This is a genomic window from Corynebacterium sp. 239_CJEI (assembly GCF_001055995.1).
GTDB classification, from domain to species: Bacteria; Actinomycetota; Actinomycetes; order Mycobacteriales; family Mycobacteriaceae; genus Corynebacterium; species Corynebacterium jeikeium_D.
The window spans coordinates 1-57,671 of sequence record NZ_JVOW01000035.1 but is presented as its reverse complement, the minus strand read 5'-3'; the positions used below and the strand labels follow the sequence as shown (position 1 = coordinate 57,671).

50 protein-coding genes and 1 pseudogene (1 of these 51 running past the window's edge) are annotated in these 57,671 nt (G+C 58.8%); 48 read left to right on the top strand and 3 right to left on the bottom strand.

Annotated features, from left to right (window positions below):
* From aspS to secG, 45 genes and pseudogenes are all read left to right on the top strand, one after another.
* Positions 1-1,813, top strand: partial view of an aspartate--tRNA ligase gene (gene aspS, locus ADB08_RS10570; protein ID WP_016422693.1) — the 3' portion only. It extends 17 nt beyond the left edge of the window; 1,813 of the gene's 1,830 nt are visible here — the last part of the coding sequence; the start codon falls outside the window, past its left edge; it ends in the stop codon at positions 1,811-1,813.
* A gap of 147 nt (positions 1,814-1,960) precedes the next feature.
* Entirely contained in the window at positions 1,961-3,142 is a 1,182-nt protein-coding gene (locus ADB08_RS10565; RefSeq protein WP_016422694.1) for a phosphotransferase family protein, read from the top strand.
* A 148-nt stretch (positions 3,143-3,290) separates the two neighbouring features.
* Positions 3,291-4,616, top strand: a complete 1,326-nt coding sequence (locus ADB08_RS10560) for a replication-associated recombination protein A (RefSeq protein ID WP_224433708.1) — start codon at positions 3,291-3,293, stop codon at positions 4,614-4,616.
* Positions 4,617-4,744: 128 nt separating this feature from the next.
* Positions 4,745-7,405 carry an alanine--tRNA ligase gene (gene alaS, locus ADB08_RS10555; protein ID WP_016422696.1) on the top strand — a complete coding sequence of 887 codons (2,661 nt, stop codon included), beginning with the start codon at positions 4,745-4,747 and terminating at the stop codon, positions 7,403-7,405.
* Positions 7,406-7,442: 37 nt separating this feature from the next.
* Entirely contained in the window at positions 7,443-7,946 is a 504-nt protein-coding gene (gene ruvX / locus ADB08_RS10550; protein WP_016422697.1) for a Holliday junction resolvase RuvX, read from the top strand.
* Positions 7,947-8,207: 261 nt separating this feature from the next.
* Positions 8,208-9,434 carry an endolytic transglycosylase MltG gene (mltG, locus tag ADB08_RS10545; protein ID WP_049172968.1) on the top strand — a complete coding sequence of 409 codons (1,227 nt, stop codon included), beginning with the start codon at positions 8,208-8,210 and terminating at the stop codon, positions 9,432-9,434.
* 14 nt (positions 9,435-9,448) lie between these two features.
* Positions 9,449-10,264, top strand: coding sequence for a shikimate dehydrogenase (locus ADB08_RS10540; protein WP_016422699.1), 816 nt, complete (start codon positions 9,449-9,451; stop codon positions 10,262-10,264).
* 26 nt (positions 10,265-10,290) lie between these two features.
* A complete protein-coding gene (locus ADB08_RS10535; protein ID WP_016422700.1) occupies positions 10,291-10,902 on the top strand; it encodes a prepilin peptidase in 612 nt (203 codons plus the stop codon).
* 94 nt (positions 10,903-10,996) lie between these two features.
* Complete coding sequence (gene aroC / locus ADB08_RS10530; protein WP_187269731.1) at positions 10,997-12,184, top strand: chorismate synthase; 1,188 nt, start codon at positions 10,997-10,999, stop codon at positions 12,182-12,184.
* Positions 12,185-12,224: 40 nt separating this feature from the next.
* Positions 12,225-12,746 (top strand): shikimate kinase, encoded by a 522-nt coding sequence (locus tag ADB08_RS10525; protein ID WP_048731844.1) that lies wholly within the window; start codon positions 12,225-12,227, stop codon positions 12,744-12,746.
* Positions 12,747-12,833: 87 nt separating this feature from the next.
* On the top strand, positions 12,834-13,943 hold the full coding sequence (gene aroB, locus ADB08_RS10520; protein WP_016422703.1) for a 3-dehydroquinate synthase: 1,110 nt from the start codon (positions 12,834-12,836) through the stop codon (positions 13,941-13,943).
* Positions 13,940-14,416 carry a type II 3-dehydroquinate dehydratase gene (aroQ, locus tag ADB08_RS10515; RefSeq protein WP_016422704.1) on the top strand — a complete coding sequence of 159 codons (477 nt, stop codon included), beginning with the start codon at positions 13,940-13,942 and terminating at the stop codon, positions 14,414-14,416. The genes aroB and aroQ overlap by 4 nt, the downstream gene beginning before the upstream one ends.
* A complete protein-coding gene (locus tag ADB08_RS10510) occupies positions 14,413-15,585 on the top strand; it encodes a M24 family metallopeptidase (RefSeq protein ID WP_049172962.1) in 1,173 nt (390 codons plus the stop codon). The genes aroQ and ADB08_RS10510 overlap by 4 nt, the downstream gene beginning before the upstream one ends.
* A gap of 87 nt (positions 15,586-15,672) precedes the next feature.
* A complete protein-coding gene (gene efp / locus ADB08_RS10505) occupies positions 15,673-16,236 on the top strand; it encodes an elongation factor P (protein WP_016422706.1) in 564 nt (187 codons plus the stop codon).
* Between the two features lie 48 nt (positions 16,237-16,284).
* Positions 16,285-16,806, top strand: a pseudogene (gene nusB, locus ADB08_RS10500) (transcription antitermination factor NusB); the annotation flags it as partial.
* Between the two features lie 434 nt (positions 16,807-17,240).
* On the top strand, positions 17,241-17,810 hold the full coding sequence (pyrR, locus tag ADB08_RS10495; protein ID WP_016422708.1) for a bifunctional pyr operon transcriptional regulator/uracil phosphoribosyltransferase PyrR: 570 nt from the start codon (positions 17,241-17,243) through the stop codon (positions 17,808-17,810).
* Positions 17,807-18,760, top strand: coding sequence for an aspartate carbamoyltransferase catalytic subunit (locus ADB08_RS10490; RefSeq protein WP_016422709.1), 954 nt, complete (start codon positions 17,807-17,809; stop codon positions 18,758-18,760). The genes pyrR and ADB08_RS10490 overlap by 4 nt, the downstream gene beginning before the upstream one ends.
* Positions 18,761-20,122, top strand: coding sequence for a dihydroorotase (locus tag ADB08_RS10485; RefSeq protein ID WP_016422710.1), 1,362 nt, complete (start codon positions 18,761-18,763; stop codon positions 20,120-20,122).
* Positions 20,123-20,160: 38 nt separating this feature from the next.
* Positions 20,161-21,393, top strand: coding sequence for a glutamine-hydrolyzing carbamoyl-phosphate synthase small subunit (gene carA / locus ADB08_RS10480; RefSeq protein ID WP_255465687.1), 1,233 nt, complete (start codon positions 20,161-20,163; stop codon positions 21,391-21,393).
* 24 nt (positions 21,394-21,417) lie between these two features.
* On the top strand, positions 21,418-24,777 hold the full coding sequence (gene carB / locus ADB08_RS10475; RefSeq protein ID WP_048731855.1) for a carbamoyl-phosphate synthase large subunit: 3,360 nt from the start codon (positions 21,418-21,420) through the stop codon (positions 24,775-24,777).
* Between the two features lies 1 nt (position 24,778).
* A complete protein-coding gene (pyrF, locus tag ADB08_RS10470) occupies positions 24,779-25,648 on the top strand; it encodes an orotidine-5'-phosphate decarboxylase (RefSeq protein WP_049172959.1) in 870 nt (289 codons plus the stop codon).
* 421 nt (positions 25,649-26,069) lie between these two features.
* Complete coding sequence (mihF, locus tag ADB08_RS10465) at positions 26,070-26,396, top strand: integration host factor, actinobacterial type (protein WP_016422714.1); 327 nt, start codon at positions 26,070-26,072, stop codon at positions 26,394-26,396.
* Between the two features lie 5 nt (positions 26,397-26,401).
* Positions 26,402-26,974 carry a guanylate kinase gene (gene gmk, locus ADB08_RS10460; protein ID WP_049172956.1) on the top strand — a complete coding sequence of 191 codons (573 nt, stop codon included), beginning with the start codon at positions 26,402-26,404 and terminating at the stop codon, positions 26,972-26,974.
* A gap of 117 nt (positions 26,975-27,091) precedes the next feature.
* A complete protein-coding gene (gene rpoZ, locus ADB08_RS10455; protein WP_005510796.1) occupies positions 27,092-27,370 on the top strand; it encodes a DNA-directed RNA polymerase subunit omega in 279 nt (92 codons plus the stop codon).
* Positions 27,371-27,397: 27 nt separating this feature from the next.
* On the top strand, positions 27,398-28,678 hold the full coding sequence (coaBC, locus tag ADB08_RS10450; protein ID WP_016422716.1) for a bifunctional phosphopantothenoylcysteine decarboxylase/phosphopantothenate--cysteine ligase CoaBC: 1,281 nt from the start codon (positions 27,398-27,400) through the stop codon (positions 28,676-28,678).
* 118 nt (positions 28,679-28,796) lie between these two features.
* Positions 28,797-30,014: a methionine adenosyltransferase gene (gene metK, locus ADB08_RS10445; protein ID WP_048731861.1), complete on the top strand. Its 1,218-nt coding sequence runs from the start codon at positions 28,797-28,799 to the stop codon at positions 30,012-30,014.
* A gap of 49 nt (positions 30,015-30,063) precedes the next feature.
* On the top strand, positions 30,064-32,100 hold the full coding sequence (locus ADB08_RS10440; protein WP_016422718.1) for a primosomal protein N': 2,037 nt from the start codon (positions 30,064-30,066) through the stop codon (positions 32,098-32,100).
* Between the two features lie 60 nt (positions 32,101-32,160).
* Positions 32,161-32,664: a peptide deformylase gene (gene def / locus ADB08_RS10435; RefSeq protein ID WP_016422719.1), complete on the top strand. Its 504-nt coding sequence runs from the start codon at positions 32,161-32,163 to the stop codon at positions 32,662-32,664.
* 94 nt (positions 32,665-32,758) lie between these two features.
* Positions 32,759-33,733 (top strand): methionyl-tRNA formyltransferase, encoded by a 975-nt coding sequence (fmt, locus tag ADB08_RS10430; protein ID WP_016422720.1) that lies wholly within the window; start codon positions 32,759-32,761, stop codon positions 33,731-33,733.
* Complete coding sequence (locus ADB08_RS10425) at positions 33,734-35,191, top strand: RsmB/NOP family class I SAM-dependent RNA methyltransferase (protein ID WP_016422721.1); 1,458 nt, start codon at positions 33,734-33,736, stop codon at positions 35,189-35,191.
* An 11-nt stretch (positions 35,192-35,202) separates the two neighbouring features.
* Positions 35,203-35,871 (top strand): ribulose-phosphate 3-epimerase, encoded by a 669-nt coding sequence (rpe, locus tag ADB08_RS10420; RefSeq protein ID WP_016422722.1) that lies wholly within the window; start codon positions 35,203-35,205, stop codon positions 35,869-35,871.
* A gap of 16 nt (positions 35,872-35,887) precedes the next feature.
* The gene (gene ribD / locus ADB08_RS10415) at positions 35,888-36,940 is read left to right on the top strand and encodes a bifunctional diaminohydroxyphosphoribosylaminopyrimidine deaminase/5-amino-6-(5-phosphoribosylamino)uracil reductase RibD (protein WP_016422723.1); all 1,053 of its coding nucleotides are present in this window, start codon (positions 35,888-35,890) and stop codon (positions 36,938-36,940) included.
* Between the two features lie 69 nt (positions 36,941-37,009).
* Positions 37,010-37,597, top strand: coding sequence for a riboflavin synthase (locus ADB08_RS10410; RefSeq protein WP_048731872.1), 588 nt, complete (start codon positions 37,010-37,012; stop codon positions 37,595-37,597).
* Positions 37,598-37,608: 11 nt separating this feature from the next.
* Positions 37,609-38,871: a bifunctional 3,4-dihydroxy-2-butanone-4-phosphate synthase/GTP cyclohydrolase II gene (locus ADB08_RS10405; RefSeq protein WP_016422725.1), complete on the top strand. Its 1,263-nt coding sequence runs from the start codon at positions 37,609-37,611 to the stop codon at positions 38,869-38,871.
* Complete coding sequence (gene ribH, locus ADB08_RS10400) at positions 38,872-39,354, top strand: 6,7-dimethyl-8-ribityllumazine synthase (protein WP_016422726.1); 483 nt, start codon at positions 38,872-38,874, stop codon at positions 39,352-39,354.
* Between the two features lie 2 nt (positions 39,355-39,356).
* A complete protein-coding gene (locus ADB08_RS10395) occupies positions 39,357-39,851 on the top strand; it encodes a PH domain-containing protein (RefSeq protein ID WP_016422727.1) in 495 nt (164 codons plus the stop codon).
* Positions 39,852-39,880: 29 nt separating this feature from the next.
* Positions 39,881-41,929, top strand: coding sequence for an excinuclease ABC subunit UvrC (uvrC, locus tag ADB08_RS10390; protein ID WP_049172952.1), 2,049 nt, complete (start codon positions 39,881-39,883; stop codon positions 41,927-41,929).
* 112 nt (positions 41,930-42,041) lie between these two features.
* On the top strand, positions 42,042-42,932 hold the full coding sequence (gene rapZ, locus ADB08_RS10385; RefSeq protein ID WP_005510809.1) for an RNase adapter RapZ: 891 nt from the start codon (positions 42,042-42,044) through the stop codon (positions 42,930-42,932).
* Positions 42,933-42,955: 23 nt separating this feature from the next.
* Complete coding sequence (locus ADB08_RS10380; RefSeq protein ID WP_048731879.1) at positions 42,956-43,903, top strand: gluconeogenesis factor YvcK family protein; 948 nt, start codon at positions 42,956-42,958, stop codon at positions 43,901-43,903.
* A gap of 191 nt (positions 43,904-44,094) precedes the next feature.
* A complete protein-coding gene (whiA, locus tag ADB08_RS10375; RefSeq protein ID WP_048731892.1) occupies positions 44,095-45,093 on the top strand; it encodes a DNA-binding protein WhiA in 999 nt (332 codons plus the stop codon).
* A gap of 183 nt (positions 45,094-45,276) precedes the next feature.
* Positions 45,277-46,281 carry a type I glyceraldehyde-3-phosphate dehydrogenase gene (gene gap, locus ADB08_RS10370; protein WP_048731894.1) on the top strand — a complete coding sequence of 335 codons (1,005 nt, stop codon included), beginning with the start codon at positions 45,277-45,279 and terminating at the stop codon, positions 46,279-46,281.
* A 110-nt stretch (positions 46,282-46,391) separates the two neighbouring features.
* Positions 46,392-47,603: a phosphoglycerate kinase gene (locus ADB08_RS10365; protein WP_049172950.1), complete on the top strand. Its 1,212-nt coding sequence runs from the start codon at positions 46,392-46,394 to the stop codon at positions 47,601-47,603.
* A gap of 69 nt (positions 47,604-47,672) precedes the next feature.
* On the top strand, positions 47,673-48,461 hold the full coding sequence (gene tpiA, locus ADB08_RS10360; RefSeq protein WP_049172948.1) for a triose-phosphate isomerase: 789 nt from the start codon (positions 47,673-47,675) through the stop codon (positions 48,459-48,461).
* Between the two features lie 202 nt (positions 48,462-48,663).
* The gene (gene ppc, locus ADB08_RS10355) at positions 48,664-51,492 is read left to right on the top strand and encodes a phosphoenolpyruvate carboxylase (protein ID WP_049172947.1); all 2,829 of its coding nucleotides are present in this window, start codon (positions 48,664-48,666) and stop codon (positions 51,490-51,492) included.
* Positions 51,493-51,593: 101 nt separating this feature from the next.
* On the top strand, positions 51,594-51,830 hold the full coding sequence (secG, locus tag ADB08_RS10350; RefSeq protein WP_005510775.1) for a preprotein translocase subunit SecG: 237 nt from the start codon (positions 51,594-51,596) through the stop codon (positions 51,828-51,830).
* Positions 51,831-51,947: 117 nt separating this feature from the next.
* Here the strand turns inward: secG and pgl are convergent, their stop codons facing one another.
* From pgl to zwf, 3 genes are read right to left on the bottom strand one after another with little or no spacing between them, the layout of a single operon-like run.
* Positions 51,948-52,715, bottom strand: a complete 768-nt coding sequence (gene pgl, locus ADB08_RS10345) for a 6-phosphogluconolactonase (protein ID WP_049172945.1) — start codon at positions 52,713-52,715, stop codon at positions 51,948-51,950.
* Complete coding sequence (locus tag ADB08_RS10340; RefSeq protein ID WP_016422736.1) at positions 52,712-53,728, bottom strand: glucose-6-phosphate dehydrogenase assembly protein OpcA; 1,017 nt, start codon at positions 53,726-53,728, stop codon at positions 52,712-52,714. Before ADB08_RS10340 ends, pgl begins: the two co-directional genes overlap by 4 nt.
* Positions 53,729-53,778: 50 nt before the next feature.
* Positions 53,779-55,383 (bottom strand): glucose-6-phosphate dehydrogenase, encoded by a 1,605-nt coding sequence (gene zwf / locus ADB08_RS10335; RefSeq protein ID WP_016422737.1) that lies wholly within the window; start codon positions 55,381-55,383, stop codon positions 53,779-53,781.
* Positions 55,384-55,517: 134 nt separating this feature from the next.
* On the opposite strand from zwf, the gene ADB08_RS10330 reads away from it, so the two are divergent.
* From ADB08_RS10330 to ADB08_RS10320, 3 genes are read left to right on the top strand one after another with little or no spacing between them, the layout of a single operon-like run.
* A complete protein-coding gene (locus tag ADB08_RS10330) occupies positions 55,518-55,880 on the top strand; it encodes a GntR family transcriptional regulator (RefSeq protein ID WP_016422738.1) in 363 nt (120 codons plus the stop codon).
* Positions 55,877-56,596, top strand: coding sequence for an ATP-binding cassette domain-containing protein (locus ADB08_RS10325; protein ID WP_049172943.1), 720 nt, complete (start codon positions 55,877-55,879; stop codon positions 56,594-56,596). The genes ADB08_RS10330 and ADB08_RS10325 overlap by 4 nt, the downstream gene beginning before the upstream one ends.
* Complete coding sequence (locus ADB08_RS10320; protein WP_049172941.1) at positions 56,593-57,312, top strand: hypothetical protein; 720 nt, start codon at positions 56,593-56,595, stop codon at positions 57,310-57,312. The genes ADB08_RS10325 and ADB08_RS10320 overlap by 4 nt, the downstream gene beginning before the upstream one ends.
* Positions 57,313-57,671: the final 359 nt, after the last annotated feature.

Genomic DNA, 57,671 nt, shown 5'->3' with positions numbered 1-57,671 from the left:
TGCCGGAGACCTCCGCGCTGACCTCGCCGGCAGCACAGTAACCCTGACCGGTTGGGTAGGACGCCGCCGTGACCATGGTGGCGTGATCTTCATCGACATGCGTGACCGCTCCGGTTACGCCCAGGTTGTGTTCCGCAACAGCGAAGTTGCTGAGCGTGCACACCACCTGCGCAGCGAATACTGCATTCAGGTCACCGGTGTCGTTGAGAAGCGCCCGGAGGGCTCCGAAAACCCGAACCTGGCATCGGGTGAAATTGAGGTCAATGTTACGGAGCTGACCATCCTCAACGAGTCGGCGGCATTGCCGTTCCAGCTCGAGGATGTTGGAACTTCTGGCACTGTCGGCGAGGAAGCCCGCCTGAAGTACCGCTACCTAGACCTACGCCGTGAAGGCCCGGCCAAGATTATGCGTCTCCGTGCGGCTGTCAACCGCGCAGCCCGTAAGGTGCTGGACAGCCACGACTTCACCGAAATCGAGACCCCGACGTTGACTCGCTCTACGCCGGAAGGTGCTCGTGACTTCGTGGTGCCGGCTCGTTTGAAGCCGGGCACTTTCTACGCACTGCCGCAGTCCCCTCAGTTGTTCAAGCAGCTGCTTATGGTCGCTGGCATGGAGCGCTACTACCAGATCGCCCGCTGCTACCGAGATGAGGACTTCCGCGCTGACCGCCAGCCGGAGTTCACTCAGCTCGACGTTGAGATGAGCTTCGCCGAGCAGGACGATGTCATTGCGCTGGCAGAAGAGATTCTGGTTGCTATCTTCGCCGAGGCCGGTGTCACTGTTCAGACCCCGATTCCACGCATGACCTTCAAGGAGGCCATGGAGAAGTACGGTTCTGACAAGCCGGACCTGCGCTTCGACATTCCGCTGGTGGAGTGCACCGAGTTCTTCAAGGACACCACTTTCCGTGTCTTCCAGAACGATTACGTCGGTGCAGTTGTTATGGACGGTGGCGCATCGCAGCCTCGTCGTCAGCTCGACGCTTGGCAGGATTGGGCCCGCCAGCGCGGCGCAAAGGGCTTGGCCTACATCCTTGTTGGGGAGGACGGCACTCTGGGCGGCCCGGTTGCCAAGAACATTACTGACGCAGAGCGTGAAGGCATCGCGGCGCACGTAGGCGCGAAGCCGGGTGACTGCATCTTCTTCGCTGCAGGTGACGCTAAGAGCTCCCGTGCACTGCTGGGTGCTGCTCGTGGAGAGATTGCCAAGAAGCTCGGCCTTATCAAGGAAGGCGACTGGGCATTCACCTGGGTCGTCGACGCACCGTTGTTCGAGCCGGCTGCCGACGCTACCGCTTCCGGTGACGTTGCCCTGGGCCACTCGCAGTGGACTGCTGTGCACCACGCCTTCACCTCGCCGAAGCCAGAGCACATGGATACCTTCGACAAGGATCCTGGCAACGCACTGGCTTACGCCTACGACATCGTCTGCAACGGTAACGAAATTGGTGGCGGCTCCATTCGTATTCACCGCCCAGATGTCCAGAAGCGCGTCTTCGATGTTATGGGCATCGGCGAGGAAGAGGCACAGGAGCAGTTCGGCTTCCTGCTGGATGCCTTCCAGTACGGCGCTCCGCCGCACGGTGGTATCGCATTCGGTTGGGACCGTATCGTTTCCCTGCTGGCCGGCGTTGACTCGATTCGCGAAGTTATCGCCTTCCCGAAGTCCGGTGGCGGCGTTGATCCGTTGACTGACGCCCCGACTCCGATTACCGCTCAGCAGCGCAAGGAGACCGGTATCGACTTCAAGCCGAAGCCAAAGCAGAAGGCAGACGGCGTTAAGGCAGCAGCCGACGCAGGCGACAGCAAGTAAACAAAGAAATCACATTGCGAGGAATGTGATCTGTCACTCCAGCGTGAACAGCGCGAGTGGCGCCAATTCCTCCTAACCAAGGCGTTACTGGCCACAACGCAACATCCGTATCGCCTGACTGAAACTGGCTCATTGAAAGGGCATTCAATGGAGTACTCGGACGACGCTGCAGCAGAAGTTGACAGCGTAGTTAAAGATGCAGAGACACTGCTTTCCGCACGATTCGGCGGCACTCCAGTGTTGTCGGATCCAGAAGTACTTACAGGTCAGTCAAACGCTCTTGTTGTCCGCGTACGGGTCGCCACAAATCCCTTTATGCAGGAACGCACGGTCGTCGTAAAGCAAATTCCTACGACGACTGAAGGCGTCGATCCCGCCGTTTTACGGGAAGTCGTGGCGTACCAGTTCATCAATACACTGCCTGACGACGTCCGCCCGGGGCCTCAGCTTCTTGCTTACGATGTTTCAAAGCAGCTATTGGTTCTCAGCGACGTCGGTGTCGTGGACACTCTTGCGGACGTACTCTTTCGTGGCGATGAAGAGCGACGATTGCGCGCATTCCGCAGCCTCGGCGCTTCGCTGGGTCGGATGCATATTCACACGCATACTCGTGAAGAGGGATTTGAGACCCTGCGTCGTCGTATGTGGGTGAAGAACAAGGTCGATCGCGAGGCTCTCGAGGCGCGTGACCACGGCATTGTGTCGGGGATTCGCTTTGGTATGCGAGCTGTCGAGGGGTCCGGCATTCCTGTTCCCGACGCTGTGCGCTCTTTCGGTGAGGATGCTGCTCGTCGAATTGAGAAGGGCACGCATAGGGCGTTTACTCCGTTTGACCTCGCCCCGGACAACATTCTGCTGGCGGATAAGGTCCAGTTCCTCGACTATGAGTGGGCTGGTTACCGCGATGTCATCTTCGACGTGGCCAGCGTCGTCGCAGGCTTCCCGCTGCACGTTTTCGTGGAGCGTCCATCGGAGGCAGAGGTCGACGTGTTTGTCCGTGCCTGGATGGAAGAGATTCGTGACCATTGGTATCGCGGCACGAGCGACCGCCGTTTGATGGCGTTCATCGCTGCGGCGTTGCTCGGTTGGTTTTTCATCTCCGCAACGGTTTCCTTCTTCGGTTCTCCAAAACAAGCGCTGTGGGTGGGGCATGAAGGACGCACGGACCTGAAGCCGGAAGTTGGCGGCTCAGCACTGGAGCGGCGCGACATGGCTAACACGGCTCGCGCGATTGCACAGTTCGCCCATAAGTGTGAGGACGATCGTGCCGACGAGCTGGAACAGTTCGCGCATGCAGTCATCGATTTCTTAGAGCAAGAGGAAGGCTAGGGCACACGTGGCGGATCCGAATAAGCTGCCGTCAGGCGGTGCAAACGGCTCCGCCGATGACGCTCCAGGGCTTTTCGACGAGCCTTCGGTCGCCGGACCTACAGCGGCCAAGAGCCAAGGTCGGAGTGCGGGGCCAGCAAGCACTGGCCTGAACTCCGATGCGAGCGCCTATTTTCACCCAGGTGCACACGCGCCGTTGGCGGTTCGGATGCGACCGCGAAACCTCGATGAAGTCGTTGGTCAAGACCACCTGTTAGCCCCCGGAGCACCGTTGCGCCGTCTGGTCGAAGGTGGCGGCGACACCTCCGTTATTTTGTTTGGCCCTCCCGGAACTGGCAAGACCACTCTCGCCAGTTTGATTTCCGCGGCGACTGGACGACACTTTGAAGCGCTTTCCGCGCTTAATGCCGGGGTAAAGGAAGTGCGTGCGGTTATCGACACTGCTCGTCGCACGCTCGTTAACCAGGGCATTCAAACGGTGCTCTTCATCGACGAGGTGCACCGTTTTTCCAAGACCCAGCAGGATGCCCTGTTGGGTGCCGTGGAAAACCGGATTGTCCTTCTCGTCGCGGCAACGACGGAAAACCCATCCTTCTCAGTGGTGTCCCCGCTGCTCAGTCGGTCACTGCTGTTGCAGTTGCAGTCACTGGACGACGAAGCCGTCGGCACGCTCATTGATCGAGCACTTACCGATGAGCGCGGCCTGAATGGTCGCGTCAGTATGACAGACGATGCACGTAAACAGCTCATTGCGCTGGCAGCTGGTGATGCTCGTCGTTCCCTCACGTACCTCGAGGCAGCCGCAGAAGCCGTCGCCGATGGTGAGCAGATTACCGCTGAGTCGCTTGCCAATTCGATCAACAGAGCCGTGGTTCGCTATGACCGCGACGGCGACCAGCATTACGACGTCACCAGCGCGTTTATTAAGTCCGTTCGCGGATCTGATGTCGATGCTGCCCTGCATTACCTGGCGCGGATGATTGAGGGTGGGGAAGACCCTCGGTTTATTGCCCGCCGAATCGTTATTCTGGCCAGCGAAGACATCGGTATGGCCGACCCGACAGCTCTGCAAACCGCCGTCGCCGCGGCGCAGGCAGTTGCCTTGATAGGGATGCCGGAAGCCCGGCTGACGCTGGCGCAGGCCACGATTCACTTGGCAACAGCACCGAAGTCGAATTCGGTCATAAGCGCAATCGACGGGGCATTGAAGGATGTTCGTTCCGGGAAGACCGGACCGGTGCCACCACATTTGCGGGACGGACATTACAGCGGGGCTAAGGACCTTGGTCACGCGGTGGACTATATCTACCCGCACAATGACCCCATGGGTGTCGTCGCCCAACAGTATCCACCAGATCAGTTGGTGGGCACTGATTATTTCGTCCCATCCAATCACGGTCGTGAAAACGGCATGGCTGAATACCTCGGACGCATTCGCCGAATTATCCGGGGGAGCCGCCGGAAATCGAAGTAGGCGAGATCGGTCGGAATCTACGGGGTGCCGGTGGGGTGGTTTTAAAGTTGCTCGAACCGAGCGGGTAGACTGCTAGTTTTGTATTAAACATCTCGGACGCTCGACGTGAAACGAGGAAGTAGAACACCGTGCAGACTCATGAAATTCGAAATCGCTTCATCCAGCATTTCGTAAAGGCGGGACACACCGAGGTCCCCAGTGCCTCCCTGGTTTTGGATGACCCGAACCTGCTGTTCGTTAATGCCGGCATGGTGCCGTTCAAGCCCTACTTCCTCGGCAATGAGACTCCGGACTTCTCCACCGCGACCTCAATTCAGAAGTGCGTGCGCACACTGGACATTGAAGAGGTGGGTATCACCACCCGCCACAACACCTTCTTCCAGATGGCGGGTAACTTCTCCTTCGGAAATTACTTCAAGGAAGGTGCCATCACTCATGCATGGAGCCTTCTGACTGGTGCTGTTGAGGACGGCGGCTTTGGCATCCCGGCTGAGAAGCTGTGGGTGACGGTTTTCCTCGATGACGATGAGGCCCATGACATCTGGCACGAGAAGGTTGGTGTGCCGGAAGAGCGCATTCAGCGCCGAGGCATGGCGGACAACTACTGGTCCATGGGTGTGCCTGGCCCGTGTGGCCCGTGTTCAGAGATTTTCTACGACCGCGGCCCGGAGTACGGTGCTGACGGTGGCCCAGAGGCGGACGAGGATCGCTACATCGAGATTTGGAACCTCGTCTTCATGGAAAACGAGCGTGGCGAAGGAACAGGCAAGGACTCTTTCGAGATTCTTGGCCCACTGCCGAAGAAGAACATCGATACCGGTATGGGCATCGAGCGCGTTGCTTTCCTGCTACAGGGTGTCGACAACGTCTACGAAACCGATCTGCTGCGTCCGGTTATCGACGAAGCTGAGCGGCTCACCGGTTCGAAGTACAGCTCCAACCACCAGGACAACATCCGTTTCCGCGTCATCGCCGACCACAGCCGCACCGGCTTGATGCTGATGCTCGACGGTGTCACCCCCTCGAACTCCGATCGTGGCTATATCCTGCGTCGCCTGCTGCGCCGCATCATCCGCTCTGCGCGTCTGCTCGGCGCTAACGGTCCAGTGCTGGAGAAGCTGATTGGTATTGCGGCCGAGACCATGACCCCGTCGTACCCAGAGATCGCGGAGAACTGGAACCGTATTCGCCGCGTCGCCGTCGCCGAGGAAAAGACCTTCACCAAGACTCTGTCCGCCGGTGAGGAGCTGTTCGAACGTGCTGCCACCAAGGCCAAGGCAGAGGGTAAAACCGTTCTATCCGGTCACGACGCCTTCACCCTGCATGACACCCACGGCTTCCCAATCGACCTGACCATCGAGATGGCCGAAGAGGCCGGCCTGACCATCGACCGCGAGGAATTCGATCGCGAGATGGCTGAGCAGCGTGCGCGCGCAAAGGCCGACAGCCAGGCAAAGAAGCAGTCTCACACCGACCTGCATGTCTACCGCGAGTTCATCGATGAACACCCGACGTCCTTCACTGGTTACGATCGGCTTGCCGACGAATCCACGATTCTTGGCATCATTGCCGATGGCCAGAAGCAGTCGTTTGCCGCAGAGGGCGATGAGATTGAGGTTATCCTCGATCGCACTCCGCTCTACGCCGAGGCCGGCGGTCAGCTGGCTGACCGTGGTCGTATCGTGACTGATTCCGGCGCTGTGGTCCACATCAACGATGTTCAAAAGGTGGGCAAGAAGCTGTGGCTGCACAAAGGCATTGTCACCGCTGGTGAATTCACTCCGGGTGTCTCCGCTGAAGCTTTGGTCGACGAGCAGTGGCGTCACGGTGCTCGTCAGGCGCACACTGCAACTCACTTGATTCACGGTGCTCTGCGTCAGGTACTGGGGGATACTGCAACTCAGGCTGGTTCCATGAATAAGCCGGGCTACCTCCGTTTCGACTTCAAGTACGGTGAGCAGCTCACACCGGAACAGCTCCGTGAGATTGAGCAGATCACCAATGAGGCTGTCGACAACGACTGGGCTGTCAATACTGCCGAGATGCCTTTGGAAGAGGCCAAGGCAGCTGGTGCCATGGCATTGTTCAACGAGAACTACGGCGACATCGTCCGCGTTGTCGAGGTCGGTGGCCCGTTCTCAATTGAGCTGTGTGGCGGTACCCACGTTTCGCATTCTTCGCAGATTGGTCCGGTAGCTGTGCTGGGCGAGTCCTCGGTCGGATCGGGCGTGCGCCGTATTGAGGCTTACTCGGGTATGGATTCCTTCCGCTACCTGTCCACCGAGCGTCTCCTGGCTGAACGACTGGCCACTGAATTCAAGGCTCCTTCTGCTGAGCTGCCAGACCGCATTGCAGCACTGGCTGAAAAGCTCAAGGCTGCAGAGAAGCAGCTCGCTGATTTCAAGGCCGGACAGCTGCTGGCCAATGCCGCGTCTCACCTGGAGTCCGCTCGCACCATCGGCGATGTCACCTACCTCGGCCTTAAGCTTCCCGACGGTACGGAGATGAAGGACATCCGTTCGCTGGCTAATGACTTGGCGAAGCGCCTTGCGGATCGCCCAAGCGTCATTGCGTTGATTTCCAACGCTGGCGGCAAGGTTCCGTTTGTGGCCTCGGTTTCGGATGAAGCCGTCAATCGCGGTATTAAGGCCGGCGATTTGGTGAAGCTGATGGGCGCTGAGGTCGGCGGCAAGGGCGGCGGTAAACCGGCAATGGCACAGGGCTCCGGCTCTGATGCTTCCGGAATCGACGCAGCATTGGCCGCGGTTGAGGCCGAACTGTCCAAGTAGCCAATTAACGGCTGTGCTATCGGAAGAGCAGTAAACAATGGCTAAGCCCCGTATTGATACCCCCGGTCAGGATGATCCCGGTCGGGGTCGACGGCTCGGAATCGACGTCGGCGATGTCCGCGTTGGCGTCGCGGTCTCTGACCCCGACTGTATCCTGGCGACCCCGGTTGAAACAGTCACTCGAGCAACGGGGCGAAAAGATCCTGACGGGCCGGATATTGACCGGCTCGTGGAACTTGCCACTGAACTTGAGGTCGTCGAGATTGTTCTCGGCATGCCCCTCATGCTCGACGGCTCGTTCGGGACTTCTGCGCGGAAAGCTACTGACGTTGGATTCCGGCTGCAGCGCCGACTCGGTGACCGAGTCGTAGTGCATTACGCCGACGAGCGGATGACGACGGTAATGGCCCAATCACGGCTGCACGCAGCAGGTATTGATGTTAAGTCCGGGCGGAAGATTATTGACCAGGTTGCGGCAGTAGAAATTCTGCAGTCCTGGTTGGACAGACGGGCAAAAGCTTTGGACGGAAATACCGACTAAGGGGGCACACAAAAGTTACCGAAAGGTGACAATTCACCCACCTTTGCGCAATTATTAAGTGTGTAATACCTAAGCACGTTTGTCGCGTGCATAGGATTTGAAAAGTTGAAGTGGCGATTCACACCTACAATGCAACCTAGTGCTACGACTTCGTCGTAAAGCTATGTCGCACCAGTCGTTATCAGTCGCGTGTCGTACCCGAACGGGAAGACTCCTTGCTGATACCGATGGGAGAGTGAGCTGCATTCGAGGAGATTATTGATGAGTAAAGACGCGCAGACTGCGCGCCGCACTGATAGCGGCGGTGCCGACCGGGACCGCGCTGGTGCTCGCAGCGGTGGGACAAAGTCTCGAGTTCGTCACCGCCAAACGGCAGTGGCAATCAATGTGACTTCTGTCCTGTTATGCGTGTTGGTCCTCGGAGTGATTGGCCTCGTCTGGAACCGTGGCGGCATTGTTGACGATTACGATGGCAAAGCTGAGGGTCCATTGACGATTGTTGAGGTCAGTGAAGGCACGTCACTTACTGATTTGTCCAACCAGTTGGTGGAAAGCGGCGTCGTCAAGTCTTCCCGTGCGTTCATCCAGGCCGCGAATGAGAACTCTCATTCAAGTGAATTGCAGCCTGGTTTCTACCGACTCCATCAGCGGATGAAGGCCGACGAGACCGTCGAGGCTCTTCTGGATGTCGAAAATCAGGTCGGTACCGTTGACATTCCGACTGGCGCCCGTTTCGCCGATACCCGCATTGTGTCCTCATCGGATGTACGTAAGGGATTTTTCTCGCTTATTTCTGAGGCCACTTGTGTTGAAGACAATGACTGCGTATCCAAGGCCGATCTCGAACGTGCTGCTGGCGAGGCCGATTTGGCCGCGCTGGGTGTTCCAGAATGGGCACGGGACGCGGTAGCTGCGCGTGGCAACGACCCTCGTCGTCTTGAGGGACTCATTACGCCGGGTATTCATCACCTTGACCCGCAGCAGACGCCCGAACAGATGCTTGCAAAATTGGTCAAGGAATCGGTGAAGAATTATGAGGACACGGGTCTCATGGCTTCAGCGGACATGGTTGGTCTTACTCCATACGAGCTGATTACCGCAGCTTCTTTGATCCAGATGGAGGCGCCAGATGGCGACTTCGATAAGGTCGCTCGCGTTATTCTCAACCGTCTCGACGAACCGATGCAGCTGCAGTTCGACTCGACAGTCAACTACGACCTGCCAGATCAGGAAATCGCAACCACGGATGAGGACCGCGCGCGAAAGACCGCGTGGAACACCTACGCCAAGGAGGGGCTGCCGGAAACCCCCATTGCTTCGCCCTCCATCGAGGCGATTCGTGCCATGGAAAATCCGGCTGACGGCACCTGGCTGTACTTTGTCACGGTGGACAAGGAAGGAAATACTGTCTTTAGCACGACCTTCGAAGAGCACGAGGCCGCTATCGACGAGTCACGCAACAATGGCGTGCTGGATTCCAACCGCTAAGAGGTAGAACTCCTATGCCTATAACTCATCGCGCAGCCGTGCTGGGAGATCCGATTGATCACTCGTACTCGCCGGCTATTCACAACGCCGGTTACCGCGCTGCGGGAATGAATGACTGGCACTATGACCGCATCCGATGCAACGCCGAAGAGCTTGCCGACGTCGTTGGTGGCGCAGACCCCAGTTTCCAGGGGTTTTCCGTCACGATGCCCGGCAAGTTTGCCGCGCTGGACTTCGCCGATGAAGTCAGTGAGCGCGCGAGGCTCATTGGTTCAGCGAACACTCTGGTCCGTCGCGATTCGGATTGGTTTGCCGACAACACCGATGGCGACGGCGTACTGGGAGCACTGCGCGAGATAGACTGCACGAACGCACCACGTGGCCGCGCCGTTGTTGTTGGTGCCGGTGGCACAGCACGGCCGGCACTTTGGGCGCTGTCGCAGCTGGGGGTCAATCATGTGACCGTGGTAGCGCGCTCCGAGCGCGCATATGACATTGAACCATTAGCTGCCGCGCTGGGGATGGAATTTGTTTGGGTGACTTTTGATGTTCCAAACCTGGCAGATATTGCTGGTAATGCCGACGTGCTGGTCTCTACGGTGCCGTCAGCCGCAATTGAGTCGGTTGCTGGCTACCTCGCTCGAGCACCGAAGATTCTCGACGTCATTTACAATCCCTGGCCAACCCCACTTGTGAAAGCAGCGGAACGCGGAGGGACACAGGCGGTCGGTGGATTGTCCATGTTGCTACATCAAGCGGTGGGACAGTTTGAGCAGTTTACTGGACGCACTCCCGATGTCGAGGCGATGCGTGCAGCGCTGCCGAACTAGCTCACAACCGTTACAATCCCAAAGTTATGGGGTGGGGAATAACTGAGATAGGGCTGTCTCCGATTGGACAGCACAGGATTGCCCCGGTCTACCTTGACCGGGTTTTCTATTTCCTAGTCGTGATGCTTGTACTCGGCTGGGGCGGTATTGGCTGCTGGTTGGATGTGACTCGGCGAAGACTACCGAACTGGTGGTTAGTGCTAGGGGCAGTGGGTCTGATAGCAACCACTGGAATGGTGCTCCAGCAAAAGAGCACCTTGGCTGACAATCTCGCCAGTGCAGTCGCAGCCATAGGAACAGGAATAGGCCTCTGGTTTGGCCTCTATGTAGCAGTCTTCATCTTCAACCCACGCTCTATGGGGGCTGGAGATGTGAAGCTCGCAGCAATTCTCGGGGGCGGTGTCGGTCTGGTATCGGGCGAGCCAGTGGCGACAGCAATTTGGATTGCAGTGGCAATTCTGTTGGCTGCCGGACTCACTCTCCTCATGGCAGGAGTCACCGCGGGAAAGCGGGGCTGGGGTGACCGTCGTAAAGCAAAAACAGCGCCTGTACCGGCGAGCGTGCCTCATGGGCCTGCGATGCTTGCAGCAACCGCCATTGTGTGGGGGATAAGCGGAGGGTACCTACAAGTCCCCTGAAGCGGTAGACCAGGGGCGATGAAATGGGGCATATTTGAAACTTGTATGCCCCCAAATGCACAAGAAGTACGGCAAACGTGACATTATGATACCTATGCTTCGTTGGACTACCGCGGGTGAATCTCACGGCAAAGCGCTTATCGCTCTCGTAGAAGGCGCGCCAGCCGGACTTCCCCTGACTACAGATGACGTATCACGCCACCTCGCACGCCGCCGCCTCGGCTATGGTCGCGGGGCGCGAATGAAGTTTGAGGCTGATGAGGTCACCCTGCTGACTGGCATTCGACATGGTGAGACGCTGGGATCGCCGATTGGCATTATGGTCGGCAACTCCGAATGGCCCAAGTGGACTGAGGTCATGAGCCCGGATCCAGTTGACCCAGTTGTTTTGGATACAGCTCGTGGCGCCACCTTAACCCGCCCGCGCCCGGGGCATGCCGATTTCAACGGCATGCTGAAGTACAACCACACCGATGCTCGAAACATCCTGGAGCGTTCATCGGCTCGCGAGACTGCAGCACGTGTGGCGGCATCGGTTGTGGCACGCTTAATTCTGCGTGAGACTCTCGGTGTGGAAGTTGTCAGCCACGTTATTTCCATCGGTCGTTCGGAGCCCTACGAGGGGCCACTGCCGACCTTCGCTGATCAGGACAAGATTGACGAGTCGCCAGTGCGTGCATTCTCCGCAGCTGCGGAGGAGTCGATGATTGACGAAATCAAGGCCGCCAAGAAGCAGGGCGACACCCTCGGTGGCATCGTCGAGGTCGTTGTCCACGGTCTGCCGGTGGGTCTGGGATCGCACATTTCCGGTGATGCCCGTCTGGATTCGCAGCTTGCGGCTGCCTTGATGGGAATTCAGTCCGTCAAGGGCGTGGAGATCGGCGACGGTTTTGAGGAAGCCCGTCGCCGTGGCACCGAGGCTCACGATGAAATGGTGCGTACCGACGACGGCGTGGATCGGGAAACTAACCGCGCCGGTGGCCTGGAGGGTGGCATGACTAATGCTCAACCTCTCGTTGTGCGTGCTGCGATGAAACCAATTTCGACCGTTCCGCGTGCGCTGAAGACCGTCGATATGGCCAGCGGCGATGCAGCTACCGCAATCCACCAGCGCTCTGATGTCTGCGCGGTCCCGGCCGGCGGTGTTGTCGCAGAGGCAATGGTCGCGCTGGTACTGGCGCGTGCAGTGATGGAAAAGTTCGGCGGCGATAGCCTGGAGGAAACCAAGCGTAACGTTGAGGGCTACTTGGAGCAGACTCGACGTCGCCTTGATTGGAAATAGCGCCACAGTCGCGCACACGAAGAAGGGTAAAACGAGGGGAATGTCCGTTCCTACTATTGTCCTTGTCGGACCGCCCGGATCGGGAAAGTCCACCATCGGTCGTCGACTGTCTCGTGCATTGAGCACAAGACTCACCGATACCGATGAGATGATTGAACAGCGCATGGGCAAGACTTGTGGGGAAGTCTTTTCCGAGCTGGGAGAGCCGGAATTCCGCCGTATCGAGGAACAAATCGTGGCGGAGGCTCTGACCCACGACGGAATCGTCTCACTTGGCGGTGGTGCCGTGATTTCGCAGGCGACCCGTGACCTGCTGGCAGACCATAACGTCGTCTACCTCGAGATCAGCATTGCAGAGGGGGTCCGTCGTACAGCGGGTAACAATTCGCGCCCGGTGCTCCAGGCGGATGACCCTGAGGCTCATTACCGCGCGCTCTATGAGGCTCGCCGAGCTTTTTACGAAGATGCAGCCACTTTCAAGGTGCGTTCCGACGAACGTTCCCCGCAGCGCGTTGTGGCCGAGATCCTCAGCTACCTCGATGAAACCTGCGACGAGGCTTAACTGGCGACTCTTAAAAGGCGGCAGCTAATCACTGCCGTATAACCAGCAACTCCATACATTTCTTACGCTAACGACTAGGGACTGACAATGAACTCAACCCGCACAATCCGTGTTGAAGGCCCATCCCCGTACACGGTGACCATGGGGCATGGACTCACCGAGCAGATTGCGGAGGCCGCTACCTTTGCCTCCCAGGTTGCGGTAATTCACCAGGGGAGCGTTCAAGAGCTGAGCTTCGGCGTCATCAAGGCACTGGCGGACAAGGGAGTCGACGCTTTCAGCATCCAGATTCCGGATGCGGAGGAGGGCAAGACGCTCGCAGTTGCTGAAACAGTTTGGGACACTTTTGGTGAACGCGGTCTGGGTCGGCGTGACGCGGTAATCGCGATTGGCGGCGGTGCAGCCACAGACTTCGGTGGATTCGTCGCCGCCGCGTGGATGCGTGGAGTGAAGGTTATCCAGGTCCCGACGACGCTGCTCGGCATGGTCGACGCGGCTGTCGGCGGTAAGACCGGTATCAACACTGCAGCCGGCAAGAACCTGGTCGGCGCTTTCCACGAGCCTGCCGCGGTGTTTTGTGACCTTGACGTCCTGCGCACCTTGCCGAAGGCCGAGCTGATTGCGGGCTCGGCAGAGATTATCAAGGCTGGATTTATCGCGGACACGAAGATTCTCGATCTTTACGAGGCAAACCCGCAGGCCTGCCTCGATGTTGACGGTGACCTGCCAGAACTGGTCGAGCGCGCGATTGCTGTCAAGGCACGCGTTGTCGTTGAGGATCTGAAGGAATCTGGCCTCCGTGAGATCCTGAACTATGGCCACACTTTCGGTCATGCCGTTGAGCACTTTGAAAACTACCGCTGGCGCCATGGCCACGCCGTAGCTGTAGGCATGGTTTATGTTGCTGAGCTGGCCAAGATCACCGGACATATTGATCAGGAACTCGTAGACCGCCACCGTCGCATCCTAGAGTGCATTGGGCTGCCAACGACCTACCAGGCAGGTCGTTTTACCGAGCTCTACGATGCTATGACCAGGGATAAGAAGAACCGCGATGGTGCGATCCGATTCGTTATTCTGGACAACCCCGGTGAAACAGCCCGTCTTGAAGGCCCGGGAATGGATGACCTCGAGCGTGCATACGAACTGCTCTGCAACAATGGGCACGCCGCATCGGAGGAGTCAGCCCGCTCATGACCTCTCTTCGCGCAGCAACTGATGCCACAACGGCGATTCCGACCGTGCTTGTTCTGAACGGCCCGAACCTCGATCGTCTAGGCAAGCGTCAGCCAGAAATTTACGGTGCCACTACTTTGGCCGATGTCGAATCTGAACTTCGCACCCTAGCCAAGGAGCTTGGCGTCGTAGTGGATTGCCGCCAATCCAACTATGAAGGTCAACTCATCGAGTGGGTTCACGAAGCTGCCGACTACGGTTGGCCAGTCATTATCAATCCAGGGGGGTTGACACACACCTCCGTCGCCCTACGTGACGCGCTTGCCGAAATTGCCGACGGCGCGGGCTTCCACGAGGTCCATATTTCAAACATTCACGCCCGGGAGGAGTTTCGGCACCACTCGTACCTGTCGGCGCTTGCCGCGGGCGTTATCGTCGGATGCGGAACTGATGGGTATTCCATGGCACTGAGAAGGGTGAGTACGAAACTATGACAGATATCTCCACGAACTACGCCGCCCGCCGAGCCGCTCTTATCGACGCATTGTCCGACAACGACTGCGACGGTTTCCTCACAGTCGATCCGACGCATGTTGGTTGGCTTACAGGTTTCCACGGCTCGAATGCTGGTTTGATTGTTGCGGCCAGTGGGGAAGCGCTGCTTTCCACCGACGGCCGCTATACGGTTCAGGCTGGCAAACAGGCACCGGACGTGGAGTTACTCACCGCCCGCAACACCGGCGTGGCACTCGTCGGTCAATGCCGAAAGCTGGATATCTCGCGTCTTGGTGTTGAATCTGAGTTCCTCACTATGGCCGCTTATCAAGAGCTAGAGGATGCCCGGCCACAGGCACTCGAGCTGGTATCGACTACGGGCGTCGTCTCTAAACTGCGGGAGGTCAAGTCCGATACAGAACTCGTCGCTCTGCGCCACGTCGCTGACATCGCGGTCCGCGCATTCGAGGACTTGCTTCACGACGGCATCGTGGTCGCCGGCCGCACGGAGCGCGAAGTCGCCGCAGAGTTGGAGTACCGCATGCGCATGCATGGCGCCGATCGGCCAAGCTTCGACACGATTGTCGCGAGCGGCCCGAATTCCGCCAAGCCACACCACGGAGCGGAAGATCGCGTAATCGAGGCAGGTGACCTGGTCACTATTGACTTTGGCGCCTTTGCCGGGGGCTACAACTCAGATATGACACGTACCCTCTTTGCCGGTGAGGCGGGAACGTCGTCAAGCGAAAACGATCCGAACAATACGTCGTCAGATTTGGACGGCGCGATTGTTGCCGGGGTGGAGTTCGCAGACGAGAAGGCCCGAGAGATTTACAATGTCGTGCTGGAAGCCCAGCTGGCTGGCGTAAAAGCGGCCGTGCCAGGGGCTAATGTTGTGGCTGTAGACGCAGCATGCCGGGACATTATTGAAAAGGCTGGTTATGGGGAGCACTTCGTTCATTCCACCGGCCACGGAATCGGTATTGAGGTGCATGAGGCTCCATTTGCTGCTCGCACCGGCAAGGGGAAGTTGGCAGCTGGCATGACGTTGACCATCGAGCCTGGTATTTATGTGCCGGGGTTCGGCGGTGTGCGCATCGAAGATACGTTGATTATCACCGACACCGAGCCGGAAATTATTACGCAGCTGCCGAAACCGCGAGCCTAACATCACGGCGTTTTATTTTTCTCTCGATGAGATACGGAGTATCGTGGTTTCGTCAGAGAGCTTTTTAACAATTTCAGGAGAGTTTAGTTGGCTACCACCGCAGATTTTAAAAACGGTCTAGTTATCAAGCACGACAATAAGCTTCAGCAGATCGTGGAGTTCCAGCACGTCAAGCCAGGTAAGGGTCCGGCATTCGTCCGCACCAAGCTGAAGGACGTTCTGACCGGCAAGGTTGTTGACAAGACTTTCAACGCTGGCGTCAAGATTGAGACTGCTACCGTCGACCGCCGCGACATGACGTACCTGTACCACGACGGTGAAGGATACGTCTTCATGGACGACAAGACCTACGACCAGATTTCCATCCTGGACGCTCAGATGCCGGAGGGTGCTAAGTTCCTGCTTCCGGAAACCACCTGCCAGGTGTCCTTCCATGAGGGCAACGTTCTTTTCGCTGAAATGCCTGTTTCGGTTGAACTGAAGGTTGAGCAGACCGACCCGGGTCTGCAGGGCGACCGCTCCACCGGTGGCACCAAGCCGGCAACTTTGGAGACTGGCGCTGAGATTCAGGTGCCGCTGTTCATCGAAACCGGCGACGTACTGAAGGTCGACACCCGTGACGGCTCCTACCTGTCCCGCGTCAACCACTAATTCCCTCATCTAGTTCACCCTTTTGTTGAGAGCGATACATACACATCCATGACTGAAAAGGATCACAAGTCCGTCGAGACCCCGGATGCGCAGGAGTCCGCGAAAGTTCGCGAACCTAACTACAAGCGCCACGGCGCGCGCTACCGTGCGCGCCGTCGTGCGGTAGATCTGCTATTTGAGGCCGAGCAGCGAGGCGTCGACGTCGTCAAGCTTCTTGAAGAGCGGCTGGAAATGGTCCGTAATCCCGATTTGGATGTGAACCCAATTGCGGAGTACACCGAGCAGATCGTGCGCGGTGTAGCTGCGGAAATTATCGGTATCGACTCGACGATTTCTTCGTACCTGACGGAGGAGTGGCCGCTGCGCCGTCTACCGGCAGTCGACCGTGCTATTTTGCGTCTTTCCACCTGGGAGCTGTTCTACAACTCCGACGTGCCTCCGCGTGTGGCCGTGGTGGAAGGCGTTGAGCTGGCATCGGAATACTCCACTGATGTGGCGGCACCGTACATCAACGCAGTTCTCGATGCCGAGGCCAAGATTGCCGACCAGGCACGCCTGGCAGCAGCAGCTGTTAGCACTTCGGTGGGCGAGTCCCAGTTCGACGAGGCTATTCAGGCACAGGCTGCTGCAAATGAGGAAGCTGACAAGGCACTGGCTGACTCCGATGAGATGGCTAAGATTACCGGCCTGGACATGAGCGATATTGCCAAGCTGGTGGCTGAAGACGTGGCTAAGAGCGAGAACGGGTCCTAGCCAATCAAAGCGGCCGGGCTCACTGCGAGCCGATCACAGTCGGTTCTCGCGGATTGTCTGAAACTCCAAGTCCCTTTTTTGGGGGCTTGGAGTTTTGTTGCATTTAGAGGCAATTTAAGTGTGAGTGCTATTCTGGTCAGCGGAAGTTTGCACCGCGACCGTAGTTGCGGGTCACGCAAACTGATAATCAAATATCCACAATCAAGACATCCTTTAACGGACCGCACTGAGAGGCGGGGAAGGAGGTCACGATGAGCGAAGGAACGCCGCAAACAACCGAGCTGCTCAATGCAGACGAAGTTGCACGTACCATCGCGCGCATCGCGCACCAAATCATTGAAAAAACTGCGCTGGATAGCCCAAATGCTGGGCGCGTAGTTCTCCTCGGTATTCCATCTGGTGGCGTACCGCTGGCGGAGAAGCTAGCCGATTTGATTGAACAGTTCTCCGGCATTCGCCCGGAAACTGGATCGCTTGATATCACCCTGTACAGGGATGACTTGCGCAAGGGCCCGCACCGCGCCCTGCAGCCCACGAACATTCCAAACTCCGGAATCGACGGCACCACCGTTGTTCTCGTAGACGATGTCCTCTTCTCAGGTCGCACAATTCGTGCCGCACTCGACGCTATTGCTGACATCGGTCGCCCGCGAGTAATTCAGCTTGCAGTGCTGGTTGATCGTGGTCATCGTCAACTACCAATTCGCGCCGATTACGTCGGTAAGAATCTGCCAACTTCCCGCGACGAAGACGTCGATGTGCTGGTAGAGGCACTTGACGGCCGTGACGCGGTTATTCTCACCCGGGCGGAGGAACAGTGAAACACCTGATTAGCATTGCGGATTTGACCAAGGATGAAATTGTCGGCCTGATGGATGAGGCCGATCGTTTCAAGGAGGTCATCCGCGGTCGGGAAATTAAGAAGCTGCCGACCCTGCGCGGCCGCACTATTTATAACCTCTTTTACGAGAACTCCACGCGTACCCGCTCTTCTTTTGAGACTGCGGGTAAGTGGATGAGCGCCGATGTTATTAATATCTCGGCTTCCTCTTCCTCTGTGAAGAAAGGCGAAAGTCTGAAAGACACCGCGCTGACTTTGGATGCTATCGGCGGCGATGCCATCGTCGTTAGGCACCCATCGTCGGGCGCGGCACAGCTGATCGCCAAGTGGACTGAGGAATTTGGCAACGGCCCATCGATCATCAACGCGGGTGACGGAAAGCACCAGCACCCGACGCAGGCTCTCCTGGACGCGGTGACGTTGCGTCAGCGCCTCGGTGGAATTGAGGGGCGCAAGGTCGTCATCGTTGGCGATATTTTGCACTCTCGCGTCGCTCGCTCTAACGCCGATCTGCTAAGCAAGCTCGGCGCCGAGGTCGTCTTCGTCGCGCCACCGACGCTGCTGCCGTTTGGCATCGAGACCTGGCCGGTGCGTGTTGCCTACCGCATGGAAGACGAGATTCGCGATGCTGATGCCGTGATGATGCTCCGCGTTCAGCAGGAGCGCATGAACGGAGGCTTCTTCCCATCCCATCGCGAATACGCCACTCGCTACGGGCTGTCGAAGGCTCGCGAGAAGATGCTTCGCGACGACTGCATTGTGATGCACCCAGGCCCGATGCTTCGTGGCATGGAAATTAACGATGCCGTCGCTGATTTGCCGCGCACTGCCGTGCTGCAGCAGGTAGCCAACGGTGTCCACGTCCGCATGGCAGTTCTTTTCACACTGCTGACCTCAGGTGTTTCCGCCAACTTGGAAGGGCAGGCATAAATGTCGAATCGCAATGAGTATGACGAAGCCTCGTACCCCGAGGTAGGACCATTGGCAGCACCCGCACGGGGACAGCTGCTGCTGAAGGGTGTGCGTCCCTACGGTGAAGGCGAAGATGTCGACGTTCTGATCGAAGATGGCGTTATCGCTGAGATTGGTGAAAATCTCACGGCCGAGGACGGGGTAGAGGTCCTGGAGTTCGACTCCCTCGTTCTCTTGCCAGGCCTGGTTGACATCCATGTGCACCTGCGCGAGCCGGGCCGTGAAGATACGGAAACCCTGGCCACTGGTTCCGCCGCCGCAGCACGCGGTGGTTTCACCGCAGTGTTCACTATGGCCAATACCGCGCCGGTAACCGATGACCCCTCGATTGCTGAGTCGGTGTGGCTCAAGGGCCAGGCGCTGAACCTCTGCGACGTTCACCCGGTCGGATCCATTACTAAGGGGCTGAAGGGCGAGACGCTGACTGAGTTCGGCATGATGGCAGACTCGCAGGCGAAGGTACGCATGTTCTCCGATGACGGTAAGTGCGTTGATAATCCGCTGATTATGCGCCGCGCGATTGAATACGCCCGCGGCGAAGACGTATTGCTGGCGCAGCACTGCGAAGATCCGCGTCTGACCGCAGATGCATCGGCTCACGAAGGTCCGACCGCCGCACGACTCGGCCTGACCGGGTGGCCGCGCGTAGCTGAGGAGTCGATCGTGGCCCGAGATGCCATTATGGCTCGCGACTACGGCGGACGCATGCACATCTGCCACGCTTCCACCGAAGGTACGGTTGAGCTGGTCAAGTGGGCAAAGGAGCATGATATTCCGCTGACCGCCGAGGTTACCCCGCATCACCTGATTCTCACCGATGAGAAGTTGGAGACCTACGACGGCGTCTACCGCGTCAATCCGCCGCTGCGTGAGCAGCGCGACACCCTGGCTCTGCGTCAGGCTCTGATTGACGGGATCATTGACTGTGTCGCTACCGACCACGCTCCGCACGGCTCTGAAGAAAAGTGCTGCGAGTTCGAGCACGCTAAGCCCGGCATGCTTGGTCTGGAGACCTCGATGCCAATCATCGCCGAAGAGTTCGTTTTGAAGGGCGATTGTGATTGGCGCTGGCTGGCCAAGGTCATGAGTGAGCGTCCCGCTCAAATCGTGAAGCTACCGGGGCACGGCCGTCCGATTGCTGTCGGTGAGCCTGCCAACCTGACCGTTGTTGACCCGGGCAAAAAGTGGACGGTCCGCGGCGAAGACCTGGCGTCGAAGTCTGAGAACACTCCTTATGAGGAAATGGAGATGGCCGTGTCCGTGGCAGCTACCGTGCTGCGCGGTAAGGTGACCGCTCTTAACGGAGAGGTCGCTGGATAATATTCATGTCAACGCATAAAAATTCACATGCGTCCCGTATGATTAATGTAAATTCCTCGCACGCTACCCAACTGAAAGGCAATAACGTGAGCAACGAGTCGCAGGCCGCGGCCGCTACAGCGGCAGTCCTGGTATTGGCAGATGGCCGAGTGTTCCGCGGACGCGGTTTCGGCGCCACCGGTACAACCCTGGGTGAGGCAGTTTTTACCACCGCTATGACGGGCTACCAGGAAACCCTGACGGACCCGTCCTACCACCGCCAGCTGATTGTGGCTACCGCACCACAGATCGGCAACACCGGTTGGAACGATGAGGACTACGAGTCCCGCGGAAACAAGATTTGGGCAGCTGGCTTTATTATCCGCGATTTGTCGCGCATTCCCTCCAACTGGCGCTCGGAGCGCAGCTTGGAAGATGAACTGAAGGCACAGGGCATCATCGGTATCCGCCAGATTGATACCCGCGCGCTGGTTCGCCATTTGCGCGACAATGGCTCGATTGCCGCTGGTATTTTCTCCGGTGAGGACGCACAGCAGCCCGTCGATAAGCTGGTGGAAATCGTTCGCGCTCAGCCTGCGATGAAGGGCGCGGATCTGGCTCGCGAGGTCAGCACCGATGAGGCCTATGTCGTGGAACCACAGGGGGAGAAGAAGGCACGTGTTGTGGCCTACGACCTGGGCATCAAGTCCAACACCCCGCGTGAGCTGGCTAAGCGTGGCCTGGAAGTCGTAGTTGTTCCGGCTAACACTCCGTACGAAGATATTAAGAAGGAATACCAGCCGGACGGTGTCTTCTTGTCCAACGGCCCGGGTGACCCGGCAACTGCTGATGAGATGGTTGCGGTCGCCAAGGCTGCCCTCGATGACGGCATGCCGCTATTCGGTATCTGCTTCGGTAACCAGATTCTTGGTCGCGCACTCGGCCTGAATACCTACAAGCTGGTCTTCGGTCACCGCGGCGTCAATGTTCCGGTGAAAGACCACCGCACTGGCCGTATTTTTATCACCGCTCAGAACCACGGTTTCGCACTTGAAGGCAAGGCCGGCGAGAGTTTCGATACCCCGTGGGGCGAGGCAGAGGTTACGCACACCTGCCTTAACGACGACGTCGTGGAAGGTGTCGCACTGAAGAACGGCATGGCCTTTTCTGTGCAGTACCACCCGGAGTCCGCAGCCGGCCCGCACGATGCGCACTCTCTCTTTGATGACTTCCTGGCGCTGATCCAGAAGGTCGATTTCAACAAGTCCGCAACCGGAAACTCGAACAAGTAGGAAAGGGCTAAGGGACCTAACACCATGCCACGTCGTACAGACATCAACCACGTACTGGTTATCGGCTCCGGCCCGATTGTTATCGGTCAGGCCTGCGAGTTCGACTACTCCGGCACCCAGGCTTGCCGCGTGCTGCGCGAAGAGGGCCTGAGAGTCACGCTGGTCAACTCCAACCCGGCAACGATTATGACTGACCCGGAGTTCGCAGACTCCACCTATATCGAGCCGATTGAAACCAAGTACATCGAAAAGATCCTGGCCAAGGAAGCTGCAGAGGGCAACCCGATTGACGCTGTCCTGGCAACTCTCGGTGGCCAGACTGCACTGAACGCAGCTATTCAGCTGGACCGCGAGGGCATTCTGGAGAAGTACAATGTCGAGCTGATTGGTGCTGATATTCCGGCCATTCAGCGCGGTGAGGATCGCCAGATGTTCAAGGACATCGTCGCCAAGATTGGTGGCGAATCCGCTCGTTCCCGCGTCTGCCACAACATGGAAGAAGTCCATGAGACTGTTGCAGAGCTCGGTCTTCCGGTCGTTGTTCGCCCGTCGTTCACCATGGGCGGTCTGGGTTCCGGTCTGGCCTTCAACCAGGAAGACCTCGACCGTATTGCAGGTGGCGGCCTGGCCGCATCGCCCGAGGCCAATGTTCTGATCGAGGAGTCCATCCTCGGCTGGAAGGAATTTGAGCTCGAGCTCATGCGTGATGGCGACGACAACGTTGTCGTGGTCTGCTCCATTGAAAACGTTGATGCCCTCGGTGTCCACACTGGTGACTCGGTGACTGTCGCTCCGTCGATGACTCTGACCGACCGCGAGTTCCAGACCATGCGTGACCAGGGCATCGCAATTCTGCGTGAGGTCGGCGTTGACACCGGTGGCTGTAACATCCAGTTCGCCATCAACCCGAATGACGGCCGCATCATCACCATTGAGATGAACCCGCGCGTCTCCCGCTCGTCGGCGCTTGCTTCCAAGGCAACTGGTTTCCCGATTGCAAAGATTGCTGCCAAGCTGGCTATCGGCTACACCCTTGATGAGATCACCAACGACATCACCGGTGAAACCCCGGCAGCGTTTGAGCCGGTGCAGGATTACGTGATTGTCAAGGCTCCACGCTTTGCTTTCGAGAAGTTCCCAGGTGCTGACGATACGCTGACCACCACCATGAAGTCCGTCGGTGAGGCCATGGCTATCGGCCGTAACTACATCGGCGCGCTCGGTAAGGTCATGCGTTCGCTGGAGAACAAGCCAGCTGGTTTCTGGACTGTTCCGGATGAGGACTTTGCAGGTGAGCGCGCAAACGATGTCAACGCTGTCCTTGAGGACCTGAAGCGTCCGACTGAAGGTCGCATCTACGACGTTGAGCTGGCTCAGCGTCTGGGTGCTTCCATCGAGCAGATCCACGAAGCTTCCGGCCTGGATCCGTGGTTTATCGCCGAGATGGAAAACCTGCAGGATATCCGCAAGGAGCTTATCGACGCTCCGGTGCTGACCTCCGACCTGCTGCGTGAGGCTAAGTACTGGGGCCTGTCCGACGCTCAGATTGCTGCGCTGCGTCCGGAGTTGGCCGGGGAAGACGGCGTGCGCGAGCTGCGCTGGCGCCTGAACATCCACCCGGTATTCAAGACTGTCGATACCTGCTCCGCCGAGTTCGAAGCACAGACTCCGTACCACTATTCGGCATACGAGCTGGACCCGGCTGCTGAGTCCGAGGTCGCCCCGCAGACCGAGAAGGAAAAGGTCATCATCCTCGGTTCCGGTCCTAACCGCATCGGCCAGGGTATTGAGTTCGACTACTCCTGTGTCCACGCGGCGCTCGAGCTCTCCCGGGTTGGGTACGAGACCGTCATGGTCAACTGCAACCCGGAAACGGTTTCCACCGACTACGACACCGCAGATCGCCTCTACTTCGAGCCGTTGACTTTCGAGGATGTCCTCGAGGTCTACCACGCTGAGAGCCAGTCCGGAAAGGTCGCAGGCGTCATTGTTCAGCTCGGTGGCCAGACTCCGCTGGGCCTGGCGGAGCGTCTGCAGGCCGCAGGTGTTCCGATTGTCGGCACTAGCCCAGAGGCAATCGACCTGGCTGAGGACCGCGGTGAGTTCGGCAAGGTGCTGGCTGAGGCCAAGCTGCCGGCGCCGGAGTTCGGTACCGCCACCTCCTTCGCAGAAGCTCGCCAGGTTGCCGCTGGTATCGGTTACCCGGTGCTGGTCCGTCCGTCCTACGTCCTCGGCGGCCGTGGCATGGAAATCGTCTACGATGAGGCCACTCTGGAGGACTACATCAACCGCGCTACCGAGCTGTCCAATGAGCACCCGGTACTGGTTGACCGCTTCCTGGACAGCGCCATCGAGATTGATGTTGATGCACTGTGTGATGGGGAAGAGGTCTACCTCGGAGGCGTTATGGAGCACATCGAGGAAGCCGGTATTCACTCCGGCGACTCCGCGTGTGCGCTGCCTCCGATGACTCTGTCTGCAGGCATCATCGACAAGGTGCGTGAATCCACCAAGGCACTGGCACACGGCATCGGTGTCAAGGGCCTGATGAACGTTCAGTACGCACTCAAGGACGAGACCCTCTACGTCATCGAGGCCAACCCGCGTGCATCTCGCACCGTACCGTTTGTCTCCAAGGCAACCTCGGTTCCGCTGGCTAAGGCCGCGTCCCGCGTCATGATGGGCGCTACTATCGCGGAACTGCGCGAAGAGGGCATGATTCCGTCCAACTTCGACGGCGGCTCTCTGCCTGCTGACGCTCCTATCGCGGTTAAGGAAGCGGTCCTGCCGTTCAACCGCTTCCGCGACTTCGAGGGCCGCGCTCTCGACAGTCTGCTGAGCCCGGAGATGAAGTCCACCGGTGAAGTCATGGGCCTGGCCGACAACTTTGGTGCCGCTTTCGCCAAGGGCGAGCTGGCCGGTTTCGGTGAGCTGCCGACCGAGGGCACGATCTTCGTTTCGCTGGCCAACCGCGATAAGCGCACTCTGGTCTTCCCGATCCTCACGCTGGCGGATATGGGCTTCCGCATCCTGGCAACGGAGGGTACGGCCGGTATGCTGCGCCGCAACGGTGTTGAGTGTGAGGTCGTCGCAAAGCGTACGACTGATTCCGAAGCACCGACGGACGAGCGCGACATCGTCGACATGATTCGCGACGGTGAGGTTGACATCATTATCAACACCCCGTCCGGTTCTGCTGGCGCACGCTCTGACGGATATGAGATTCGCGCTGCTGCTGTGAGCCAGGGCGTAACTTGTGTGACCACCGCTCAGGGGGCCGTCGCCGCACTGCAGGGCATTCTGGCACTGCGCAACGGTGAGATGAGCGTTAAGGCTCTGCAGGAACTCCACCCGGCAGAGTTGGCTGCTCAGGAGCAGGCCTAACATGACCGCGAAGGCTGAAGGTTCCGCAGTGCGGACAGTCAAAGGTTTCGGCGATCGCCTCAGCGAGGTTGTCGCCGAGCGCGGTCGGCTCTGCGTGGGCATCGACCCGCACCCGGGGCTGCTGGATGCCTGGCAGTTGCCGCATTCGGCTGACGGTCTAGAGCGTTTTGCCGCCACATGCGTCGAGGCGTTCGGTGACATCGTTGCCGTCGTCAAGCCCCAGGTGGCGTTCTTTGAAGCCTACGGTTCCAAGGGCTTTGCCGTCCTGGAGCGGACGTTGGCAGATCTGAAGGACGCCGGTGCGCTGTCGATTGCAGATGCCAAGCGGGGCGATATCGGTTCGACGATGGCTGCATACGCTGATGCCTGGCTGTCGGATAGCTCGCCGCTAGCCGCCGACGCACTGACGGTATCTCCGTACCTCGGGTTCGGTGCTCTTGATCCGGCGGTTTCGTTGGCGTTGGAGAACGGACGCGGCCTGTTCGTGTTGGCCGCAACGTCCAATCCGGAAGGTGCGTCCGTACAAAAGGCGACCGTTTCGGGTGAGAGTCTGGCTCAGACCATGGTCAACCAGGCAGCCGCTATTAATGCCCGCCAGATTGACGCTGGTGCAAAGGCGGGCAGCATCGGCGTTGTTGTTGGCGCAACGCTTGACGACGCCCCGGTGCTCAGTGACCTGCGTGGTCCCATTCTCATGCCCGGTGTGGGAGCTCAGGGTGGAACCCCGGCCGATGTAGATCGTCTGGCAGGGGAATCCAAGGGGCTTGCACTGCCAAATATTTCGCGTGCAATTCTCTCCGCTGGGCCTGATCCTGCTGCGCTGCGGCGCGCAACTATTGAAGCTGCGGCTCCGTTCCTATCCGAGAGTTAGCAGCGAATCGACGATTTGGCAGAGGCCCGCAGGGCGCACCTCATAGAACAGGTGCCCCTGCGGGCTTCTTCCGTACCTAGCTGACGAGATTTTCCTAATGAGCCTCAGGTGGCGGCGGAGTAGGTATGGGCAAGTTACTGTGACGATTCCTGGGAGATTTCGTACAAAAACCGTGGTCAATTTCCATTCTCCTGGGCAAACGGTGCTACAATCGCCGGAGTTGGTTGACCACGACCGAAAGGTGGGGCGGATAAAGCCCTGGTGTCATTTTTATCGACACCCCGTCAGCATTTGCCTCAACAACCGGTAAGTGCGGTACGGTCTCCAATCGTTAAGCACGGTGTCGTTGCCTGCCCTTGGTGGACGCGAGGCTCGTGCAAGTAAATAAGAAGCTAACCAATCTATTTTTACGGAGGAACACGTGGCCCTTCCGCAGTTGACCCCGGAGCAGCGTGCAGCAGCACTCGAGAAGGCAGCTCAGGCCCGCAAGGTACGCGCAGAGCTCAAGGACAAGCTGAAGCGTGGCGCTATCGACCTGCCAGAGGTTCTCAAGCAGGCTGACGAGAACGAGATCATCGGCAAGATGAAGGTCTCCGCTCTGCTCGAGGCTCTGCCGAAGGTCGGCAAGGTCAAGGCACAGGACATCATGAATGACCTGGAGATTGCTCAGACCCGCCGCCTGCGTGGCCTGGGTGACCGTCAGCGTCGCGCTCTGCTGGAGCGCTTCGGCTACGCAGTGGAGGACTAGTCGCAGTGGCCGGGAATGAAAACGGTCAGCTGGTAGTCCTTGCCGGCCCTGCCGGTGTGGGAAAATCCACTGTTGTCAGTCGGCTCCGTGCCGAGGTTCCCGGACTGTACTTCAGCGTTTCCATGACCACCCGCGCCGCACGGCCGGGTGAGATCGATGGCCGCGACTATTTCTTCGTGACCCCGGAGAAGTTCCAACAGCATATTGATGCAGGAGAGATGCTCGAGTGGGCTGAAATCCACGGTGGTCTGCAGCGTTCTGGTACGCCGCGTGGCCCGGTGGATAAAGCTCTCGCCGAGGGACGTCCGGTACTCGTTGAGGTGGATCTGGCGGGAGCCCGCTCCATCCGTAAGGTAGCGCCGAATGCTCACCTGCTGTTCTTGGCTCCGCCAAGCTGGGAGATTCTCGTCAGCAGGCTCACTGGTCGTGGCACGGAAACCGAGGCGCAAGTCAAGCGTCGCCTGGAAACCGCGCGAGTGGAAATGGATGCTCAGCACGAATTCGATGAGGTTGTTGTCAACGACAATGTCGATGATGCTGTGGCGGCCATCGCTCGGGCGCTGACTACTGGCAAGTAACAGGGCGACTCCACATCATCGATAGTAGAAATCGTTTCCAAGCAATGGTGTTTCTATTGCTCCGACGGTTTCTATTGTCACCCCAGTAACTCACGTTCTATTGAGGAAAGATTTCTCGTGACCCAGGAAAATACCGCCACCGAGGCAGTGTTCGACCCGCCAATTGGTATTACCAATCCGCCGATCGATGAGCTGCTTGGTAAGGCTTCTTCGAAGTACGCTCTGGCTATCTTCGCTGCCAAGCGTGCACGCCAGATTAATGACTACTACCAGCAGATTGACGAAGGCATGCTGGAGTACGTTGGCCCGCTGGTTACTCCGGGGGTCGCTGAGAAGCCTCTGTCCATCGCTCTTCGTGAAATTAACGCTGGTCTGCTGGACCACACTGAGGGCTAGAGCATTTCCTTAAGGGGAGATATCTGTATGCATGCCGCCGGTAATGCTGACGTATCCGAATGTTTAAAGGTTGTCGTCGGGGTTGCCGGCGGCATCGCTGCATATAAGGCCGCACACGTTGTTCGTGGCTTCAAGGAACTCGGTCACGATGTTCGCGTCGTTCCCACCGAGTCCGCATTGAATTTTGTAGGTGCGGCTACTTTCGAGGCGCTGTCGGGGAACCCGGTGTCGACTACGGTTTTTGACGCAGTCGATGAAGTTCAGCATGTCCGCGTGGGGCAGGAGGCCGACCTCGTCGTCGTGGTTCCCGCGACTGCCGACTTTATGGCGCGTGCCGCACACGGGCGTGCCGACGACCTTCTCACCGCAACTTTGCTTGTGGCGACCTGCCCGGTGGTTCTGGCCCCTGCCATGCACACCGAGATGTGGAACCATCCAGCTACGCGGGATAATGTCGCGATTCTTCGTCGCCATGGCACTATTGTCCTCGATCCGGCCCATGGCCGTTTGACTGGTAAGGACACTGGTCCAGGTCGTCTGCCGGAGCCAGAGCAGATAGTTTCGCTGGCATTAGCGGCAGTCGAGAATCCGCGCCACTTCCGCCGCGACTTCGAGGGCGTGCGCTTTATGATTACTGCCGGTGGCACCCGTGAGGCTATCGACCCGGTACGTTTTATCGGCAACCACTCCTCAGGGCGTCAGGGCTTCGCGCTAGCTGAGATGGCAGCACAGCGTGGCGCTCAGGTCACTGTGGTGGCAGGACATACAGATCAGTTGCCGATACCGCTGGGCGCGAATGTTGTAAAGGTTGATTCCACTTTGGAGATGGCCAAGGCCGCCCACGAACACTCCAAGTTGGCCGATGTCTGCATTTTTGCCGCTGCCGTCGCCGACTTCCGTCCGGCATCGACCGCTGGGGCCAAGATGAAGAAGGGCGTCGCAGACGACGCTTTGAGCAACATCCAGCTTGTAGAAAACCCTGACATTCTGGCTACCACTGTGGAGCGTCGTAAAGCGGGCGAGATTCCGGCAACCACGACGATGGTGGGCTTTGCGGCTGAGACCGGCGACGAGACGACGACGCCACTCGAGCTTGCGAAGCAGAAAATTGTGCGCAAGGGCTGCGATTTGCTCATGTGTAACGACGTCTCAGGTGGGCAAACTTTCGGTGCGACGGACAATGTCGGATGGTTGCTGTCTCTCGATGGCGAGCAGTGGGACGTGCCGCGAGGCTCAAAGTTCTCGGTAGCCGGTTCGATTTTGGATGCAGTCTCCGAGCTGCGACAGGAACCTCAGCCAGCGGAGTAGCCGGTGCCTACTACGGCGACTGAACCGCTTGGTCTATAATTATCGAATCAAACGAAAACCCACGCCGCAGCGACATCGCAGGGCTGGGGAAATGATCTAGAAGAAAGTTGTACTGCTCGTGGCCTCTAATCTTCGGCTGTTTTCCAGTGAATCTGTTACCGAGGGGCACCCAGATAAGATTTGCGACTCGATTTCGGACTCCATCCTTGACGCTATGCTCGCGCAGGATTCTGCATCGATGGTCGCCGTTGAGACTGTGGTGACTACCGGTTTAGTCCATGTTGTTGGCGAGGTTCGCACGAAGAGCTACGTTGACATCCCTGGAATTGTCCGGAGTCGACTGAAGGAGATCGGTTTCGATTCTTCTGAAAAGGGCTTTGACGGCAAGACCTGTGGCGTCTCCATTTCGATCGGTGAGCAATCTTCAGACATCCACGACGGTGTGCACACTTCTCTGGAAGCACGCAGCTCTGGTGGCGAAGTCGAAGCAGAAGATCTCAAGGGCGCTGGCGACCAGGGGCTGATGTTCGGCTACGCTACCAACGAAACTCCGGAGTACATGCCGCTACCGATTGCACTGGCGCACCGTCTGGCTCGCCGCTTGACGCAGGTACGCAAGGAAGGCATCGTCCCATCGCTTCGACCGGATGGTAAGACTCAGGTCACCTTCGCTTACGACGAAGACAATAACCCGGTGTACTTGGACACCGTAGTGGTGTCCACGCAGCACGACCCGGATGTGACCCAGGAGTGGATTACCGAGCAGATTAAGACTCACGTAGTCGATTGGGTGCTCGACGACGCTAACTTGCGCGAGCGCTTTGTTACCGAGGAATTGAATCTGCTGGTCAACCCGTCTGGCCAGTTTATTATCGGTGGCCCGATGGGCGATGCCGGCCTGACCGGCCGCAAGATTATCGTCGACACTTATGGCGGTATGGCTCGTCACGGTGGCGGCGCATTCTCGGGTAAGGACCCGTCAAAGGTGGACCGCTCCGGCGCCTATGCCACCCGTTGGGTTGCGAAGAATGCCGTGGCTGCGGGTCTGGCTGACCGCCTGGAGATTCAGGTCGCCTACGCTATCGGCCGCGCTCGCCCGGTAGGCCTTTACGTCGACTCTTTCGGCACCGGTCACGTTTCAGACGACGCCATCCGCGAGGCTATCAACAAGGTCTTCGACCTTCGTCCGGCCGCTATTATTCGTGACCTGGACTTGCTGCGCCCGATTTATGCGCAGACCTCCACCTACGGTCACTTCGGCCGAACTGACTTGGACCTGCCGTGGGAGCAACTCAACCGTGTTGAAGAGCTCCGCGCAGCCGCTGGCCTGGGATAAACACCACCCGCCAGCATGACCCTGGGGTGGGGAAGTAGAGTAAGACTCTATGACCGACGCCCCCTTCGCACCCGCCGCCGCAGCTGAGAAGCTGCCAGTCGCGCGGGTGCTTCCACTTTTGGGGCTGCCGCAGTTGGATCGCCCCTTCGATTACCTGGTTCCGCGCGCGCTAGCGGAGGAAGCGGTTGTCGGTTGCCGGGTGCGGATTCGATTCCACGGCCAATTGGTCAATGCGCTGGTGCTGGAGCGCTGTGCCACGCCCACTCACGACGGCAAACTGTCCTATCTCAAGGATGTCATCAGCACTGAGGTTGTCTATCCGCCACAGCTTCGACGGTTGGTGGATTCTCTGGCGGAGTATTACGGCGCAACACGCTCAAACATCATTCGCTCCGCCATCCCAACCCGCCATGCACGGGCCGAACGTGCCCGCAAGGAGAACATGCCCCCGACGTGGGAGGAATTGGGAAAGCTTGCCACCGAGGATCCGGATCTTTCCGCTTGGGGCAACTATGTCTTCGGCGAATCCTTTGTCGATTCCGTCCGCAAGGGCGCCCCGGCACGCGCAGCGTGGCAGCCAGTTCCAGGGGAACAGGTGGCAGCCATGCTCGCCGCGCTCAGCGTTTCGGTCGCCCGCGATGGTGGCGGTGTTCTCATCATTGTGCCGGACGCACGCATGCAGGCGCGCTTCGAGAGCGCTTTTCGCGAGCTCATTTCTGCCCGTCAGCTCACTCTTCTCGGGGCTGGTCTCGGGCCCGAGTCCCGCTATCGCCGGTACCTGGATATCCTGCACGGCCAGGGGCGCATAGTCGTCGGCACGCGTTCGGCAGCGTACGCCCCAGTGCAGAATCTGCGTTTAGCAGTGATTGTCGATGATGGCGATGACAACCTCGTAGACCCCCGCGCACCCTACGTCCACTCTCGCGAGGTGCTGGTCACGCGAAGTGCGCAGGAGGGATGCGCTCTTATTTTTGCATCGTATAGCCGTACAGCAGAGGTGCAGCTGCTGGTCTCCTCAGGTTGGGCGCACAATCTGGTTGCAGGCGCCGACGCCCTAGCTGAATCCATGCCGGAGATGATTGCCTCCACGGACACTTCCGAAGACCCGGATGACGTCAGTAGGGGACGCCTTCCTGCCATCGCTTTTCGACGGGCAAAAGCCGCGCTGCGCGAAGAGCTTCCGATTCTGGTCCAGGTACCCCGCAAGGGATATGTACCGACATTGTCGTGTCGTTCCTGTGGTGCTCCTGCGCGCTGTCGCTGGTGTAACGGTCCACTGGGAATTCCACCGTCCGATAACCCGGACGATCCGGCGCCGCCGACCTGTCGGTGGTGTGGCCGCATCGACATCCACCACCGTTGCCATAGCTGCGGTTCCACCAAGATTCGGCCAGTCGTGGTCGGCAGTGAACGTACGGCGGAAGAGTTTGGTCGTATTTTCAGTCCATTCCCAGTCGTCGCTTCCTCTGGCGAACGGATTGTTGACGACATTCCCGAAGGCCCGAGGGTCGTGGTGGCCACGCCGGGAGCCGAGCCTTATGCGCCGGAGGGCTACGGTGCAGTGATGCTGCTGGACACTTGGGCGATGCTCGGCCGGCAGGACTTGCGCGCTCATGAAGAGGCCTATGCGCATTGGTCTCGAGCTGTCACGCTTGCGCGACCGCGGGAGCGAGGAGGGGCAGTGGTTATCGATGCGGATGCTGCAGTCCCGACTGTGGCCGATCTTCTGGCATGGGACGCGGTAGGCGCTGCGAACAGGGAATTGGCCGACCGTACAGCCGCCACTCTGCCTCCGGCCTTTCACGTGGCAGCGGTGGACGGGACTGAAGAGGGCCTGCGTAACTTCATGGAGTCCCTGGAGGTTCCATCGGGCGCGGAAATCCTGGGGCCGGTAGACCTTCCCCGCAACGCCAGACCACCAGCAGGCGTGGAACCGGGTACACCTATTCAGCGGATGTTGGTGCGCTGTGACCGTCGGCAAGCACGGGCGGTGGGAGCGGCGTTGAAGGCAGCACAGGTCGTTCGAGCGACCAGGAAGGACCCGACGCCGGTGCGCGTTGTCGTCGATCCGATTAATTTCGGCTAGCTGCTAAAATGAGCGCGTTATCGCTTGATTCACACCAGTTTTCTTGGAGGCTCTAAGTTCATGGCAGTTCGTGAGGTACGTCTTTTCGGCGATCCGGTGTTGCTGTCCAAGGCGGATACCGTCACTGATTTCGACGCGACGCTGTCGCACCTGATTGATGACATGTTCGACACGATGGACGAGCAACAGGGCGTCGGGCTCGCGGCAAACCAGGTCGGCGTGCTGCAGCGCGTTTTCGTCTACGACTGCAACGGCACCCGCGGGCACATCGTCAATCCGGAATGGGAAGCCATCGGCGACGAGACTGTCCACGAAATCGAAGGATGCCTATCTATCCCGGGTATTAATGGACCCGTGACTCGACACGCACGTGTGCGCGTTACTGGCCAGGATCGCCACGGCACACCGGTGAGCTTCGAAGCTGATGATTTGCTGGCTCGCTGTGTGCAGCATGAAAGCGACCACCTGGATGGTGTGCTGTTTTTGAAGCGTCTCGAGGGCGACGAGCGCAAGACCGCGATGCGTTCTCTGCGTGAGCAGGACTGGTTCCTCAACCGCGGTTAACTCACCTGCGCCTAGACCCCTGGGTGTGGCGCCCCGAGTTTCATCACTAGATTAACTAGAACAACTAGGTCCACCAGGAAGGAATCCACTTACTGTGCGCCTGATTTTTGCCGGAACCCCGGAACCTGCTGTCGTTGCACTGAAGAAGTTGCTCGAAGACTCCCGTCATGAAATCGTCGCTGTTCTCACTCGCCCCGATGCCCGCCGTGGCCGCGGTAAGTCGCTTTCGCCCTCGCCGGTGAAGGCTCTGGCCTTGGAACACGACATTCCCGTGCTCACCCCGACGACCCTGCGCGATGAAGAGATCCAGCAGCAGATCCGCGAGTTAAACGCCGACTGCATCCCGGTGGTCGCCTACGGCAATCTCGTGCCGGAGGAATTGCTCGATGTACCGACGCACGGCTGGGTCAATCTGCATTTCTCACTGCTTCCTGCTTGGCGAGGTGCCGCGCCGGTGCAGGCAGCTATCGCTGCCGGCGATGAAGTCACGGGTGCCAGTACTTTCCGGATTGAAAAGGGTCTGGATACCGGACCAGTTTTCGGTACCGTCACCGAAGCGATTCGCCCGACCGATAATGCCGACGACCTTTTGACCCGCCTGGCATACTCCGGCGCGGATCTTCTAGCCGCCACCATGGACGGCATCGAAGCCGGTGCGTTGCGTCCGACCGCTCAGCCAGAACAGGATGTCAGTTACGCCGCTAAGTTCGGGCCGGAGGATGCCCGAATCGTTTGGACTCAGCCGCGACATCTTCTTGACCGCCGCGCTCGTGCATTCACGCCTGCCCCAGGTGCGTGGACAACTCTCGACGGCGCACGTTTGAAGGTCGGAGAGCTCACCCCGCTTTCCGACGAGGACAGCGCCGCGGTCGACGAGGTGCGAAAGGCAGCTGCTCCGGAGGCGGCAGCCGCCACACCGGGTGAGTTGGTAGTGGAGAAGCACCGAGTATCTGTGCGTTGTGCCGATGGCTATGTGCAGCTGGTGAAGGTGCAGCCACAGGGTAAGAAGATGATGGATGCGTCCGACTGGGCGCGAGGTAGCCAACCCGGCGGAAAGGTCTGCGAGTAAATGGGCAACGACAAACCCCGCCACACCGGTGGCGGACGGCAGCGCGGCAACCGCAGCGGACAGAACCGCAATGACCGCAACCGTAACCGTGACAACAGAGGTGGGGACAATCGCGGTGGCATTGACCAACCGCGCAAGGTCGCACTGAAGGTACTAGCCGACGTTCGCGAGAATGATGCTTACGCGAACCTGCTGCTGCCCAGGTTGCTGAAGGCACACAAGCTCAAGGGTCGGGATGCTGCTTTTGCAACTGAGCTGACGTACGGCACACTGCGGGCGGAAGGCCTGTTGGATGCCGTGATTGAGGCATCGTCGTCACGCCCGTTAAACGATATTGCTGGACCGGTGATGGATGTGTTGCGCCTGGGCACGTACCAGCTGCTGCGTACGCGCGTCGATGCCTACGCGGCGGTCGATACCTCGGTGCGGGCGGTGGCGAAGGTAGCGGGACCTGGTGCGCGCGGCTTTGTCAATGCCATTTTGAGGAAAGTTTCCTCGAAGACCGAAGGCGAATGGGTGGCTGAGGTCGCGCCGGATCCTGCGACCGATCCGATTAGCTACGTAGCGATGAAGCATGCCCACCCGCGCTGGATTGCGATGGAGTTTGCCCGCGCACTCGGTGCACAAGCCGGTGAGCTGCAGCAGGCACTCGCTGCCGACGATGCGCGCCCGTTGGTGCACTTGGTCGCTCGTCCGGGCGAGATTACTGCTGAGGAATTGGCACTGATCACCGGCGGTGAAGAGGGACCGTGGTCGCCGTACTGCGTGCGCTTGGATTCCGGTGCCCCAGGAGAATTGGAGCCGGTCCGACAGGGCTTGGCTGCGGTGCAGGACGAGGGTTCTCAGCTCATTGCGCGTGCCGTCACCATGGCACCCGTTGCCGGTGAAGACAGCGGCCGCTGGTTAGATTTGTGTTCCGGCCCCGGTGGTAAGTCAGCTTTCATCGGCGGCATCGCAGCTATTGAGGGCGCGAAGCTCGACGCTGTTGAGGTATCTGCGACTCGCGCAGAACTGGTGAAGAAGGCCACGGCCGGGCTGCCAGTGACTGTAACCGTTGCGGATGGTCGCGATACCGGGCTGGAGGCAGGCTTTGACCGCATTTTGGTAGACGCGCCGTGCTCTGGTTTGGGCTCGCTTCGCCGTCGCCCGGAAGCGCGCTGGCGGAAGTCGCCGTCCGATCTGAACTCCTTGACTGCGCTGCAGTTTGAACTGCTCAGTGAAGCTGTGCGTCTGGCACGGCCGGGTGGCATCATCGTCTATTCCACGTGTTCTCCGCATCTGCGGGAAACCAGGGGCATTGTCGATAGGGCAGTGACGGAATTGCCGGTGACGGAGCTGAATGCACACGAGTTGGTAGCGCCGATGACTGATGTCGGACCGTATCCATCTGTGCAGATGTGGCCACACCGCCACGGTACCGATGCGATGTTCTTCTCAGTTTTGCGCAAGAACGACTAGGCTCAGAGGTTATGAGCGCACCAATTATTGCCCCGTCCATTCTCGCTGCTGACTTCGCTCGCCTCGACCGCGAGGTTGAGGCTGTAGCCAATGCAGATTGGCTGCATATCGACGTCATGGATGGCCACTTCGTTCCCAACCTGTCCTTCGGCGCTCCGGTGCTGGAGGCCGTAGCTGCGGTGACGGACAAGTACTTGGATGTCCATCTCATGATTGAGAACCCGGAGAAGTGGGTCGACACCTACATTAAGGCGGGGGCGAGCTCCGTTATTTTCCATGTGGAAGCCGTCGACGATGCCATCGCACTGGCACGCCACATTCGTTCCCAGGGCGTGAAGGCCGGGTTCTCGCTGCGCCCGGGTACCCCAATTGAGCCGTGGCTGGATCACCTCGCCGAATTCGACGAGGTGCTGGTCATGAGTGTCGAACCCGGTTTCGGGGGCCAGTCCTTTATGCCGGATCAGCTAACCAAGGTCGAGAAGCTGCGTCAGCGCATTGATGCCGAAGGTCTGGATACTCTGATCGAGATTGACGGTGGTATCTCCGCCAAGACCATCGAATCCGCTGCCGCCGCCGGTTGCGACGCCTTCGTTGCAGGGTCGGCCGTTTTCGGCGCTGATGATCGTGCGGCGGCTGTCGATGAGCTGCGCGCATTGGCCACTACTGCTGCAACTAAGTAGACGGCGGTGAAGCACGGTGGCACAGTTTCCGGATCTCGTCTCCGCACAGCCGCTGACTGACGCTCAAGCTATGGCATTGGCCATAGAAGCCGGCCAGCGAGTTCGGGGCACCACCTATCCCAATCCACCGATTGGTTGCGTCATCCTCGATACCGCAGGGATTGCGGTAGGAGTGGCCGGAACTGAGCCGGTAGGTGGCCGACACGCAGAGCCACAAGCATTAGAAATGGCGGGGGCACGAGCTCAGGGCGGTACTGCAGTGGTCACACTAGAGCCGTGCAATCATATCGGCCGTACACCACCGTGCACCGAGGCACTTGCGGCAGCCGGAGTTTCCCGCGTCATATTTGCGGTCGCCGATCCTAATCCCGTGGCCGCTGGCGGCAGCGAGTGGTTGCGATACAAGGGAATCGACGTGGTCGAGGAGTTCCAACGCAATCGTGTGGCGGATGGCTATCTGCGTCCATGGTTACACTGGCAGCGCACTCGGCGCCCACACATCACGCTGAAGACGGCGGGCACGCTGGATGGTTTCGCCGCCGCTACCGACCGCACCTCGCAGTGGATTACGGGGGAGCAGGCGCGGGCACGGGTACATATCGATCGTGCACGTCGGCAAGCGATTGTCGTCGGAACGGGAACAGTGCTCGCTGACAATCCGCGATTGACCGCGCGCACACCAGACGGCGAGGAGCTGTCAACGCAACCCCTGCGCATCGCGATCGGCACCTCGGAGGTCGCCGCCGATGCGAATATCCGCGGCGATAACTTCCGCCACATTCGCACTCACGATGTGGAAGTGGCGCTGGAGACAATGGCGGATATGGGACTTATTGACGTGCTGGTAGAAGGCGGCCCACGGCTCGCCAGCGCTTTCTTAGAAGCCGATGCTGTCGACGCGATTGAGTCTTACATTGCCCCGGCGTTTCTCGGAGCTGGTCTGCCGGTGACATCGGCCAACCATGAGACCACCATCACTGACATCTCGCGCTTTCGTACCGTCGCGGTCGAGACTCTGGGAGATGACATTTTGATTACGGCTCTCCGCAGTGGCAAAGATCGCGGGTAGACCGGCTAGAGTTAATTTTGTAAAAATCTTTCAATTTATAACAAACGGTAAAGGATTTTCCTGACCACTATGTTTACGGGAATTGTTGAGGAACTCGGCGAAATTCGCGAAATCCACCGCGAAGCCGATTCCATTACTCTGACCATTCGCGCGACCACCGTGCTTGACGACGTGCACCACGGTGATTCCATTGCTGTCAATGGCGTTTGTTTGACCGTCGTGGAGTTTGGCGATGATTTCTTTACCGCTGATCTCATGCAAGAGACTCTGGTTAGGTCGAGCCTCGGCCAAGTTGAGGTCGGCTCCAAGGTCAACCTCGAACGTGCAACCGCAGTCGGTCAACGCCTTGGCGGCCATATCGTGCAGGGACATGTCGATGGCACCGGCGAGGTTATTTCGCGCACGCCAGGGGAGCGCTGGGAAGTAGTGCGGATTTCGCTGCCGGAGCATCTCTCCAAGTATGTCGTGGAAAAGGGCTCAATTGCCGTGGATGGTACTTCGTTGACCGTCTCTGCAGTAGGCGAGGGGTTCTTTGAAGTCAGCCTGATACCGACGACGCTGACGGACTCCGTTATTGGTTCGACCGCGGTAGGCACCAAGGTCAATTTGGAAGTCGATGTGCTAGCCAAGTACGTCGAGAAAATGTTGGAAAGATAAGCTACAAGACTGTGATTAAGTTCGATTCTGTAGAGCGGGCCATTGCGGACATCGCAGCCGGTAAGGCCGTGGTCGTCGTCGACGATGAAGATCGTGAGAACGAGGGCGACATCATCTTCGCCGCCGAGAAGGCAACGCCTGAACTTGTTGCCTTTATGGTTCGCTATTCCTCTGGTTACATCTGCGCGCCGCTGACCGCCGAGGACTGCGAGCGTCTGAATCTGCCACCGATGGTGTCAGAGAATGAGGATGCCCGCGGTACCGCATACACAGTGACCGTGGATGCCAACACCGGTACGACCGGTATTTCCGCCACAGATCGTGCGAACACCATTCGTACTCTCGCTGACCCCACGTCGAGCCCGCACGATTTCACCCGGCCAGGACACGTGGTCCCGTTGCGAGCTCGCGATGGTGGCGTCCTCGTCCGTGCCGGCCACACCGAGGCTGCGGTCGATCTCGCCCGCCTGGCAGGGCTCCGTCCTGCCGGCGTGCTGTGTGAGGTTGTCTCCGAGGAAGACCCGACCGGTATGGCGCGCGCGGAGGAACTGCGTCGCTTCTGCGACAAGCACGATTTAGCGCTGATCTCCATTGAGCAGCTGATCGAATACCGTCGCCACAACGAGCACTTGATTGAACGCGTTGTCGAAACCAAGCTGCCGACCGACTACGGCGAGTTCCGTGCCATTGGGTACCGGAGCCTTATCGACGGTGTTGAGCATGTCGCTCTCGTTGTGGGGGATGTGTCTTCCAACGATGGTCAGGACGTCCTCGTGCGTGTGCACTCCGAATGCCTCACTGGCGACGCACTGGGATCTCGCCGCTGCGACTGCGGTCAGCAGCTGCACAACTCCATGCGCATGGTTCACGAAGCGGGGCGTGGCGTCATCCTCTACATGCGCGGTCACGAAGGCCGAGGCATTGGTCTGATGCCGAAGCTGCAGGCCTACCATCTGCAAGATGAAGGCGCTGACACCGTTGATGCCAATCTTGCGCTCGGTTTGCCGTCGGATGCCCGTGAGTACGGCACTGGTGCACAGATTCTGCAGGATCTTGGAGTCACCACTATGGCGCTGCTGACGAACAATCCGACCAAGCGTGCCGGCCTAGGTGGTTATGGACTGGAGATGAGCCGCCGGGTACCGGTGCCAGTTGAGGTCAACGAGGATAACTTGAAATACTTGTTGACAAAGCGCGAACGCATGGGCCATGAGCTCCCTTGGTTGGATGAGTACATGGAGACCCACGGCATTTCGACAGAAGGAGCACAGTAGATGAGTGGCGCAGGTCTTCCTGAAATTTCCGTTCCCGATTCCACTGGTGTGACCGTCGGTCTGGTCACCTCTCACTGGAACGAGGAGATTACTGGGCAGCTTCGTCGTGAAGCGCTGTCCCAGGCCGAGGAGGTCGGCGCTGTAGTCACGGATGTGACTGTCGTCGGTGCTCTGGAGATTCCGGTTGTGGTGCAACAGCTCGCGCGAACTCACGACGCCGTGGTGGCGCTGGGGTGCGTTATCCGCGGTGGTACGCCGCACTTCGACTATGTCTGCGACTCGGTGACTGAGGGCCTGACGCGGATCGCACTGGACTGTGAAACGCCAGTTGGCAATGGTGTGTTGACCTGCAACACTGAACAGCAAGCAATTGATCGTGCCGGCGGTGAGGGCGCCGCGGAGAATAAAGGTCGCGAGGCCATGGCCGCAGCGCTGCACACCGTCGCAGTGTTGAAGTCCCTTCGTGAAGGTGGAGCTGAGTAAGAATGGGTAACTCCGAACGCCACAGCAATTCGACTGCCGTCGACACCGGTAGCGAAGACAAATGGCTGTTGGAAATCACCTCGCAAAAGCTGCGTCTGTGGGCGATTATCGCTGCAGTTGTGGTTTTCGCTATCCATATCTTCATGGGTATCGTGGTGGACTTTGGTAACACCGGAGCTTCGGTGACCGCTATCGACCAGCTGGCTTTCCCAATGATTGGTTTGATCATCGCCGGGGTAATCCTGCTGCTGACTCGGGCGCGCGTTCGCGTAAATGCCAGGGGTGTGGAAGTCCGCAATCTACTCAATGCGAAGTTTTACCCGTGGGTCGATATCTACGGCCTGAGTTTTCCAAAGAAGTCCCGCTGGGCTCGCTTGGAGCTGCCTGACTTTGAGTTTGTGCCGATGCTCGCGATCCAGTCGGCCGACGGCAGCCGCGTCGTGGAAGACATCCGCCGGTTCCGTGAACTTGAAGACGAGTTCATGCCGGAGGACTAACCCAAGGACACGTTTTAAGGACACCGTAAGTGACTGACCCTTCTCAGTACCGTCCCGCCCCCGGCACCATTCCCACGGAGCCGGGGGTGTACCGTTTTCTCGATTCAACCGGGCGCGTTCTCTACGTCGGCAAGGCGAAGAATCTCCGTGCGCGTTTGTCTAACTATTTCCAGGACTTAACTCGGCTTCATCCCCGCACCCGCCAGATGGTGCAGTCCGCTTCGAAGGTGACGTGGACTGTCGTCCACAATGAAGTCGAAGCGCTGCAGTTGGAGTACACCTGGATCAAGCGCTTTAATCCGCGGTTCAACGTGATGTACCGCGACGACAAGTCGTATCCGATGTTGGCCGTCAGCGTTGGAGAGCTGTACCCGCGGCTCTTTCTCTACCGAGGACCGCGCCGGAAGGGCGTGCGTTATTTCGGGCCTTATTCACACGCGTGGGCTATCCGAGAAACGCTCGACTTGCTTACACGAGTTTTCCCAGCCCGCACCTGTTCAAAGGGAGTCTTCAACCGGCAGCAAGCCCTGGGGCGGCCCTGTTTGCTCGGCTATATCGACAAATGCTCGGCGCCTTGTGTCGGCCGTGTCAGTGCCGAGGAACACCGCGAAATTGTCCGTGGTTTTACCAGCTTCATGTCGGGAAATACGGGCCCGGTCACGAGGCGCTTAAAAAAGGAAATGGAGGAAGCTGCCGGCGAGTTAGACTTCGAGCGCGCCGCTAGTCTGCGCGACAACCTCGCTGCCATCGACAAGGTCATGGAGCGGCAGTCAGTCGTGCTTTCCGACGCCGCCGATGCCGACTTTATTGCGCTAGCAACCGACGAACTGGAAGCGGCCGTGCAGATTTTCCATGTTCGGGCGGGACGTATTTACGGTCAGCGCGGCTGGGTAGTGGAGAAGTCCGGCGAGTACGCGACTACGGAGTTTCGAGAGGGAGAAACTGACCCCAGCTTGGGTGGGCTGCTAACGCAGTTCCTGACACAGTTCTATGGCGACGCCGCCAAGCACGCGGATGTCGACGGCGATGAATCAACCACTGCCGCCCAGGTTGTGCCACGCGAAATTCTCGTTCAGGCCACGCCCGACGATCTTGACGAGGTTACTGCATTTTTGGCCGATATTCGTGGCACCAATGTAGATATTCGCGTCCCACAACGCGGTGACAAGCGGACGCTCATGGAGACCGTGCAGAAAAATGCAGCTGAAGCGCTACGCCAGCACAAGCTAAAGCGAAGTGGAGATCTAACTACTCGATCGCAGGCTCTCTCCGAACTCCAGGACGCGCTATTTATGGATGAAGCGCCGCTGCGCATCGAGTGCACTGACATCTCGCATATTCAGGGCACCGATGTGGTGGCCTCGTTGGTGGTCTTCGAGGATGGATTGCCCAAGAAGTCCGACTACCGCCGCTACCGAATCAAAGATGCAGCGGGTGACGGTCGCTCGGACGACGTCGGTTCTATCGCTGAGGTGGTGCGCCGTCGTTTTCTGCGCCATAACGAGGACAAGCTCGCCATGCCCGATGATGCAAGCGAGATGTTCGTCGAAGAGACGACTGATGCCGTCGATGAGCAGTCGCGGAGTAACCGCAAGTTTGCCTACCCGCCACAGTTGTTCATCGTCGACGGTGGTGCACCGCAGGTCGCAGCCGCACAGGCGGTCCTCGATGAACTCGAGGTCACCGATGTGACGTTGGTGGGGATTGCCAAGCGCTTAGAAGAGCTGTGGATTCCCGACGATGATGAGCCGCTCATTCTGCCGCGCAATTCGGAGGCGATGTACCTTATTCAGCGAATTCGTGATGAGGCGCACCGCTTTGCCATTAATTATCATCGCCAGCAGCGCTCTAAACGCATGCGTTCTTCGGTGCTTGATGGCATTAAGGGGCTGGGGCCAGCACGCCGCAGTGAGTTGGTCAAGCACTTTGGTTCCGTTGCGGCGCTGAAGAAGGCCAGCGTCGAGCAGATCGAAGAAGTGGCTGGTTTCGGGCCGATGCTCGCGAAAACTGTTTACGATTACCTCCATCCAGACGAGAAGCCGTCAGAGCCAAACTCGGATGTCGGTCCGGGAGAGTAGGCGTAGAAGTAGGTAAACAAGTGGCTAAAACCGCACTTGAAACAGTGCTAGGGGGTTTACTTCCGCTAGTAAAACCGAGAGCGGTTGGGCGGAATTGTATTAGAGTGATGGCATGATTACTTCGGGTTATTCCCCTCAGGCTGAAAAGTCACTTGTGTTGATTACCGGCATGTCCGGTTCCGGACGCAATACGGCCGCCAGCGTCTTGGAGGAGATGGGCTGGTATGTCGCAGACAACCTGCCACCGGAGTTAATTATGCGCATGGTCGAGTTGTCGTTTGAGGCGGACTCTCCAGTAGAGCGCCTCGCTATCGTCACCGACGTGCGCTCGCGCGCGTTCGCCGGCAGTTTGGGGGAGGTGCTCGACGGACTCCGCAATGAGGGGCGCCAGCCCTATGTCATCTTCTTTGATGCCAACGACGACACCCTCATCGCCCGCTACGACTCTGTCCGCCGCACCCATCCGCTGCAGGAAAATGGCACGCTTTCACAGGGTATTGCCGCTGAACGTCAGATGTTGCTGCCAATAAAGGGCATGTCGGATTTAGTAGTGGATACTTCTGACATGAGCGTGCACGATTTGCGCCGTGAGTTAGAGCATCAGTTGTCGGATACCGCTAGTAAGATTCAGCAGATCACCATCGAATCTTTTGGGTTTAAGCACGGTGCACCGCGCGATGCCGACATGCTTTTCGACGTCCGTTTTCTCCCCAATCCCTATTGGGTACCTGAGCTGCGTGCGGGCCGCGGTACCAACAAAGCCGTGGCCGACTACGTGCTGTCCCAACCTGAGTCTCAGGGGTTTTTGGACAACGTCACAAACTTGATTGAATTGGTTTTGCCCGGGTACCGCCGTGAGGGCAAGGGTTTTATGACTATCGCTGTGGGATGCACCGGAGGCCATCACCGAAGTGTGGCCATGTCGGAGGCGCTGGCTAAGAAGCTCGAGGGAGTTTCCGGGATCAACGTCAACGTCGTCCACCGCGATATTGACCGCAACTAGCGGTTTTCGTGGAGGTGTAGAAATTGACATCAATTACCAGTCTGGGTGGCGGTCATGGTCTATTTGCCACGCTGAGAGCTGACCGTCAGGTTGCGGACCATGTCACAGCGGTGGTCACAGTTGCCGACGACGGCGGATCCTCGGGTCGCCTTCGTCGTGAGCTGGGGCAGATTCCCCCTGGAGACCTTCGCATGGCACTCGCCGCGCTTTCCGCAGATACGGAAAAAGGCGATCTGTGGGAAAAGACACTGCAACACCGCTTTGGCGGAACTGGCGCACTGGCAGGGCATGCGATTGGCAATCTGATTATCGCTGGCCTCACCAGTGTGATGGGAAATGAAGTCGACGCGCTTGACGAAATTGGCCGGTTGCTGCAAATCCGGGGTCGAGTCGTGCCCATGTCGCCGATCCCGCTAGAGATTGAGGCCGAAGTCGTTGGCTTGGAGCAGGATGCTCGCGTTGTGCGCCAGGTCCGTGGCCAGGTCGCAGTGGCCACGACACCTGGCCAGGTGCGCCGAATCCGGCTGATTCCTGAGACTCCGCCGGCATCCGAGGAGGCCATTGAAGCTATCCTCAATGCCGATTTGGTGACGCTGGGTCCGGGTTCGTGGTTTACTTCGGTTCTGCCACATCTTCAGGTGCCCGGGCTGCGGGATGCTCTGCAAGAAACCAATGCCACAACCGTCGTGGTGCTGAATCTTGTCGCCGAGCCGGGGGAGACCGCCGGTTTTTCTTCCGAACGGCACATCCATATGCTCACGCAGCATGCACCTAACTTGAAGCTCAATTACGTGCTTGTCGACGACAACACGCCGCTCGCGGATACCGAACGAGAATACCTGCAGCGAGCGGCGGATAGCCTAGACGCGCAGGTTGTCTTCGCCGATGTGCAAGAAGTTGATGACCACGGAGCTCTGACGGGTCGGCATTCGCCGGAGAAACTAGCTGTCGCACTTCGTCAGTTCCTCTAAAGCGTCCGGCCAGTCGAGGGTTTTAATGCATTCTCCTGCGAGGATGCAATAGACAATCAACTAATTGCCACTCGATTGGTACCGGATACTATCCTTGAGGTTTATTGCTAAAGCTCAAATGGGGTTAGTTTTACCTAAATTAACCAGGCCCAAACCCAGCTCGCACACATGAAATGAGGATGGACAGCATCGTGGCATTGACGGCGAAGGTCAAAGACGAACTAGCCCGCGTGTCAGTTTCGCAGGAAAGCGCTCAGGCAGCGGAGATTTCGACCCTGTTCCGCTTCGCAGGAGGACTCCACCTGGTGGCAGGTTCGATTGTGCTGGAGGCTGAGTTGGATTCCGGCGCTGTCGCACGCCGCCTGCGCTCCATGCTGGCCGAACTCTACGATGTCAAAGCCAGCCTCAATGTCTTGTCTCCCGGTGGCTTGCGAAAGACCTCGAAGTACATCGTGCGGGTAACCGATGGCGCGGAACTCGTCGTTAGGCAAACTGGCCTGATCGACTCTGCAGGACGTCCCGTACGTGGGCTACCACGCAAGCTGATCATGGGACAGAAGATCGATCAAGAAGCTGCATGGAGGGGTGCCTTTTTGGCACATGGTTCACTGACTGAGCCGGGGCGTTCCTCAGCTTTGGAAGTCACTGCTCCCTCTGCAGAAGCGGCACTTGCATTGGTGGGATGTGCTCGTAGACTCGGAATTACGGCTAAGAGCAAGGAGAATAAATCCCGCGGTGGCGATCGTGTAATCATCCGGGAGGGCGATGCAATCGGTGCGCTGCTGACGCGAATGGGAGCCCAGACTACTCGCCTGCAGTGGGAAGAACAGCGAATGCGTCGTGAAGTGCGAGCGACGGCCACTCGTTTGGCAAACTTCGACGATGCCAACCTGCGGCGCTCGGCTCGTGCGGCCGTTATTGCAGCAGCGCGAGTAGAGCGTGCTTTAGAGATTCTCGGTGACGATGTACCAGACCATTTGGTGTCTGCAGGACAGCTGCGCATCGAGCACAAGCAGGCTTCACTGGAAGAACTTGGGCAGCTGGCAAATCCGCCAATGACCAAGGACGCCGTCGCAGGACGCATCCGCCGTTTGCTCTCCATGGCGGACAAAAGAGCAAACGAACTCGGAATTCCCCCCACAACTGCAGTCGTTACAGACGAACTTTTTGACAAAGAAGTTGACGAGTAAAGCACCTGTTATGCCTAGTCAGGTGCGTAATTTTTGATAAATCTCCGTTTATTTGGGATTTTCGCACCAAACCACCGCTGCGCGAATGAAAAACCCAACGTACACTTCTGTAGTGAACCTGTTGGAGCGCAATCAGCGCCCTGACAAGTGGCATCGATTCGCCAATCCATTAAGGAGATTATTGTGACGGTTCGTGTAGGTATTAACGGTTTTGGTCGCATCGGCCGCAACTTCTTCCGCTCCCTGCTCGCTGCGGGCGCTGACCTGGAAGTCGTTGCTGTAAACGACCTCACTGATAACAAGACCCTGGCTCACCTGCTCAAGTACGACTCCATCATGGGCAAGCTTGACGCAGAGGTCACCTACGACGATGAGTCCCTCACCGTCAACGGCAAGCGCATCGCGGCATACGCTGAGCGCGACCCGAAGGACCTGCCGTGGGGCAAGCACGAGGTCGACATCGTCATTGAGTCCACCGGTTTCTTCACCGATGCCAACGCTGCCAAGGCTCACATCGAGGCTGGCGCCAAGAAGGTCATCATCTCCGCTCCGGCTAAGAACGAAGACGCAACCTTCGTTGTCGGTGTTAACCACACTGACTACGACCCGGAGAAGCACAACATCATTTCGAACGCTTCTTGCACCACCAACTGCCTGGCTCCGATGGCTAAGGTCCTGGACGACAAGTTCGGCATCGAGCGCGGTCTCATGACCACCATCCACGCATACACCGGTGACCAGCGTCTGCACGACGCTCCGCACAAGGACCTGCGTCGCGCCCGCGCTGCTGCACTGAACATTGTTCCGACCTCCACCGGTGCTGCAAAGGCAGTCGCTCTGGTTCTGCCGCAGCTCAAGGGTCTGCTGGACGGCTACGCACTGCGTGTTCCGACCCCGACCGGCTCTGTCACCGACCTGACCTTCACTGCGAAGAGCGAGGTCACCGTCGAGTCCGTCAATGCTGCCATCAAGGAAGCTGCTGAGGGCGAGCTCAAGGGTGTTCTGGGCTACAACGAGGACCCAATCGTTTCCAAGGACATCGAGGGCGACCCGCGTTCCTCGATCTTCGACGCACCGCTGACCAAGGTCATCGGCGATCAGGTCAAGGTTGTCTCCTGGTACGACAACGAGTGGGGCTACTCCAACCGCCTCGTCGACCTGGCTGTCTACGTCGGTGAGCGCCTCTAATAACTCACCTGGTTAATCCCAGACCCCGAACGGGCCGGGGTGGTTGCGCCTGAGTAGGGCACGCCACCCGCGGCCCGTTTTTTACACACTTTCACAAGGATTTCATTGAGATGACTGTTAAGACTGTCAAAGACCTGATCAACGAAGGTATTGAAGGCCGTTACGTCCTCGTCCGCTCCGACTTTAACGTCCCACTGAAAGACGGCGTTATCACCGATCCGGGTCGAATCGATGCTTCGCTGCCCACCCTGTCCGCGCTTGTCGAGGCCGGCGCCAAGGTCGTTGTTATGGCTCACCTGGGTCGCCCGAAGGGCGAGGTTAAGTCCGAGTTCTCCCTGGCCCCGGTCGCTGAGGCGCTATCTGAGCGCCTGGAGCAGTACGTCGCGCTCGCCGGTGATGTCTCCGGTGAGGACGCGCACGAGCGCGCTAATGGCCTGACCGAGGGCGATGTACTCTTGTTGGAGAACGTCCGCTTCGATCCGCGCGAGACCTCCAAGGACGAGGCAGAGCGCGCCGAGTTCGCAGCCGAGCTGGCTGCACTAGTTCCGGACGGAGCGTTTGTTTCCGACGGTTTCGGTGTTGTTCACCGCGCCCAGGCTTCCGTCTTCGACGTCGCTAAGAAGCTGCCGCACTACGCCGGCAATCTGGTTCAGGCTGAGCTTGAGGTTCTGCGCAAGGTTGCAGAGACCCCGGAGAAGCCGTACACCGTCGTGCTCGGCGGTTCCAAGGTTTCCGACAAGCTGGGCGTTATTGAGGCTCTCGCGCCGAAGGTTGACTCCCTGGTCATCGGCGGCGGCATGTGCTTCACCTTCCTGGCTGCCAAGGGCTACGCCGTTGGCGCATCCCTGCTGCAGGAAGAGATGATTGACACCTGTAAGGATCTGCTGGACCGCTACGGCGATAAGATCGTTCTGCCAACCGACGTAGTCGTGGCTGACAAGTTCGCTGCAGACGCTGAAAACAAGGTGGTAGACGCCACCGAGATTCCGGAAGGCTGGATGGGCCTGGACATCGGACCGGCTTCCGCCGAGGCATTCGGCAAGGTGCTCGCTGAGTCCAAGACTGTGTTCTGGAACGGCCCGATGGGCGTGTTCGAGATGGAGGCTTTCGCAGCTGGCACCCGCGAGGTTGCACAGGCCATCATCGATGCCACCACTAACAACGGTTGCTTCTCCGTCGTCGGTGGCGGCGACTCCGCAGCAGCAGTACGTACTCTGGGGTTGAACGAGGACGGCTTCAGCCACATCTCCACTGGTGGTGGCGCTTCGCTGGAGTTCCTCGAGGGTAAGACTCTGCCGGGCGTCTCCGTCCTGGAAGACTAAGATTTTTCCACCACCGGATTTTCATCGCTTAAAAATCCGCTAATTGATAGGGAAGTGAATTCCACCACTATGGCACGTACACCATTTATTGCTGGTAACTGGAAGATGAACCTGAACCATCTCGAGGCTATCGGTGTGGTGCAGAAACTCGCGTTCGCTCTGCCAAAGGAGTACTACGACAAGGTTGACGTCGCTGTCATCCCGCCGTTTACCGACCTGCGTTCGGTCCAGACTCTGGTTGAGGGCGATAAGCTCGGCGTCACTTACGGCGCGCAGGATGTCTCAGTCCACGAGTCCGGCGCTTACACCGGCGAGATTTCCGCATCGATGCTGGCAAAGCTCGGCTGCACCTGGGTCGTCGTCGGTCACTCCGAGCGTCGCGATATGCACGCAGAGGACGATGAGCTGGTCGCAAAGAAGGCCAAGGCAGCACTGCGCGAGGGCATGAACCCAATCGTCTGTGTCGGCGAGCCGCTGGAGGTCCGAGAGGCCGAAGAGCACGTCGAGTACGTTGTCTCTCAGGTCAAGGGCTCCCTGGCTAATCTGACCAACGCTGAGCTGGCCAAGACCGTCATCGCTTACGAGCCTGTCTGGGCTATCGGCACCGGTAAGGTCGCATCGGCTGCAGACGCGCAGGAAGTCTGTGCAGCTATCCGCGAGACCGTCGCAGAAATTGGGGACGCGAACATCGCAAAGGAGATGCGCATCCTCTACGGTGGTTCCGTCAAGGCCGAGAACGTCGCTGAGATCGTCGGCAAGCCCGACGTCGACGGCGGCCTCGTCGGTGGCGCTTCGCTCGACGGTGAAGCATTCGCGAAGCTCTGCGCACTTGCTGCAGATGCCGCTCAGAACGCCTAAGTGCATATAAATTCAGAACAACTGATAAGATAGGCGCCATGCGCGACCCCGGATTGGTTTTATTGATTCTCATAAAACCGATTCGGGGTTATTGCCTTTAGGCGGACTCAATCCAGGCACACCGACTGGCAATAAGTCAGCGCAATACATTTCCCGAGGCTTTCCACTTCGAATGCCCGGCAATTTTCAAAGGACGTGCTCAATGAACGAACAAGTACATGGTGACACTGACCGACACACTGCAAGCAATGAGCAATCCTCTTCGACCGCTACCGCGAAGCAGCAGGACTTGCTCTGGGAGGATATTCGCCACCTGGGTCGAATTCTTGGGCAGGTAATCCGCGAGCAAGAGGGTGACGAGGTCTTTAACCTGGTCGAAAATGCTCGCCGTGCAGCCTTCGAACTCCATCGTGGCGATGGCGACATCGAGAAGCTCACCGGCCTCTTCCGCGATATTGACCCTGCCGAGGCAAGCCCTGTCATCCGTGCTTTCACGCACTTCGCACTTTTAGCTAACCTCGCTGAGGATTTGCACGAGGAGCTGGGCATCGAGGCATCTCTCGATGCTGGCGATCCGCCGCAGGACTCCACGCTGGAAGCAACATGGCAGAAGCTTCGCGACGCCAAGGTTTCCAGCAGCGCCATTGCGGATATGATGGACCACATTGAGGTCGTCCCGGTTCTGACCGCACACCCAACGGAAACTCGTCGTCGCACAGTGTTCGATGTGCAGAAGCACATCACGGCCGCAATGCGGCGCCGCCACGAGATCCAGGCAGCCCCGATGAATGCGCGCACCGCGGACCGACTCGCTGAGATTGATGCCGATATCCGTCGCCGGATCCTGACGCTGTGGCAAACGGCTCTGATTCGCATGAACCGCCCGGATATTCGCGACGAGGTCGAAGTTGGTCTTCGCTACTACCAGCTTTCTCTGCTGGAAGCTGTGCCACAGATTAACCGAGACGTCGTCAAGCACTTGCGTCAGCTCGGCGGCGACAAGCTGCCGGCTAATCCAACCATTCGCATGGGTTCGTGGATCGGCGGTGACCACGACGGCAACCCATACGTGACGGAGGAGACGCTGCGCTACGCCTCCGATAGGGCAGCGGGTACGATCCTGCGTCACTACTTCTCGCAGTTGCACCTGCTGGAGCGCGAGCTCAGTCTCAGCGACCGCCTGACCAAGGTCACCGTAGATTTGGTCGGCTTGGCCAGCCGCGGCCACAATGACGTACCAAACCGCGAAGATGAGCCGTACCGTCGTGCGGTTCACGGTATCCGCGGTCGCGTGGCGGCAACAGCGGTGAACTTCTTCGACGAGTCCATCATTGAGGGCGACTGGTCGGAATTCACTCCGTATGACAGCGCCGAGGAGCTACTTGAAGAGCTCTCGATTATCGACGACTCCCTGCGGTCCAGCCACGATGACCTCATCGCCGATCACCGCCTGCGCGACCTGATGGATTCAGTGGAGGTATTTGGTTTCCACCTGTACTCGATTGATATCCGCCAGAATTCGGACTCTCATGAGGAAATCCTCACCGAGCTGTTCTCCGCTGCCGGTGTGGTGGACAACTACGCGGGATTGAAGGAAGCCGACAAGGTCGAACTGCTGACCAAGGAACTGCAGTCCTCCCGTCCGCTGGTTTCGACTTCCGCAGATCTTTCCGAAGCTACGGCTCGCGAGCTAGGCATTATGCGTGCGGCATCTCGTGCGGTGCGCAAGTACGGTCACGACGCGGTACCGCACTGCATCATTTCGATGTGTACATCGGTCTCCGACCTGCTGGAGCCGATGATTCTGCTCAAGGAAGTCGGTCTGATTCGCCCGAATGGCTCCCAGCCGACCGGTTCTGTTGACGTCATCCCGCTGTTCGAAACCATCGAAGACCTGCAGGCTGGTGCCGACGTGCTGCGTGCTGCGTGGGACATTCCGGTCTACCGCGCATACGTGTCCGCACGCGGAGATCTGCAGGAAGTCATGCTCGGCTACTCCGACTCCAACAAGGACGGCGGGTACTTCGCTGCAAACTGGGCGCTTTACGACGCGGAGGTCGCCATCGTGGCAGCCGCGAAGGACAACGACATTCACCTGCGTCTCTTCCACGGCCGCGGAGGTACTGTCGGCCGTGGTGGCGGTCCGTCCTACGAAGCAATCCTGGCGCAGCCGTCGGGTGCAGTCCAGGGGTCCGTGCGTATCACTGAGCAGGGCGAGATTATCTCTGCAAAGTACGGTCACCCTGCAGCGGCACGCAGGAACCTCGCCGCGCTGGTTTCGGCAACGATTGAGTCGACTCTGCTCGACGTCGATGACCTGAAGAACCCAGCTCGCGCCCACGAGATTATGTCGGAGATTTCCGACCTGTCTCGCGAGGCCTACTCGAAGCTCATGCACGAGGACCCGGGCTTTATTGACTTCTTCACGTCGTCGACCCCGGTCGATGAGATCGGCAGCCTGAACATCGGTTCGCGTCCGACCTCACGCAAGCAGACCCAGACCATTTCTGACCTGCGCGCAATTCCGTGGGTACTGTCCTGGTCGCAGCAGCGTTCTATGGTGCCGGGCTGGTTTGGTGTCGGCTCTGCACTGCAGGAGTGGATCGGCGAGGACGAAGACGGTTCCCGTCTGGCTGAGCTCCGTCAGCTCAACGAGATTTGGCCGTTCTTCAATTCGGTGCTGTCGAACATGGCGCAGGTCATGTCCAAGGCTGACCTGAACCTGGCGCGCGCCTACGCTAGCCTGTGCCAAGATAAGGCCGACGGTGAGCGCATCTACGGCATCATCAAGGCTGAGTTCGACCTGACTTTGGAGATGTTCCTGAAGGTAACCGGGTACAAGCACCTGCTGGAGGACAACCCGCTGCTCAGGCGCTCGGTGGACATGCGCTTCCCGTACCTTATGCCGCTGAACATCATCCAGCTGGAGATGCTGCGTCGCTACCGTGCCGGCGATAATCGCGACAAGGTGCGTCGGGGCATTCAGCTGACCATGAATGGTCTGGCAACTGCACTGCGCAACTCCGGCTAGGAATTCGCCTAGGGATAGGGCTAGGGATACCTAGCCAGCGGAGCAATTGCGCTAGTATAGTTGGAGTTCTTAAAGAAGCGACGTTTCAAAAGGAAGTGCGCGTGTACCTCGCCATACAGATTGTCCTGGTCATCACATCCATCCTGATGACGCTGTTCATCCTGCTCCACAAGGGTAAGGGTGGCGGACTGTCCAGCCTCTTTGGTGGCGGCATGCAGTCGAATCTGTCCGGTTCGACTGTGGTGGAGAAGAACCTTGACCGCGTCACTATTGTGACCGTGATTATCTGGTTGCTCTGCATTGTCCTGTTGCTGCTGTTCAATACTTTCGGCTGGTAGGTTCCGCACGCAGCACGCCCCACCGCAGGCCTTTAAGCAATAAAAATTCCCGTCGATAGCATTTCGCTTATCGACGGGAATTTGCTGTTTCTGGGCTGTTAGCGGTGAAGCGGAAGCCTAGAGCTGCGCAGCCGCAGCATCGTCAACAAAGACAACGGTTTCCTGAACACCGCGAACCCCGGCCGCCGGCCACTGCGCTGGGTCGTCCTGCTGAGCGATAGCTGCAATTGCCTCAGCCTTTTCGCCGCCCGCTACAAGTAGCCACACACGCTGAGAGCTGGCGATGGCCGGCATCGTCAACGTGATGCGGGTCGGCGGTGGCTTCGGGCAGTTATGCACGTCCACGACCAAGCGTTCCTGCTCAGCCAGCGCTGCGGTATGTGGGAAAATCGAGTTGATGTGTCCCTCTCCGCCCATACCAAGAAGGTGAAGGTCAAAGCCATTTGGAGCCATCTCCCGAACGATAGCTTCGTAGCTTTCGGCGGCCTCCGTGGTGGTCACGCCGCTGTCGGCAGCGGCAAACTCGAAGATGTTTTCCTCCGGCACGCCGACAGGGGACAAGAGACGCTTACGAGCAGCCAACGCATTGCGATCTGCCGAGTCGGCAGCGACAAAACGTTCATCTCCGAAGAACACCAGGACTCGGTTCCAGTCGATGTCTCCGGAATCGTCGGCAAGCGCACTGAGCAAAGCGGTACCCGCGCCGCCACCGGTGAGAACGACGCGTACGAAACCGTCATCGGTGACCGGAGAGGCGTTGCCATGTAGGACGGCGACAACCGCATCGATGAAGCGCTGACGTGCAGCCTCGACGATACCCGCCTGGTCAGCGGCGCGGTGGAACTGAGGGGCAGGGACGGTATTCGACGCGTTATCGGTGGTCACTTGTCAGAGACTCCTGGTTCGTTAGCGAAGCTAGTTGTTGTGGACGTCGGAGGTTGCATTCCCACCGTGTGAATCTGGCTGAGGCCACGCAGGGCACGTCCGTAGGCAGTATCGTGGTCGAGGTGACGCAGCTCCTCTGCCAAACATTCGGAGCGTGTTGGACGCGATACTGCAACCTTGAACGGGGGCTTTTCTCCGTTGGTGACCGATGCAGTGGTGGCGCTTTCAATATCGATGCGCAAAGTCTGGCCATTTTCACGCTCAAAGGCGACGGAGGTCACCGGTGGCTTGGCGCGGCCCTTTTCGTCCACCGGAATCTTCTTCTCACCGGTGGAGTAACGGTTGACCGGCAGCCCCAGGCGATCTGCCAACCATCCAGCGGCGACCTCGACCGATGGCGAGTCCTGTGGGCCGTAGATGGACACGGAGGTCACCGGCGAGTGCGGCGGCAAGTCGAAAGCGGATGCCAACACGCCGCGCCAGTTCGTCAGCCGCGACCAGCTCAGGTCGGAATCGCCGGGCGTGTAGCCCGTACGGCGCGTGTAGATAGCGTTGCTATTCGGGTCACACAGTGAATCGGTGATACGGCGCTGGGCAATCCGGCCGATTGGTGTCGCCGCTGGGACCTGCGGCGCCTCAGACGGCCACCACGCCACGACCGGCGTATCCGGTAGCAACAGGGGAGTCACCACAGAGCTGTGGTGCTGACCAATCTCTCCGGACATGTGCATAACGACGATCTCAGCGGCACCGGCATCACCACCGACGCGGAGTTCCGCGTCGAGGCGATTGTCCAGGCGTGGATCATCGGAGACCAATACCAGCACACGGGATGGGTGCTCGCGGGAAACGGAGTTGACCGTGGAGATAATGTTTTCCAGGTCGTCTTCGCTTTTGGCCAAAACAATCAGGGTGAGGACACGGCCCGTGGTGACGATGCCGCCCTGCTCTCGAAGCTGCACCAACTGACGAGCAATGCTCGCGGTGTCAGTGTCTGGCAAATTGACAATCATGAAAGTGTTCTTTCTGTCAGAAAATTCTTAAGAACTGAGAGGTCGGCAACCTATGGCCGTCGCCAAGCGCGACCGTCGCGCTCGAGCATGTGGTCAGCGGAGGAAGGCCCCCACGAACCTGCGGGGTAGCCCTCGGGACGACCGCGCTTGGCCCAGTACTCGATGATGGGGTCAAGAATCTTCCAGGACAGCTCGACTTCCTCGTTGGTGGGGAAGAGGCTGGCCTCGTCGAGAAGCGCATCCAGAATCAGGCGCTCGTAGGCCTCTGGCGACTGCTCGGTAAACACCTCGGAGTAGGAGAAGTCCATGTTGACATCGCGCACCTCCATGGCCGAGCCCGGGACCTTCGAGCCGAAGCGCATGAGCACGCCCTCGTCTGGCTGAACACGGATGACCATTGCGTTCTGGCCGAGAGCGGCAGTCATTGTCTCTGCGAAGGGCAGGTGAGGTGCGGACTTAAAGACCAGCGCAATTTCAGTGACGCGGCGGCCGAGGCGCTTGCCGGTGCGCAGGTAGAAGGGGACACCGGCCCATCGACGGGAGTTGATCTGCAGCGTACAGGCGGCGTAGGTCTCGGTCGTGGATTCGGGGTCGAAGCCTTCCTCATCGCGCAGCCCCGGCACGAAGTTGCTGCCCTGCCAATCCGCCGTGTACTGGCCACGAGCGGTGTATTTCGAAAACGGACGCACTGGCTCGACGGCACGCAGAACCTTAATCTTTTCCGCCTGCAGCTCTTCCGGGGTAAAGGCGATGGGCTCTTCCATTGCCACCAGCGCCAGGAGCTGGAGTAGGTGGTTCTGGATCACGTCACGAGCTGCACCGATACCATCGTAGTAGCCGGCGCGACCGCCCAAACCGATATCCTCGGCCATGGTGATTTGAACGTGGTCAATGTAGTGAGAATTCCACATCGGATCGAACAACTGGTTGGCAAAGCGCATGGCCAGAATGTTCTGGACGGTTTCCTTGCCCAGGTAGTGGTCGATGCGGAACACAGCGTCTTCCGGGAATACCGAGTTCACAATCCGGTTGAGTTCCTGAGCGGAGGCCAGGTCGTGGCCGAATGGCTTCTCAATAATCACGCGACGCCAATAATCCTCGCCCGACTGCGCCAGCCCCGAACGATCGAGCTGATGACAGACATCGGGGAAGTTAGCCGGCGGAATGGACAGGTAGTAGGCCCAGTTGCCAGCGGTGCCGCGGGAGCGATCGAGCTCCTCAAGTTGTGCGGCCAGGCGATCGAAGGCCTCGTCATCGGTGAAGGTACCGGTGACAAAGTGAATGCCCTCAGCCAGGCGCTGCCAGACACTCTCACGGAAGTCTGTGCGGGCGCCCTGTTCCACTGCGGTGCGCACATAATCCTCAAAGTCCTGTTTCGACCATTCGCGACGACCGTAGCCAACTAACGCGAAGGAGGCAGGCAGCAGACCGCGGTTGGCCAGATCGTAAATGGCAGGCAGAAGCTTCTTTCGGGCCAGATCGCCCGTCACTCCGAAAATCACCATGCCGCCCGGACCCGCAATACGCGGCAAGCGTTTATCCTGCGGGTCGCGCAGCGGGTTGATGTATCCGTCGTGGTTGGTGCTGTCGTCTCCGTTGTGCGGAGAGCTGGCAGTAGGGGAGTTCGAATCGTTGCGTTGCAGAGAATCACTCACGGTTTACATAATGTCATATCGAGAAAAGTCCGGTGGAATCGTTTCCGATTCCTCCGATGGGGCCTTGACGGGTCCCTTTCTTCTGCCTTAGGTTTATGACCTAGGTGGTATACCCATAAACCACGGAGGTGTATATGCAGGCGAAGGAGGCGGACCCTCGGCCCATCTACGTCCAGATCGCCGAGGATCTGAAATCAATGATTTTGTCCGGGGAGCTCTCGGCTGAGGATCGTGCCCCTTCAACCAAGGAGCTCTCGGAGTTTTATCAGGTCAACCCAACCACGGCCGCCAAGGCCATGACGGAACTGTCGATGGTGGGGCTTGTGGAGAAGAAAAGAGGACTCGGCATGTTTGTCACTCCAGATGCCCGTGAGCGCATTCGCGCTGAGCGTCGTGAAGCGTTCCAGCGCACCTACATCGAGCCGTTAAAAGCGGAGGCCGGCATTCTCGGCCTCACGCTCCACGACATCATCGCCATGCTGGAGGAGGAGAAATGAGCATCTACGGCGTGATTGGCCCCAACGGCGCCGGCAAGACTTACTACCTGCGTACCCTCGCGCAGATGCCTACGGCGGCCCTGGCGAAGGCTGCACCCGACACCCAGGTCTTCGGTGCCACCCCGCGCGAATATTTCCAAATCCTGCGCACCGGCTGGGATCAGCTCGATGTGCCCCACGCGGAGTCCCTCCTCGATTTCCCCGCTGACACCCCTATCAAAAGGCTCAGCCTGGGCCAGCGCCAGCTGCTCATCGCCGCTGCCACCCTGGCATCGGGCAAGGAAGCATTGCTTTTCGACGAGCCCTTCAACGGCCTCGATGTCGAGCACCGCGCCACATTGCGCGGCATGCTTATCGACTCGGCCGAATCGGCCAACATTGTGGTCACCTCGCAGCACTCCCAGGATCTAGCCGGCCTAGTCGACACCTTGATTGTCATCCACAAGCAGGATGCGTACGGGCCCTATGACGTCGATAAGCTGCGCGCTAGCCATCCGGTGCTGCGAGGCCCTACGGATCTCGTGGCGCAGGTGGCCGGCCCAGTGCTCGCTAAGAAAACCCTCGGCGAGCGCTGCGAGGCAATCCTGGCTACAGAGCTCAGTTCGTCTGCCGCTGCGCATGCCCGCGCCCTCGGCGTTGAGGTGAGCTACCTCGACCCCGCGGCCCTCATCGACCTCGCAAGCACCTCCTCCTACATCGAACGGAGCAAGAAATGAGCACCGGAGCTTTCATCGCGACCAACAAGAAAACCTTCCTCGGTGTTGCCGCCGTGGCCATCCTGTACTCGGCCTTCGGGCGCATGCTCGTAGGCAGCGGAACCGGCAACACCTTGCTTGGCATTATCGCGCTGGGCATCCTCTTCCTCATCACAGCCCGGCGTTCGGTCACCCTGCGTGACTACGGCGTGAGCACCGCCCGCTGGGTACGCTCCGCAATCATCGCAATCTTGGGCACATCGTTGGTGGCTGCCGCCTTCATCGTCACGGCGATGGTCATCGAACAGAACAAGTCCGGTTACTACCGCGGATTCGATAGCTTCATTGTCACCTCCGGACCGGCCCTGTTTCCGGACACTAACGGGGAGCTGTACATGATTGAGGATTCCGGGCAAAACTACACCACAGTTCTGCTCACCGCGCTGTGCGTCTTCTTGAGCTTCCTCATGGCTACCGTGGCGAGCACCGCAGTCGGCACCGTCGCCGGCGCGAAGGGCACTCGTGCAGGATCGATCACCATTGGCCTGGCCCTGGTCACGCTCTTCCTCTTTAGCTATCTGCTGGACGTGACCAACTCCGTACCGGGCGCCCCCTGGCCGGCTGTGCCGATCTTTGCCTCAATCATCGCCGTAATCTCTGCGTTCGTGATGGCCTGGGCTTTAAAGGAAGACAAACGCCCACTGCCCTCTGTGCGTCCCACCTTCGCCACGTCCTAGCACCAATAGAAAAGCTCCCCTGCGCGGGGAGCTTTTTCATGTCCAACGTTGAACATGCGGGTTAAGTAACACAACAGGCGAACCGAAACTGACAACCCCAAAAGTTACGGGCTGCAGATGTGAAACTGTGTGAGTTTATGACACTTTCAAGCTATTTTTCGGGGGTAGGTTCAGGCGGTGAATGCATCACCACTTTCGACCAGGAGAAGTAGTGAAGCAAACCCGCCGAACGAAATACAGTGCCATCAAACCGATTGCGCTTCAACACATTGCCAACGGGGCATCAGCAAGCGCGGTTGGGCGCGATTTAGCGATTCCCTCACCAACTGTCAGGCGGTGGGCGCGACAAGCCGGAATTG

What these genes read in the sequence shown, in the direction of transcription:
- tpiA (WP_049172948.1), top strand. Translation starts at nt 47,673, where the DNA reads ATGGCACGTACACCATTTATTGCTGGTAACTGGAAGATGAACCTGAAC.
- ADB08_RS10510 (WP_049172962.1), top strand. Translation starts at nt 14,413, where the DNA reads ATGACAGATATCTCCACGAACTACGCCGCCCGCCGAGCCGCTCTTATC.
- def (WP_016422719.1), top strand. Translation starts at nt 32,161, where the DNA reads ATGGCAGTTCGTGAGGTACGTCTTTTCGGCGATCCGGTGTTGCTGTCC.
- mltG (WP_049172968.1), top strand. Translation starts at nt 8,208, where the DNA reads ATGAGTAAAGACGCGCAGACTGCGCGCCGCACTGATAGCGGCGGTGCC.
- ADB08_RS10365 (WP_049172950.1), top strand. Translation starts at nt 46,392, where the DNA reads ATGACTGTTAAGACTGTCAAAGACCTGATCAACGAAGGTATTGAAGGC.
- rpe (WP_016422722.1), top strand. Translation starts at nt 35,203, where the DNA reads ATGAGCGCACCAATTATTGCCCCGTCCATTCTCGCTGCTGACTTCGCT.
- aroQ (WP_016422704.1), top strand. Translation starts at nt 13,940, where the DNA reads ATGACCTCTCTTCGCGCAGCAACTGATGCCACAACGGCGATTCCGACC.
- ADB08_RS10440 (WP_016422718.1), top strand. Translation starts at nt 30,064, where the DNA reads ATGACCGACGCCCCCTTCGCACCCGCCGCCGCAGCTGAGAAGCTGCCA.
- ruvX (WP_016422697.1), top strand. Translation starts at nt 7,443, where the DNA reads ATGGCTAAGCCCCGTATTGATACCCCCGGTCAGGATGATCCCGGTCGG.
- ADB08_RS10340 (WP_016422736.1), bottom strand. Translation starts at nt 53,728, where the DNA reads ATGATTGTCAATTTGCCAGACACTGACACCGCGAGCATTGCTCGTCAG.
- ppc (WP_049172947.1), top strand. Translation starts at nt 48,664, where the DNA reads ATGAACGAACAAGTACATGGTGACACTGACCGACACACTGCAAGCAAT.
- ADB08_RS10425 (WP_016422721.1), top strand. Translation starts at nt 33,734, where the DNA reads ATGGGCAACGACAAACCCCGCCACACCGGTGGCGGACGGCAGCGCGGC.
- carA (WP_255465687.1), top strand. Translation starts at nt 20,161, where the DNA reads ATGATTAATGTAAATTCCTCGCACGCTACCCAACTGAAAGGCAATAAC.
- pyrF (WP_049172959.1), top strand. Translation starts at nt 24,779, where the DNA reads ATGACCGCGAAGGCTGAAGGTTCCGCAGTGCGGACAGTCAAAGGTTTC.
- ADB08_RS10410 (WP_048731872.1), top strand. Translation starts at nt 37,010, where the DNA reads ATGTTTACGGGAATTGTTGAGGAACTCGGCGAAATTCGCGAAATCCAC.
- ADB08_RS10395 (WP_016422727.1), top strand. Translation starts at nt 39,357, where the DNA reads ATGGGTAACTCCGAACGCCACAGCAATTCGACTGCCGTCGACACCGGT.
- ribH (WP_016422726.1), top strand. Translation starts at nt 38,872, where the DNA reads ATGAGTGGCGCAGGTCTTCCTGAAATTTCCGTTCCCGATTCCACTGGT.
- ADB08_RS10525 (WP_048731844.1), top strand. Translation starts at nt 12,225, where the DNA reads ATGTCCGTTCCTACTATTGTCCTTGTCGGACCGCCCGGATCGGGAAAG.
- ADB08_RS10540 (WP_016422699.1), top strand. Translation starts at nt 9,449, where the DNA reads ATGCCTATAACTCATCGCGCAGCCGTGCTGGGAGATCCGATTGATCAC.
- coaBC (WP_016422716.1), top strand. Translation starts at nt 27,398, where the DNA reads ATGCATGCCGCCGGTAATGCTGACGTATCCGAATGTTTAAAGGTTGTC.
- aroB (WP_016422703.1), top strand. Translation starts at nt 12,834, where the DNA reads ATGAACTCAACCCGCACAATCCGTGTTGAAGGCCCATCCCCGTACACG.
- ADB08_RS10325 (WP_049172943.1), top strand. Translation starts at nt 55,877, where the DNA reads ATGAGCATCTACGGCGTGATTGGCCCCAACGGCGCCGGCAAGACTTAC.
- aroC (WP_187269731.1), top strand. Translation starts at nt 10,997, where the DNA reads ATGCTTCGTTGGACTACCGCGGGTGAATCTCACGGCAAAGCGCTTATC.
- ADB08_RS10320 (WP_049172941.1), top strand. Translation starts at nt 56,593, where the DNA reads ATGAGCACCGGAGCTTTCATCGCGACCAACAAGAAAACCTTCCTCGGT.
- pyrR (WP_016422708.1), top strand. Translation starts at nt 17,241, where the DNA reads ATGAGCGAAGGAACGCCGCAAACAACCGAGCTGCTCAATGCAGACGAA.
- ADB08_RS10565 (WP_016422694.1), top strand. Translation starts at nt 1,961, where the DNA reads ATGGAGTACTCGGACGACGCTGCAGCAGAAGTTGACAGCGTAGTTAAA.
- ADB08_RS10535 (WP_016422700.1), top strand. Translation starts at nt 10,291, where the DNA reads ATGGGGTGGGGAATAACTGAGATAGGGCTGTCTCCGATTGGACAGCAC.
- carB (WP_048731855.1), top strand. Translation starts at nt 21,418, where the DNA reads ATGCCACGTCGTACAGACATCAACCACGTACTGGTTATCGGCTCCGGC.
- rapZ (WP_005510809.1), top strand. Translation starts at nt 42,042, where the DNA reads ATGATTACTTCGGGTTATTCCCCTCAGGCTGAAAAGTCACTTGTGTTG.
- ADB08_RS10485 (WP_016422710.1), top strand. Translation starts at nt 18,761, where the DNA reads ATGTCGAATCGCAATGAGTATGACGAAGCCTCGTACCCCGAGGTAGGA.
- ADB08_RS10330 (WP_016422738.1), top strand. Translation starts at nt 55,518, where the DNA reads ATGCAGGCGAAGGAGGCGGACCCTCGGCCCATCTACGTCCAGATCGCC.